Source organism: Pseudomonas sp. AU11447 (assembly GCF_001672555.2).
In the GTDB taxonomy this organism is placed as follows: Bacteria; Pseudomonadota; Gammaproteobacteria; order Pseudomonadales; family Pseudomonadaceae; genus Pseudomonas; species Pseudomonas nitroreducens.
The window spans coordinates 1-56,515 of sequence record NZ_LZDG02000065.1 but is presented as its reverse complement, the minus strand read 5'-3'; the positions used below and the strand labels follow the sequence as shown (position 1 = coordinate 56,515).

Annotated in this window: 51 protein-coding genes and 1 riboswitch (1 of these 52 cut by a window edge); of the genes, 26 read left to right on the top strand and 25 right to left on the bottom strand. The window is 64.9% G+C overall.

Annotated elements, in window-relative coordinates; all coding sequences use genetic code 11:
• Positions 1-503, bottom strand: partial view of a YafY family protein gene (locus A6723_RS23455; RefSeq protein WP_054906839.1) — the 5' portion only. It extends 187 nt beyond the left edge of the window; only the first 503 of its 690 coding nucleotides appear in the window; it begins with the start codon at positions 501-503; its stop codon lies off the left edge, out of view.
• Positions 504-638: 135 nt separating this feature from the next.
• Here A6723_RS23455 and A6723_RS23450 point away from each other — a divergent pair, with 135 nt between their 5' ends.
• The 9 genes from A6723_RS23450 (at position 639) to A6723_RS23410 (ending at position 10,565) form a co-directional block, all read left to right on the top strand.
• Complete coding sequence (locus A6723_RS23450; protein WP_054906838.1) at positions 639-1,418, top strand: AraC family transcriptional regulator; 780 nt, start codon at positions 639-641, stop codon at positions 1,416-1,418.
• 488 nt (positions 1,419-1,906) lie between these two features.
• The gene (locus A6723_RS23445) at positions 1,907-2,713 is read left to right on the top strand and encodes a transporter substrate-binding domain-containing protein (RefSeq protein ID WP_054906837.1); all 807 of its coding nucleotides are present in this window, start codon (positions 1,907-1,909) and stop codon (positions 2,711-2,713) included.
• Between the two features lie 70 nt (positions 2,714-2,783).
• Positions 2,784-4,502, top strand: a complete 1,719-nt coding sequence (locus A6723_RS23440) for an aconitase X (protein ID WP_054906836.1) — start codon at positions 2,784-2,786, stop codon at positions 4,500-4,502.
• Complete coding sequence (locus A6723_RS23435) at positions 4,502-5,167, top strand: amino acid ABC transporter permease (RefSeq protein ID WP_054906835.1); 666 nt, start codon at positions 4,502-4,504, stop codon at positions 5,165-5,167. Before A6723_RS23440 ends, A6723_RS23435 begins: the two co-directional genes overlap by 1 nt.
• An 11-nt stretch (positions 5,168-5,178) precedes the next feature.
• A complete protein-coding gene (locus A6723_RS23430) occupies positions 5,179-5,829 on the top strand; it encodes an amino acid ABC transporter permease (RefSeq protein WP_024764660.1) in 651 nt (216 codons plus the stop codon).
• Complete coding sequence (locus A6723_RS23425) at positions 5,822-6,544, top strand: amino acid ABC transporter ATP-binding protein (RefSeq protein WP_054906834.1); 723 nt, start codon at positions 5,822-5,824, stop codon at positions 6,542-6,544. Before A6723_RS23430 ends, A6723_RS23425 begins: the two co-directional genes overlap by 8 nt.
• A gap of 157 nt (positions 6,545-6,701) precedes the next feature.
• Entirely contained in the window at positions 6,702-7,733 is a 1,032-nt protein-coding gene (locus tag A6723_RS23420) for a proline racemase family protein (RefSeq protein WP_054906833.1), read from the top strand.
• 106 nt (positions 7,734-7,839) lie between these two features.
• Positions 7,840-8,757, top strand: coding sequence for a dihydrodipicolinate synthase family protein (locus tag A6723_RS23415; RefSeq protein WP_015475498.1), 918 nt, complete (start codon positions 7,840-7,842; stop codon positions 8,755-8,757).
• A 230-nt stretch (positions 8,758-8,987) separates the two neighbouring features.
• Positions 8,988-10,565: an aldehyde dehydrogenase (NADP(+)) gene (locus tag A6723_RS23410; RefSeq protein ID WP_054906832.1), complete on the top strand. Its 1,578-nt coding sequence runs from the start codon at positions 8,988-8,990 to the stop codon at positions 10,563-10,565.
• Between the two features lie 208 nt (positions 10,566-10,773).
• Here A6723_RS23410 and A6723_RS23405 read toward each other — a convergent pair whose 3' ends face one another.
• The gene (locus tag A6723_RS23405) at positions 10,774-11,778 is read right to left on the bottom strand and encodes an Ldh family oxidoreductase (RefSeq protein WP_054906831.1); all 1,005 of its coding nucleotides are present in this window, start codon (positions 11,776-11,778) and stop codon (positions 10,774-10,776) included.
• 244 nt (positions 11,779-12,022) lie between these two features.
• Here A6723_RS23405 and dxs point away from each other — a divergent pair, with 244 nt between their 5' ends.
• Complete coding sequence (dxs, locus tag A6723_RS23400; RefSeq protein WP_054906830.1) at positions 12,023-13,933, top strand: 1-deoxy-D-xylulose-5-phosphate synthase; 1,911 nt, start codon at positions 12,023-12,025, stop codon at positions 13,931-13,933.
• A gap of 29 nt (positions 13,934-13,962) precedes the next feature.
• A riboswitch (cobalamin riboswitch) is annotated at positions 13,963-14,157 on the top strand.
• A gap of 88 nt (positions 14,158-14,245) precedes the next feature.
• Entirely contained in the window at positions 14,246-16,102 is a 1,857-nt protein-coding gene (locus A6723_RS23395; RefSeq protein WP_054906829.1) for a TonB-dependent receptor domain-containing protein, read from the top strand.
• 371 nt (positions 16,103-16,473) lie between these two features.
• On the opposite strand, the gene A6723_RS23390 is transcribed toward A6723_RS23395, so the two are convergent.
• The 4 genes from A6723_RS23390 to A6723_RS23375 are packed head-to-tail and all read right to left on the bottom strand — an operon-like array spanning position 16,474 to position 20,108.
• Positions 16,474-17,073, bottom strand: coding sequence for an HAD family hydrolase (locus A6723_RS23390; RefSeq protein ID WP_054906828.1), 600 nt, complete (start codon positions 17,071-17,073; stop codon positions 16,474-16,476).
• Positions 17,070-17,939 (bottom strand): acyl-CoA thioesterase II, encoded by an 870-nt coding sequence (gene tesB, locus A6723_RS23385; RefSeq protein ID WP_054906827.1) that lies wholly within the window; start codon positions 17,937-17,939, stop codon positions 17,070-17,072. The genes A6723_RS23390 and tesB overlap by 4 nt, the downstream gene beginning before the upstream one ends.
• A 13-nt stretch (positions 17,940-17,952) precedes the next feature.
• Positions 17,953-19,569 (bottom strand): nitroreductase family protein, encoded by a 1,617-nt coding sequence (locus tag A6723_RS23380; protein WP_054906826.1) that lies wholly within the window; start codon positions 19,567-19,569, stop codon positions 17,953-17,955.
• The gene (locus tag A6723_RS23375) at positions 19,566-20,108 is read right to left on the bottom strand and encodes a GNAT family N-acetyltransferase (RefSeq protein ID WP_054906825.1); all 543 of its coding nucleotides are present in this window, start codon (positions 20,106-20,108) and stop codon (positions 19,566-19,568) included. The genes A6723_RS23380 and A6723_RS23375 overlap by 4 nt, the downstream gene beginning before the upstream one ends.
• 208 nt (positions 20,109-20,316) lie before the next feature.
• On the opposite strand from A6723_RS23375, the gene A6723_RS23370 reads away from it, so the two are divergent.
• Both A6723_RS23370 and A6723_RS23365 read left to right on the top strand, forming a co-directional pair.
• Positions 20,317-21,522 carry an MFS transporter gene (locus A6723_RS23370; protein WP_054906824.1) on the top strand — a complete coding sequence of 402 codons (1,206 nt, stop codon included), beginning with the start codon at positions 20,317-20,319 and terminating at the stop codon, positions 21,520-21,522.
• A gap of 65 nt (positions 21,523-21,587) precedes the next feature.
• A complete protein-coding gene (locus A6723_RS23365; RefSeq protein WP_054906823.1) occupies positions 21,588-22,511 on the top strand; it encodes a histone deacetylase in 924 nt (307 codons plus the stop codon).
• Here A6723_RS23365 and A6723_RS23360 read toward each other — a convergent pair.
• Entirely contained in the window at positions 22,496-22,996 is a 501-nt protein-coding gene (locus A6723_RS23360; RefSeq protein WP_054906822.1) for a hypothetical protein, read from the bottom strand. The two genes, A6723_RS23365 and A6723_RS23360, sit on opposite strands and share 16 nt — an antisense overlap.
• A gap of 335 nt (positions 22,997-23,331) precedes the next feature.
• Between A6723_RS23360 and A6723_RS23355 the strand changes: the two genes are divergently transcribed.
• The 3 genes from A6723_RS23355 to A6723_RS23345 all read left to right on the top strand — a co-directional run bounded on the left by A6723_RS23355 (position 23,332) and on the right by A6723_RS23345 (position 25,703).
• Positions 23,332-24,573, top strand: a complete 1,242-nt coding sequence (locus A6723_RS23355) for a TIGR03862 family flavoprotein (RefSeq protein ID WP_054906821.1) — start codon at positions 23,332-23,334, stop codon at positions 24,571-24,573.
• 60 nt (positions 24,574-24,633) lie between these two features.
• Positions 24,634-25,239: a GNAT family N-acetyltransferase gene (locus A6723_RS23350; protein WP_054906820.1), complete on the top strand. Its 606-nt coding sequence runs from the start codon at positions 24,634-24,636 to the stop codon at positions 25,237-25,239.
• 95 nt (positions 25,240-25,334) lie between these two features.
• Positions 25,335-25,703 carry a VOC family protein gene (locus tag A6723_RS23345; RefSeq protein WP_054906819.1) on the top strand — a complete coding sequence of 123 codons (369 nt, stop codon included), beginning with the start codon at positions 25,335-25,337 and terminating at the stop codon, positions 25,701-25,703.
• A gap of 128 nt (positions 25,704-25,831) precedes the next feature.
• On the opposite strand, the gene A6723_RS23340 is transcribed toward A6723_RS23345, so the two are convergent.
• The 9 genes from A6723_RS23340 to A6723_RS23300 all read right to left on the bottom strand — a co-directional run bounded on the left by A6723_RS23340 (position 25,832) and on the right by A6723_RS23300 (position 35,699).
• Entirely contained in the window at positions 25,832-27,304 is a 1,473-nt protein-coding gene (locus tag A6723_RS23340) for an aldehyde dehydrogenase family protein (RefSeq protein ID WP_054906818.1), read from the bottom strand.
• Positions 27,305-27,329: 25 nt separating this feature from the next.
• Entirely contained in the window at positions 27,330-28,148 is an 819-nt protein-coding gene (locus tag A6723_RS23335) for an ABC transporter permease (RefSeq protein WP_024764643.1), read from the bottom strand.
• A gap of 1 nt (position 28,149) precedes the next feature.
• Positions 28,150-29,061, bottom strand: coding sequence for an ABC transporter permease (locus A6723_RS23330; protein ID WP_054906817.1), 912 nt, complete (start codon positions 29,059-29,061; stop codon positions 28,150-28,152).
• 141 nt (positions 29,062-29,202) lie between these two features.
• Positions 29,203-30,345 (bottom strand): PotD/PotF family extracellular solute-binding protein, encoded by a 1,143-nt coding sequence (locus tag A6723_RS23325; protein WP_054906816.1) that lies wholly within the window; start codon positions 30,343-30,345, stop codon positions 29,203-29,205.
• A gap of 60 nt (positions 30,346-30,405) precedes the next feature.
• Positions 30,406-31,521: an ABC transporter ATP-binding protein gene (locus A6723_RS23320; protein ID WP_054906815.1), complete on the bottom strand. Its 1,116-nt coding sequence runs from the start codon at positions 31,519-31,521 to the stop codon at positions 30,406-30,408.
• Between the two features lie 453 nt (positions 31,522-31,974).
• Complete coding sequence (locus tag A6723_RS23315) at positions 31,975-32,793, bottom strand: LuxR C-terminal-related transcriptional regulator (RefSeq protein ID WP_054906814.1); 819 nt, start codon at positions 32,791-32,793, stop codon at positions 31,975-31,977.
• A gap of 169 nt (positions 32,794-32,962) precedes the next feature.
• Positions 32,963-34,345, bottom strand: a complete 1,383-nt coding sequence (locus A6723_RS23310) for a DEAD/DEAH box helicase (protein WP_054906813.1) — start codon at positions 34,343-34,345, stop codon at positions 32,963-32,965.
• A 50-nt stretch (positions 34,346-34,395) separates the two neighbouring features.
• Entirely contained in the window at positions 34,396-34,872 is a 477-nt protein-coding gene (locus A6723_RS23305) for an NYN domain-containing protein (protein WP_024764639.1), read from the bottom strand.
• Between the two features lie 80 nt (positions 34,873-34,952).
• The gene (locus tag A6723_RS23300) at positions 34,953-35,699 is read right to left on the bottom strand and encodes a DUF2076 domain-containing protein (RefSeq protein ID WP_054906812.1); all 747 of its coding nucleotides are present in this window, start codon (positions 35,697-35,699) and stop codon (positions 34,953-34,955) included.
• Positions 35,700-35,858: 159 nt separating this feature from the next.
• On the opposite strand from A6723_RS23300, the gene A6723_RS23295 reads away from it, so the two are divergent.
• Together A6723_RS23295 and A6723_RS23290 are read left to right on the top strand one after the other, a co-directional pair.
• Positions 35,859-36,509, top strand: a complete 651-nt coding sequence (locus A6723_RS23295) for a YciC family protein (protein WP_054906811.1) — start codon at positions 35,859-35,861, stop codon at positions 36,507-36,509.
• A gap of 88 nt (positions 36,510-36,597) precedes the next feature.
• Positions 36,598-37,029: a VOC family protein gene (locus A6723_RS23290; protein ID WP_054906810.1), complete on the top strand. Its 432-nt coding sequence runs from the start codon at positions 36,598-36,600 to the stop codon at positions 37,027-37,029.
• A gap of 186 nt (positions 37,030-37,215) precedes the next feature.
• Here the strand turns inward: A6723_RS23290 and A6723_RS23285 are convergent, their stop codons facing one another.
• A complete protein-coding gene (locus A6723_RS23285) occupies positions 37,216-38,052 on the bottom strand; it encodes an SDR family oxidoreductase (RefSeq protein WP_054906809.1) in 837 nt (278 codons plus the stop codon).
• A gap of 152 nt (positions 38,053-38,204) precedes the next feature.
• Between A6723_RS23285 and A6723_RS23280 the strand changes: the two genes are divergently transcribed.
• Both A6723_RS23280 and A6723_RS23275 read left to right on the top strand, forming a co-directional pair.
• Positions 38,205-39,287, top strand: a complete 1,083-nt coding sequence (locus A6723_RS23280; RefSeq protein WP_054906808.1) for an endonuclease/exonuclease/phosphatase family protein — start codon at positions 38,205-38,207, stop codon at positions 39,285-39,287.
• A gap of 104 nt (positions 39,288-39,391) precedes the next feature.
• Entirely contained in the window at positions 39,392-40,156 is a 765-nt protein-coding gene (locus tag A6723_RS23275; protein WP_054906807.1) for an ABC transporter substrate-binding protein, read from the top strand.
• A 556-nt stretch (positions 40,157-40,712) separates the two neighbouring features.
• On the opposite strand, the gene A6723_RS31470 is transcribed toward A6723_RS23275, so the two are convergent.
• From A6723_RS31470 to hrpB, 5 genes are read right to left on the bottom strand one after another with little or no spacing between them, the layout of a single operon-like run.
• A complete protein-coding gene (locus A6723_RS31470; RefSeq protein ID WP_082450447.1) occupies positions 40,713-41,132 on the bottom strand; it encodes a hypothetical protein in 420 nt (139 codons plus the stop codon).
• Entirely contained in the window at positions 41,129-43,165 is a 2,037-nt protein-coding gene (locus tag A6723_RS23270) for a hypothetical protein (RefSeq protein WP_054906806.1), read from the bottom strand. Before A6723_RS23270 ends, A6723_RS31470 begins: the two co-directional genes overlap by 4 nt.
• Complete coding sequence (locus A6723_RS32195) at positions 43,162-45,069, bottom strand: hypothetical protein (RefSeq protein ID WP_064979866.1); 1,908 nt, start codon at positions 45,067-45,069, stop codon at positions 43,162-43,164. Before A6723_RS32195 ends, A6723_RS23270 begins: the two co-directional genes overlap by 4 nt.
• On the bottom strand, positions 45,062-46,543 hold the full coding sequence (locus A6723_RS23260) for a site-specific integrase (RefSeq protein WP_054906852.1): 1,482 nt from the start codon (positions 46,541-46,543) through the stop codon (positions 45,062-45,064). The genes A6723_RS32195 and A6723_RS23260 overlap by 8 nt, the downstream gene beginning before the upstream one ends.
• A 52-nt stretch (positions 46,544-46,595) precedes the next feature.
• On the bottom strand, positions 46,596-49,136 hold the full coding sequence (gene hrpB, locus A6723_RS23255) for an ATP-dependent helicase HrpB (RefSeq protein WP_054906805.1): 2,541 nt from the start codon (positions 49,134-49,136) through the stop codon (positions 46,596-46,598).
• A gap of 186 nt (positions 49,137-49,322) precedes the next feature.
• On the opposite strand from hrpB, the gene A6723_RS23250 reads away from it, so the two are divergent.
• Genes A6723_RS23250 through A6723_RS23240 form a run of 3 tightly spaced genes read left to right on the top strand, consistent with a single transcriptional unit; the run spans position 49,323 to position 51,149 of the window.
• Entirely contained in the window at positions 49,323-49,739 is a 417-nt protein-coding gene (locus tag A6723_RS23250; protein ID WP_054906804.1) for a hypothetical protein, read from the top strand.
• A gap of 1 nt (position 49,740) precedes the next feature.
• Positions 49,741-50,253 carry a DinB family protein gene (locus tag A6723_RS23245; protein ID WP_054906803.1) on the top strand — a complete coding sequence of 171 codons (513 nt, stop codon included), beginning with the start codon at positions 49,741-49,743 and terminating at the stop codon, positions 50,251-50,253.
• Positions 50,253-51,149 (top strand): cation diffusion facilitator family transporter, encoded by an 897-nt coding sequence (locus tag A6723_RS23240; RefSeq protein WP_054906802.1) that lies wholly within the window; start codon positions 50,253-50,255, stop codon positions 51,147-51,149. The genes A6723_RS23245 and A6723_RS23240 overlap by 1 nt, the downstream gene beginning before the upstream one ends.
• A 103-nt stretch (positions 51,150-51,252) precedes the next feature.
• Here A6723_RS23240 and A6723_RS32715 read toward each other — a convergent pair whose 3' ends face one another.
• On the bottom strand, positions 51,253-52,398 hold the full coding sequence (locus A6723_RS32715; protein ID WP_064979865.1) for a DUF6515 family protein: 1,146 nt from the start codon (positions 52,396-52,398) through the stop codon (positions 51,253-51,255).
• A gap of 441 nt (positions 52,399-52,839) precedes the next feature.
• On the opposite strand from A6723_RS32715, the gene A6723_RS23230 reads away from it, so the two are divergent.
• Positions 52,840-53,319 carry an Lrp/AsnC family transcriptional regulator gene (locus tag A6723_RS23230; protein ID WP_024763946.1) on the top strand — a complete coding sequence of 160 codons (480 nt, stop codon included), beginning with the start codon at positions 52,840-52,842 and terminating at the stop codon, positions 53,317-53,319.
• A gap of 350 nt (positions 53,320-53,669) precedes the next feature.
• A complete protein-coding gene (locus tag A6723_RS23225; RefSeq protein WP_015475469.1) occupies positions 53,670-53,873 on the top strand; it encodes a DUF2788 domain-containing protein in 204 nt (67 codons plus the stop codon).
• 21 nt (positions 53,874-53,894) lie between these two features.
• On the opposite strand, the gene A6723_RS23220 is transcribed toward A6723_RS23225, so the two are convergent.
• Positions 53,895-54,461, bottom strand: a complete 567-nt coding sequence (locus tag A6723_RS23220) for a pseudouridine synthase (RefSeq protein WP_054906800.1) — start codon at positions 54,459-54,461, stop codon at positions 53,895-53,897.
• A 151-nt stretch (positions 54,462-54,612) separates the two neighbouring features.
• Here A6723_RS23220 and A6723_RS23215 point away from each other — a divergent pair, with 151 nt between their 5' ends.
• Positions 54,613-55,665 (top strand): MBL fold metallo-hydrolase, encoded by a 1,053-nt coding sequence (locus A6723_RS23215; protein ID WP_054906799.1) that lies wholly within the window; start codon positions 54,613-54,615, stop codon positions 55,663-55,665.
• A gap of 218 nt (positions 55,666-55,883) precedes the next feature.
• Here A6723_RS23215 and A6723_RS23210 read toward each other — a convergent pair whose 3' ends face one another.
• Complete coding sequence (locus A6723_RS23210; protein ID WP_054906798.1) at positions 55,884-56,447, bottom strand: hypothetical protein; 564 nt, start codon at positions 56,445-56,447, stop codon at positions 55,884-55,886.
• Positions 56,448-56,515: the final 68 nt, after the last annotated feature.

The window sequence follows — 56,515 nt, the reverse complement described above, 5'->3', positions numbered from 1 at the left end:
CAGACCACCCGCTCGGTGAACTGTCCGCCGGCATCCCGGTAGGCGAACTGCAGCTTGCCCTGCCGGCGAATGCTGTCTCGCACCTGGCCCAGCAACCCGTCCGCCACTCGCTCGGGTGGCCGGCTGCCCACCAGCAGCGCATTGCTCTCCAACTCCAGGCGCAGGTTGGCCGGCAGTACCGAGCCGACCTTCGCCAGCACATCCCGCGCCGCCGATACCAGGCCCTGGTCGCCATGCCGGCTCACCCAGCGCATGCCCAGCACCAGCGCCTCGATCTCCTCCAGCGAGAACATCAGTGGCGGCAGCTCGAAACCGGGGCGCAGCACGTAGCCAACGCCAGCCGCACCCTCGATATGGGCGCCCTGCTGCTGCAGGGTGGCGATGTCGCGGTACAGCGTGCGCAGGCTGATGCCCAGCTCATCGGCCAGTTGCCGGCCCGACACCGGAAGACGATGGCGCCGCAGTACCTGCAGAAGGTCGAGCAGCCGCTGGGCTCGGGACATGATGATCACTCGAAGGCTAATGTCGGCCGACTAGTCCAGCACGCCGAGGCCCGGCCAACAACCGCAACGTCGCCCGCTCTCGCCTCGGCCACAGCGACGCCCTTTCCCACAACCTGATTGCCCCGTATCCTCGCGATGTTCCGACAGCCGACTCGCCTCCCGATGCACGACCTGATTCCCCAGGGCGCCCGCGACCTGGACAGCCTGCTGCAGACCCTTGCGCAGATTTCCCCGCTGCTCGATGCCATGCCCGGCGTGGTGTTCTTCATCAAGGACACCGCGGCGCGCTACGTGCTGGTCAACCAGACGCTGGCGCGGCGCTGCGGTGTGAAGGATGCCCGCGAGTTGCTCGGGCGCACCGCCGAGGAGGTCTTCCCGTCGCGCTTCGGCCCGATCTACACCGAGCAGGATCGCCGCGTGCTGGAAACCGGCGGCCAGCTCAGCGATCAGCTGGAGCTGCACCTCTACCCCGGCCGGCTGCCGGGCTGGTGCCTGACCCACAAGCTGGCGTTGCACGATGCGCAAGGCGTTGTGATCGGCATGGCGGGGATTTCCAGCGACCTGCAGGCGGCGCAATCCACGCATCCGGCGTACCAGCGCCTGGCGGCGGTGGACGCCTACATCCGCGAGCACTTCGACAGGCCGATCAACCTTGCCGAGCTGACCGAACTGGCCGGCCTCTCCGTCGCCCAACTGGAGCGCCACTGCAAGCGCATCTTCCAGCTCACGCCACGGCAGATGATCCACAAGGCGCGCCTGGGTGCGGCCACGCGCCTGCTCGGCGAAGACCTGCCGATCACCGAGATCGCCCTGCGCTGCGGTTACACCGATCACAGCGCGTTCAGCCGGCAATTCCGTGCGCTGACCGGCCTGTCGCCGACGCAGTATCGCGAGTCGCAAACCTCGCCCAACTGAACACTTCCCTCCGCGTAGGGTGCATAACGCCTACGGCGTTATCCGCCGCCAGCCAAGGCACGAATGCGCATACGGCGGATAAAGCGTGCCGCTTTATTCGCCCTACGGGATAAACGTCCTGAAAGTTTGTGTGTGGGCGGTTCGCGAGCAAGCTCGCTCCTACGAAGAGCAAGCGCTGCCCTGCCTGTAGGAGCGAGGGGGCGCCCGGTTCTTGCTCGCGAACACTCTTCAGCCCCGATCAGCGTGCGATACGTGAGTGCTCCCATACGGGGCAGCGAAACACGCTCCTGCTTCATTTGGTAACAGCGTTCGGAACCCACCTACAGTTAATCCGGAAGGCTCCCAGCAACGAATCCCCCGCACACCGGGCTTTGCGACCCATGAGTCACGCCCGAGTGGTTTCTGGCACATGCCTTGCTCTAAGAAATATCGTATACGAAATCCATAATACAAAAATCGCTGCACAACACTGACTCAGAGAGGCCCCCATGAAATTCACCCGAATTGCTCTAGCCCTCACCGCTGTGTTTCTCGCCGGCCAGGCCCAGGCCGACAAGCTCGACGACATCATCGAATCCGGCAAGCTGCGCTGCGCCGTGACCCTGGACTTCCCGCCGATGGGTTCGCGCGATGCGCAGAACAACCCGGTCGGCTTCGACGTGGACTACTGCAACGACCTGGCGAAAGTGCTGGGTGTTACCGCCGAAGTCGTCGAGACGCCCTTCCCGGATCGCATCCCGGCGCTGGTCTCCGGCCGCGCCGACGTGATCGTCGCTTCCACCTCCGACACCCTGGAGCGCGCCAAGACGGTCGCCATGACCATCCCCTATTTCGCCTTCCAGATGGTGGTGCTGACCCGCGAGGACACCGGCATCACCAAGTACGAGGACATCAAGGACCGCCCGGTAGGCAACACCAGCGGCACCTATGAAGCCATTGCACTGGAGAAGGACGTGAAGAAATGGGGCGGCAAAGGCTCCTTCCGCGCCTACCAGAGCCAGAACGACACCATCCTCGCCGTTGCCCAGGGCCACATCGACGCCACCGTGGTGACCAACACCGTCGCCGCCTCCACCCTGAAATCCGGCAAGTACAAGGGCCTGAAGGTCGTCGGCAACGCGCCCTACGTGATCGACTACGTGTCGCTGGCCGCCGCGCGCAACGAGTACGGCCTGATCCACTACCTCAACCTCTTCGTCAACCAGCAGGTCCGCACCGGCCGTTATGCCGAGCTGTACGAGAAGTGGGTCGGCGGCACCCCGGTCGACCTCACCGTTCCCCACGTGTACTACTGACGGCGGGCGCAACATGTCTTCGATGCAGGCTTCAAGGGTGCGGGACTCACGCCTAACAGGGCGGGTCCTGATGGGGGGTAGCGCCGAAGGGGCGCTACTCCATGCCGACACCGGGCTGAGCTTCTGGGGAGGCGTCGAGCCTTTCACGGGCGAGGTCATCGACCGCCACCATCCGCTCTCCGGCAGCTTCCTGCCCGGGCGGGTGCTGGCGATTCCCAGCGGACGCGGCTCCTGTACCGGCAGCAGCGTGATGCTGGAAATACTGCTCAACGGCCATGCGCCGGCAGCCCTGCTGCTGGCCGAGCCGGACGAGATCCTCACCCTCGGCGTGCTGGTGGCGCAGGCGTTGTTCGGCCGCTCCATCCCGGTACTGTGCCTGGGCCACGAGGGTTTCGAGCAGTTGTCCACGGGCGGCTGGGCCCGTATCGAAGACGGACAGGTAACACTCACCGCCGAGCGCCCTGCCGATGGCTGGCAGGGCGTGATGGCCAGCGATGCCGGCCCGCTGCCGGAAGGCCTGGTGCTCACCGCCGGCGACCATGAGCTGCTCGACGGCCAGCACGGCAAGGCCGCCCAGGCCGCCATGCAGATCGTCCTGCGCATGGCCGCGCTGCAAGGCGCGAAGGACCTGCTGGACATCGCCCAGGCGCACATCGACGGCTGCATCTATACCGGCCCCGCCAGCCTCCGCTTCGCCCGCCAACTGGCGGACTGGGGCGGCAAGGTGAAGGTGCCGACCACCCTGAATTCCATCTCCGTGGATCACCGCCGCTGGCGCGAACTGGGCGTCGACAAGGCCTTCGGCGAGCCCGCCGCCGCGCTGGGCGATGCCTACATGGAGATGGGCGCGCAGATGAGCTACACCTGCGCGCCCTACCTGCTGGACAGCAAGCCGAGCCTCGGCGAACAGGTCGTGTGGGCCGAGTCCAACGCCGTGGTCTACGCCAACAGCGTGCTCGGCGCGCGCACCCTGAAATACCCGGATTACCTCGACATCTGCATCGCCCTCACCGGCCGCGCGCCGAACGTCGGCAGCCACCGCGACGAAGGCCGGCTGGCCGTGCTGCGGATCGATGTCGAGCTGCCGGCCGAACATGACGAATCGATCTTCCCGCTGCTCGGCTATCACATCGGCGAGCTGTGCGGCACGCGCATCCCGGTGGTCGACGGCCTGCAGCCGCTGGCGCCGGACAGCGATGCGCTGAAAGCCTTCGGCGCAGCCTTCGCCACTACCTCCGCTGCGCCGATGTTCCACATTGCCGGCGTTACCCCGGAAGCGCCGGACGTCGCCACCGCACTGGGCGGCAAAGCCCCGCTGCAACACCTGCGCGTCACCCCGGCGGACCTGATCGCCTCCTGGCGCGAGCTGGACCACGCGGCAGAGCCCAGCGTGCAACTGGTGTCCCTGGGCAACCCGCACTTCTCCGCCAGCGAGTGTGCCGAGCTGGCCAGGCTGGTCGCCGGGCGCCGCAAGCATCCGGGCGTCGCGCTGGTCGTCGCCCTCGGCCGCGCCGTGCAGGAAAAGGCCCGCGCCGCCGGCGACGTGAAGGTGCTGGAAGACTTCGGCGCGCAACTGCTCAACGACACCTGCTGGTGCATGATCGGCGAGCCGGTGATCCCGCCGTCCTGCACCACGCTGATCACCAATTCGGCGAAGTACGCCCACTACGGCCCGGGTCTGGCCGGGCGCCAGGTGCACTTTGGCAGCCTTGCCGCGTGCGTCGAGGCGGCCTGCAGCGGGCGCGGTGACGGTGGCGTCCCGAGCTGGCTGAGCGAGGGGGTGCGCTGATGTTCAACTACAGCTTCCACTGGCGCTCCGCCTTCAAGGCCCTGCCGGACATGCTCGGCGGCGCCTGGGTAACCCTCGAAACCGCCGCGCTGTCGATGATCCTCGGCGTGCTCATCGCGCTGCTGCTGACCGTCATGCGGCAGATGAAGAACCCAATGCTCAAGGGCTTCGCCGACACCTGGGTATCGATCGCGCGCAACACGCCGTCGCTGTTCCAGATCTACATCCTGTACTTCGGCCTGGGCTCCTTCGGCCTGCACGTCAGCTCCTGGGTGGCGCTGCTGGCGGGAATCACCTTCAACAACGCCGGCTACCTCGCGGAGAACTTCCGCGGCGGCCTCAAGGCCGTGCCGGACACCCAGATGCGCGCCGCGCGCTCGCTGGGCATGAGCGCCTTCCAGGCGTACCGGATGATCATCGTTCCGCAGCTGCTGCGCATCGTCTATTACCCGCTGACGAACCAGATGGTCTGGGCGGTGCTGATGACGTCGCTGGGCGTGGTGGTGGGCCTGAACAACGACCTCACCGGCGTGACCCAGGACTTCAACGTGCGCACCTTCCGCACCTTCGAGTACTTCGCCCTGGCCGCGGTGCTCTATTACATCATCGCCAAGGTCATCGTGGCGGTCGCCCGCCTGTTGAGCTGGCGGCTGTTCCGCTACTAGGAGAAGCGCGCATGTTTTCCACGAGCTTCACCGTCAACGACCTGATGTTCCTGCTGCAAGGGGCCTGGGTCACCGTCAAGCTGACCGTCGGCGCCATGCTCATCGGCACCCTCGCTGGCGTCGTGCTGGGCTGGCTGCGCGCCACCCTGCCGCGCGCCACGATGCCGGTCGGCTGGTTCCTCGACATCTTCCGCAGCGTGCCGCTGCTGATCCAGTTCGTGCTGTTCAACTCGCTGAAAAGCATCGTCGGCCTGAACTGGAGCGCCTTCACCGTCGGCTGCCTGGTACTGGGCGTGTACGCGGCGGCGTTCTGCACCGAGATCATCCGCAGCGGCATCCTCGCCGTCGGCCCGAACATCCGCCGCGCCAGCCGCTCGCTGGGCCTCAGCTACTGGCAGGACCTGCGCTACATCGTGCTGCCGCTGGCCGCGCGGGTGGCCTTCCCCGGCTGGCTGAACCTGGTGCTGGGGGTGATGAAGGACACCGCGCTGGTCATGTGGATCGGCATCGTCGAACTGCTCCGCGCCTCGCAGACCATCGTGACGCGCATCCAGGAACCCCTGCTGGTGCTGTGCATCGCCGGGGTCATCTATTACCTCATGAGTTGGGTCGTGGCGCGCCTCGGTGCCCGGCTGGAACAAAGGTGGCAGGAAAATGATTGAAATCGACAACGTGCACAAAGCCTACGGCGATCTGGAAGTGGTCAAGGGCGTCAGCCTGACCGTGAAGAAGGGCGAGGTAGTCTCGATCATCGGCGGCTCGGGTTCGGGCAAGTCCACCCTGCTGATGTGCATCAACGGCCTGGAACCGATCCAGCGCGGCAAGATCCGCGTCGACGGCATCGAGGTCCACGCCAAGACCACCGACCTGAACAAGCTGCGGCAGAAGATCGGCATTGTCTTCCAGCAGTGGAACGCCTTCCCGCACCTGACCGTGCTGGAGAACGTCATGCTCGCCCCGCGCAAGGTGCTCGGCCTGCCCAAGGAAGAAGCCGAGGCGATGGCGGTGAAGCAGCTCAAGCACGTCGGCCTGGGCGACAAGCTCAAGGTGTTCCCGCAGAAGCTCTCGGGCGGGCAGCAGCAGCGCATGGCGATCGCCCGCGCGCTGGCCATGTCGCCGGACTACATGCTGTTCGACGAAGCCACCTCGGCACTCGACCCGCAACTGGTGGGCGAGGTACTCGACACCATGCGCCTGCTCGCCGAAGAGGGCATGACCATGGTCCTGGTGACCCACGAAATCCGCTTCGCCCGCGATGTGTCCGACCGCGTGGCGTTCTTCCGCGAAGGCCTGGTGCACGAGATCGGCACGCCGGACCAGGTGATCGTCAATCCGCAGCGGGCGGAGACGGCGGAGTTTCTGAGGTCGGTGAACTGACAAGAGCCCCTCTCCCTAACCCTCTCCCTGAAGGACGAGGGGACTGGATCGGAGCAGGCTGATGCCTTGGTGTAAGCCGGCACGGTCGCTCCCTCTCCCTTCAGGGAGAGGGCTGGGGAGAGGGAAAAACGGGCCGCGAAAGAACCAGGAGACAGACATGCGTTCGAGCAAGATCATCCACGTCGTCAGTTGCCACGCCGAAGGCGAAGTCGGCGACGTCATCGTCGGCGGCGTCGCCCCGCCGCCGGGCGACACCGTGTGGGCACAGTCGCGCTTCATCGCCAGCGACAACACCCTGCGCAACTTCGTCCTCAACGAACCACGCGGCGGCGTGTTCCGTCACGTGAACCTGCTGGTCCCGCCGAAGGACCCGCGGGCGCAGATGGCCTGGATCATCATGGAGCCGGCGGACGTGCCGCCCATGTCCGGCTCCAACTCGCTGTGCGTCAGCACCGTGCTGCTCGACAGCGGCATCCTGCCGATGCAGGAACCGCAGACACGCCTGACCCTGGAAGCGCCGGGCGGGCTGATCGAGGCCGTGGCCGACTGCAAGGACGGCAAGGTGCAGCGCGTGGAAGTGCGCAACCTGCCCTCCTTCGCCGACAAGCTCGATGCCTGGATCGAAGTGGAAGGCCTCGGTTCGCTGCAGGTGGATACCGCCTACGGCGGCGACAGCTTCGTGCTGGCCGACGCGCACGCGCTGGGCTTCACCCTGCACGCCTCGGAGGCCGCCGACCTGGTTGCCACCGGCCTGAAGATCACCCAGGCGGCAAACCAGCAACTGGGCTTCAAGCACCCGGAAAACCACGACTGGGCGCACATCTCCTTCTGCCAGCTGACCGCGCCGGTAGAACGCATCGACGGCGTGCTGCACGGGCGCAACGCCGTGGTCATCCGCCCCGGCAAGATCGACCGTTCGCCCTGCGGCACCGGCTGCTCGGCACGCATGGCGGTGCTGCATGCCAAGGGCCAGCTGAAGGACGGCGAACGCTTTGTCGGCCACTCGATCATCGATTCCCAGTTCCACTGCCGCATCGACGGCCTCACCAGCGTCGGCGGCAAACCGGCGATCCACCCGTGCATTTCCGGCCGCGCCTGGATCACCGGCACCCACCAGCACCTGCTCGACCCGAGCGATCCCTGGCCCGAAGGCTATCGGCTCTCGGATACCTGGCCCAACGGTTACTGATTTCCCCTTTCAACCCTGATTCGCCGCGTAGCGGCACCCGACGACGAAATGCTGCGGGATTTCCTTCAGACGTTTCGTATACGAAATACGACAATTGGAGAAAAACATGAGCAAGAAGGTCAATTGGAGTGGCGTGTTCCCCGCGGTGACCACTCAGTTCAACGATGATTTCTCGGTCAACCTGGAAGCCACCCACAAGGTGATCTCCAACCTGGTGCGCGACGGCGTCTCGGGCCTGGTGGTGTGCGGCAGCGTGGGCGAGAACACCTCGCTGTCCATCGAGGAAAAGATGGCCGTCACCGAAGTCGCCAAGGACGCCTCCGGCGGCCGCGTGCCGGTGATCTGCGGCATCGCCGAGTTCACCAGCCACGGCGCCTCGCAGGTGGCCAAGGCGGTGCAGAAGGTCGGCGTCGACGGCATCATGGTGATGCCCGCGCTGGTCTACTCCTCCAAGCCGCATGAAACCGCCGCGCACTTCCGCAGCGTGGCCACCAGCACCGACCTGCCGGTGATGGTTTACAACAACCCGCCGATCTACAAGAACGACGTCACCCCGGACATCCTCATCTCCCTGGCCGACTGCGAGAACATCGTCTGCTTCAAGGACAGCTCCGGTGACACCCGCCGCTTCATCGACGTGCGCAACGAAGTGGGCAACCGCTTCATCCTCTTCGCCGGCCTCGACGACGTGGTGCTGGAGAGCATCGCCGTGGGCGCCGAAGGCTGGATCTCGGGGATGTCCAACGTCTTCCCGCAAGAGGGCGAGACCATCTTCCGCCTGTGCAAGGCCGGCCGTTACGAAGAAGCCATGCCGATCTACGAATGGCTGATGCCGATCCTCCACCTCGACGCCCGCCCGGACCTGGTGCAATGCATCAAGCTCTGCGAAGAGATCGCCGGCCGCGGCACCGCCCTCACCCGCCCGCCGCGCCTGGCGCTGCAAGGCGCGGACCGCGAGCACGTGGAGACGATCATGGCCAAGGCGCTGGCGAATCGGCCGAAGCTGCCGGATGTGGGGCTCTGAGCCGAATCGTACCGAGTGCCCGGGGCAACCCTCTCCCCCGCCCTCTCCCTGAAGGGAGAGGGAGTGTCCGAGCAACATGACGCTCCACCGCTCTCCTGACTCAGTGGAATCAGGAGAAGCACTCCGTTGCGCATCACGCCGAACCAGTCCCCTCTCCCTTCAGGGAGAGGGTTAGGGAGAGGGGCCTTTGCTCCCGCACAAATCCCACCGGAGACTATGGAACCCATCCCATGACCGCCCAGAACTTCATCGCCGGCCAACGCATCGGCACCGGCACCATCCGCTTGCAGAGCCTCGACGCCAGCACCGGCGAAGCCCTGCCCCGCGAATTCCTCCAGGCCACCGAAGCCGAAGTCGACGCCGCCGCCCGCGCCGCCGAAGCCGCCTTCCCAACCTACAACGCGCTGCCGGCGGAGCGCCGCGCGCAGTTCCTCGACGCCATCGCCAGCGAACTGGAAGCCCTCGGCGACGACTTCATCGCCATCGTCTGCCGCGAGACGGCCCTGCCCGCCGCGCGCATCCAGGGCGAGCGTGGCCGCACCGCCAACCAGATGCGTCTGTTCGCCAAGGTGCTGCGCCGTGGCGACTTCCTCGGCGCGCGTATCGATCGCGCACTGCCCGAGCGCCAGCCGCTGCCCCGCCCGGACCTGCGCCAGTACCGCACCGGCGTCGGCCCGGTAGCCGTGTTCGGCGCCAGCAACTTTCCGCTGGCCTTCTCCACCGCCGGTGGCGACACCGCTGCCGCGCTGGCCGCTGGCTGCCCGGTCGTGGTGAAAGCCCACAGCGGCCACATGGCGACCGCCGAACTCGTCGGCGAAGCCATCGTCCGCGCAGCCGAATCCACCGGCATGCCCGCTGGCGTGTTCAACATGATCTACGGCGCTGGCGTCGGCGAGCCGCTGGTGAAGCACCCGGCGATCCAGGCGGTCGGTTTCACCGGCTCGCTCAAGGGCGGTCGCGCGCTGTGCGACCTGTCCGCCGCGCGCCCGCAGCCGATCCCGGTATTCGCCGAGATGAGCAGCATCAACCCGGTGCTGGTCCTGCCCGCCGCACTGGAAGCACGCGGCGAGAAAGTCGCCCGCGAGCTGGTCGATTCCGTGGTGATGGGTTGCGGCCAGTTCTGCACCAACCCCGGCCTGGTGATCGGTATCGCTTCGCCGGCCTTCAGCCTGTTCACCGCCAACCTGATCGCCGAGATCAGCCAGCGCCCGGCGCAGACCATGCTCAACGCCGGCACCCTGAAAAGCTACGAGAAGGGCATCGCCAAGCTGCTCACCCACCCCGGCCTGCGCCACCTCGCCGGGCACCCGCAGGAGGGCCGGCAGGCGTTCCCGCAACTGTTCCAGGCCAAGGCCAGCCTGCTGCTGGAAGGTGAAGAACTGCTGCAGGAAGAAGTCTTCGGCCCGACCACCATCGTCGTCGAAGTGGCTGACGAGGCCGAACTGCGCCGCGCGCTGGACGGCCTGCACGGCCAGCTCACCGCCACGCTGATCGCCGAACCGGGCGACCTCACACGCTTCGCCGCCCTGGTGCCGGTGCTGGAGCGCAAGGCCGGGCGCCTGCTGATCAATGGCTACCCGACCGGTGTGGAAGTCTGCGACGCGATGGTCCACGGCGGGCCATATCCAGCGACCTCCGACGCGCGCGGCACATCAGTCGGCAGCCTGGCCATCGACCGCTTCCTGCGCCCGGTGTGCTACCAGAACTACCCGGACGCGCTGCTGCCCGACGCATTGAAAGACGCCAACCCGCTGGGCATCGCCCGGTTGGTGGATGGCGAGACGACACGCAACGCCGTGACTCGCTGAGGGTTCGTCGGCGCGGGGGTGAACTGTCGGCCAGTCCCGCACCAATGCTCAGCCCCGGCCTTGCGCCGGGGCTTTTTTATGCGCCGGCATCAGGAAAGGCTCTTTGTAGGAGCGAGCTTGCTCGCGAACCTGAACCCCGCCGCGGAGGTCGGCTCGCGAGCAAGCTCGCTCCTACAGTTCGTAAGGCGTGGGGCAAGCCGACCTCGAACTATTCCAGCAGCGCGCGCAAATCGGCATGCAGCGAATCGCTGATCGCCACGCCCTCTTTCAGGCTGCGCTCGCGTGCCGTGAAGCGCCGCTGGGACGGCAGGCGCGCGCCCATGTCGACGATGGACTCGAACAGCGTTTCAGCCCGCGCCAGGTGCTGTGGCGCTTCGGCGCCGAGGAAGCGCGCCGGGTCGATGGCGATCAGCAATTCGCCGTGGTACGGCGAGGACTTCGTGCCTTCGTCGAACACCGTGGACTCGGCACTGGTCAGGTCGCCGATCAGCGGGCCGGCGATCAGCTCGACCATGGTCGCCAGCGCCGAGCCCTTGTGCCCGCCAAAGGTGAGCATGGCGCCGTCTAGCACGGCGCTTGCGTCAGTGCTGGGGTTGCCCTGCGCATCGATCCCCCAGCCCAGCGGAATCGACTTGCCCTCGCGCTCGTGCAGCTGGATTTCACCACGCGCCACGACCGTGGTGGCGAAGTCGAAGACATAGGGGTTCTGCCCGGCGCGCGGCCAGCCGAAGGCGATGGGATTGGTACCGAACAATGGCCGCGTCCCACCGGCCGGCGCCACATAGGCCTGGGCCGGGGTGACGGCCAGGGCCACGAGGCCATGGGTGACGATGCGCTCGATCTCCACCCACAGTGCCGAAAAGTGCACGCAATGGTTGACCGCCATCGCCGCAATGCCCTGGCTACGCGCCTTTTCGACCAGCTTCGGCAGGCCGAGATCGAAGGCGCACTGCGAGAAGCCGCCCTTGGCGTCCACCCGCACCAGTGCCGGCGCCGGTTCCGACAGCTGCGGCACAGCGTCCAGCGAGACCTTGCCGACGCGCGCCGTATGGATGCAACCGAGCAGGCGCCAAACACCGTGGGACGCGCAGCCATCGCGCTCGCCGGCCATCACAGTGTCGGTCACACCCTGCACGTGGGGCTCGCTGAAACCGTGGCGACGCAGGATCGCCTCGGACAATTCGCGCAGTTCTTCCAGGCTCAGTCGGGTCACGCCATCCTCCTCGATTGCTACAAAAGGCTGCGGCAAACCGCCGCCGGTCGGTCATCGTGCCTACAGTGGCGCCTGGCGCCGGGGCTGGCTTGCCTGCAATCGGCAAGGGCGACGACGATTTCAGCACAGCCGGCGGCCGAATCCCGACCATCCGGTCGTCCAAAGGATTGGCCCCACGTTGCTTGGGCCAATCCGGAGCTTCGGGTAAACTTCCGCATCTTTGCCTCTCATAACGATCAGCCTGATGCCCACGACGTTCCACGAGATTCCCCGCGAGCGCCCCGCCACGCCTCTGCTCGACCGCGCCAGCACGCCGGTCGAGCTGCGCCGGCTGGGGGAAGCGGAGCTGCTGACCCTCGCTGACGAACTGCGCCAGTACCTGCTGTACAGCGTCGGCCAGACCGGCGGCCACTTCGGCGCAGGCCTGGGCGTCATCGAGCTGACGGTCGCCCTGCACTACGTCTTCGACACCCCGGACGACCGCCTGGTGTGGGACGTCGGCCACCAGGCCTACCCGCACAAGATCCTCACCGGTCGCCGCGAGCGCATGGGCAGCCTGCGCCAGAAGGACGGCCTGGCCGCCTTCCCGCGCCGCTCGGAGAGCGAGTACGACACCTTCGGCGTCGGCCACTCCAGCACCTCCATCAGCGCCGCCCTGGGCATGGCCATCGCCGCGCGCATGCAGGGCTCCAACCGCAAGTCGGTGGCAGTGATCGGTGACGGCGCGCTGACCGCCGGCATGGCCTTCGAGGCGCTCAACCACGCGTCGGAAGTGAAGGCCGACATGCTGGTGATCCTCAACGACAACGACATGTCGATCTCCAACAATGTCGGCGGCCTGTCCAACTACCTGGCCAAGATCCTCTCCAGCCGCACCTACAGCAGCATGCGCGAAGGCAGCAAGAAAGTGCTCTCGCGCCTGCCCGGCGCCTGGGAGATCGCCCGCCGCACCGAGGAATACGCCAAGGGCATGCTGGTCCCCGGCACGCTCTTCGAAGAGCTGGGCTGGAACTACATCGGCCCCATCGACGGCCACGACCTGCCGACCCTGATCGCCACCCTGCGCAACATGCGTGACCTCAAGGGCCCGCAGTTCCTGCACGTGGTGACGAAGAAGGGCAAGGGCTTCGGCCCGGCCGAGATCGACCCGATCGGCTACCACGCCATCACCAAGCTCGAACCCGAGGGCGCCCCCGCCCATGCCGTGCCGAAGAAGGCGGGCGGGCCGAAATACTCCAGCGTATTCGGCCAGTGGCTGTGCGACATGGCTGCCGAGGACCCGCGCCTGGTCGGCATCACCCCGGCGATGAAGGAAGGCTCCGACCTGGTGGCCTTCGCCGACAAGTTCCCGGATCGCTACTTCGACGTCGCCATCGCCGAACAGCACGCCGTAACCCTGGCGGCCGGCATGGCCTGCGACGGCGCCAAGCCGGTGGTGGCGATCTACTCCACCTTCCTGCAGCGCGGCTACGACCAGTTGATCCACGACGTCGCGGTGCAGAACCTCGACGTACTGTTCGCCATCGACCGCGCCGGCCTGGTGGGCGAGGACGGCCCGACCCACGCCGGCAGCTTCGACCTCTCCTACCTGCGCTGCATCCCCGGCATGCTGGTGATGACCCCCAGCGACGAGAACGAACTGCGCAAGCTGCTCACCACCGGCCATCACTTCGAAGGCCCGGCGGCGGTACGCTACCCGCGCGGCACCGGCCCGAACGCCGCCATCGAAGCCGAGCTGGCACCGGTGGAAATCGGCAAGGGCGTGGTGCGCCGCGAAGGCAAGGCCGGCAAGGTCGCCTTCCTGGTGTTCGGCGTGCAGCTGGCCGAGGCACTGAAAGTCGCCGAACAATTCGACGCCACCGTCGCCGACATGCGCTTCGTCAAGCCGCTGGACGAGGAACTGGTGCGCCAACTGGCCGCCAGCCACGAGTTGCTGGTGACCATCGAGGAGAACTCGGTGATGGGTGGCGCCGGCGCCGCCGTCAGCGAATTCCTCGCCCGCGAGAATATCCAGCAGCCGATCCTGCACCTGGGCCTGCCGGACTACTACGTCGAGCATGCCAAGCCTGCGCAGATGCTGGCGGAGTGCGGTCTGGACGCTGCCGGCATCGAAGCCGCGGTACGTGCGCGCCTGCACGTCCTCGGCGACCGCTGAGCACATCCCTCGTCCTGAGTATTGCCAGCCACGGGCGCACCTACTAAGGTGCGCCCGTTTTCGTTCGAGGTAACGGGAAGCAGGTGAAAGACCTGCGCTGCCCCCGCAACGGTAACCGACGCACTCCCCCAGGGAGCGCAGCATCGCCATGGCCACTGCTCTTGTGGGAAGGCGGCGATGTGACGTCGGCAGCCCGGAGACCGCCCTCGACACGCCCCGACAGGTGTTGCGGAGGGCCGCACCGTCAAGTGCGGCCTGCCGCCCTTGCCACGCCCTCCTCGAAAGTCATCCGCCCGCTTTTGAGGACGCTCCATGAAACTGACCCGACTCGCCCTGGCCACCAGCCTGCTGCCCGGCCTGGCGTTCGCCGCCGACGACAACTACCGGCTCTCCGACCAGGTGATCACCTCCGCGCGCCAGGCCCAGCCGCGCGCCGAAGCCACCTCGGCCAACAGCGTGTTCACCCGCGCCGACATCGAGCGCCTGCAGGTACGCAGCGTCCCTGACCTGCTTGCCCGTGTACCCGGCGTGCAGATGGGTAGCTCCGGCGGCGTGGTCTCGTACTCCGTGCGCGGCACCAGCACCGCGCAGACCCTGGTGCTGGTGGACGGCCAGCGCATCGCCTCGGCCAGCAGCGGCATTGGCCGCCTGGACTACCTGAGCATCGACAGCATCGAGCGCGTCGAAGTGACCCGTGGCCCGCGCTCGGCGCTGTACGGCGCCGACGCCATTGGCGGCGTCATCCAGATCTTCACCCGCCGCGGCGAAGCCGGCCTGCACCCGGAAGTCCGCCTGGCCGCCGGCAGCCACGGCACCTTCGAGCGCAGCCTGAGCCTCTCCGGCGGCAACGAGCAGACCCGCTACAACCTCGGCGGCAGCCTGGACGAGAGCCAGGGCTGGGACCGCACCAGCGACAACGTCGGCGCCGACAACGACCACGACGCCCAGCGCAACAAGGCCGTGCACCTGAACCTGGACCATCGCTTCAGCGACGACTGGAAGGCCGGCCTGAACCTCAACGATCAGCGCGGCAAGAACGAGTACGACGACGCCTACAACTTCGAGCCGGGCTCGCCCCGCGACGAATTCCGCGTCAGCAGCTACAGCGCCTATCTCGACGGCCAGATCACCAACATGTGGAACAGCCGCCTGGAGCTGGGCCGCAGTTTCGACCGCAACAAGGCCGTGGGCGCGGCCGACAGCTGGAACAACGGCACGTTGGAAACCACCCGCCACTCGGCGAGCTGGATCAACCGCCTGCAACTGGACGAGGCCAATCAACTGGCCCTGGGCGCCGACTGGTACGAGGACAAGGTCGACGGCAGCACCGACTTCGCCGAGGACCAGCGCAGCAACCGCGCCTTCTTCGCCCAGCACAGTTTCAAGGGCGACAACTTCGGCACCGAGCTGGGCATCCGCCACGACAACAACCAGGCCTACGGCAGCCAGAACAGCTGGAACGCCGCCTTCAGCCTGCCGGTCGGCGACAACCAGACCTGGATCGCCAGCTACGGCGAAGGCTTCCGCGCACCGACCTTCAGCGACCTCTACTACCCCGGCGCGAGCAATCCGGACCTGAAGGCCGAGACCTCGAAGACCTACGAGCTGCAATGGCGCGGCGACATCGAAGGCACGCACCTGGAAGCCTCGCTGTACCGCACCGAGGTCGACGACCTGATCGCCTGGGACAGCACCAGCAACCAGCCGGAGAACATCAACAAGGCGCGCATCAATGGCTTCGAGGCCAGCGTTGCCCGCGAAGTACTGGGCTGGCAGGCCGCGCTCGGCCTGAGCCTGATCGACCCGCGCGACCGCGACACCGGCCACACCCTGCCTTACCGTGCGCGCCGCACCCTGAGCCTGGACCTGGATCGCCAGGTCGGCGCGTTCGGCGTCGGCGGCACCTGGCGCGCGGTCAGCCAGCGCTACGACGACGCGGCCAACACCCGCGAACTCTCCGGCTACGGCGTGCTCGACCTGCGCACCAGCTGGCTGGCCAGTGACGAAGTCCGCTTCGACCTGAAGCTGGATAACGCCCTGGACCGCGACTACACCCTCGGCGACTACCTGCGCCCGACCAGCCCGAGCGACTACATGGGCGAGGCCCGCCCCTACCGCGAACCAGGCCGTACCGCACTGCTGGCGGTGACCTGGACGCCGGAGCTGTAAGAAAAGCGGCCTGGCGGCCCCTCACCCTAACCCTCTCCCGGAGGGAGAGGGAACTGACCTGGCGTCCGGCGAACGCCGTGCCCCCCGGCAACGCCGAACGGCCCCCTCTCCCTTTGGGAGAGGGCTGGGGTGAGGGGAGGAGCCCCAGCACCGATGCCAATCAGGCCACCATAGGAGCGGATTCATCCGCGATGCCCAATCGCGCACGGGCAGACATCCACGGCGGCCCGGTACAGGAGCCCGCTCGCAAGCAGCGGATTAAACCAGTTTCGTAGGGCGCATAACCTGGAACAGGTTATCCGCCACCCGTGCCATCGGCGGATAACGCTGGCGCGTTATTCGCCCTACGAAGCTGCAGTGGAATGCTCGGCTTAGACCAGTACCCCCGCCATCCGCCCCAGCTCCGCGCAGTCCTGCGCATGCCAGTCGGTCAGCTCGGGCCAGGGATTCTCAGCAAGATTCACCAGCGCACTGTGCGCCCCAGCCGCACGCGCGCAGTCGAGGTCGAAGCGGTAGTCGCCGACCATCAGCATCTTCTGCGGCGCCACGTCCCAGCGCGCGGCCAGGCGCAGCAGGCCATCCGGGCTTGGCTTGGGGTCGGCCTCGCCACGACCGAGAACATCCTCGGTCAGGAAGCAGTCACCAATACCGATGGCCGCCAGCGTGATCAGCGCCAGCTCGTGGGCATTGCGCGTCAGGATGCCCAGGCGGTAGCCCGCAGCATGCAGCGCACGCACCAGTTCCACCGCACCCGGCGCCGCTTTGGACGCCACCGCCAGCTCGCGCTCGTGCTCCAGCAGCCAGGCGTGCTTGGCCGCTGCCTCATCCTCCGGCAGCGCGGCCAGGTGGGTGAGGATGTCGTGCTCCTGGGGAATCCCCAGCGCGCGCTTGATCGCCGGAAAATCGTGCACCGCCAGGGTCAGGGTGCCGTCCATGTCGAACACCCAATGACGGATATCCCCAAGCCTCATGCCCAGTCCTCGCGGCGGCGGATCAGGCCCTCCTGGGTCGAGGAAGCGACCAGCTGGCCATCACGGTTGAAGATGCTGCCGCGCACGAAGCCACGGCCATTGCCGGCCCAGGGGCTGTCGATCGCATAGAGCAGCCACTCGTCCGCGCGCAGGTCGCGGTGGAACCACACGGAATGGTCGATGGTGGCGACCTGCATGTCCTTCTGCCACACCGAGCGGCCGTGGGGCAGCAGCGAGGTGGTGAGGAAGCCGAAGTCCGAGGCATAGGCGAGGATGTACTTGTGCAGCGCCGGCACGTCCGGCAGCTTGCCGTCGGCGCGCAGCCAGAGGTACTTGATCGGCTCGCCGACCTCGGGGTCGTAAGGGTCGTTCTCGGTCACCGGGCGGATTTCGATGGGCTTGGGATAGAGCAGCTTGTCGCGAATGCGCTCGGGGAACTGCGCGGCGCTGCGCTTCTTGAGCTCCTGATCGGTCGGCAGGTTCTCCGGGCCGACCACCTCGGGCATGGTGATCTGGTGCTCGAAGCCTTCCTCGTCGGTCTGGAACGAGGTGCTCAGGGCGAAGATCGGCTGGCCCTTCTGGATCGCGGTGACGCGGCGGGTGCTGAAGGTGCCGCCGTCGCGCACGCGGTCGACCTGGTAGACGACCGGCTTGCTGGCGTCGCCCGGACGCAGGAAGTAGCCGTGCATCGAGTGCACATGGCGCTCCGGGTCGACGGTCTGGCTGGCCGCCGACAGCGCCTGGCCGAGTACCTGCCCGCCGTAGAGCTGGCGGAACCCGAGGTCCTGGCTCGTGCCGCGGAACAGGTTCTCTTCGATCTGTTCCAGGCTCAGCAGAGCCACCAGGTTGTCCAGGATCTGGGTCATGCGCGTTGTTTCCTCAATTGCGGTCTTGCTGAAGTGGGAGTCGGCGTGGCGACGGATAAGCGGGAAGGCTGGTGAGCCGTTCATCCCAGACCGCGCGGCCAATGGTGAAATGATAGAGGCTGACCGGGCAGTCCGGACCCCCTTCCAGCAGTTGGTGTACTGCCGGATCGAAATAGCAGCCGATGCCGGTGCCCGACAGGCCCGCCGCTTCGGCTTCCAGGTAGAGCAGTTGGCCGACCTGCCCGGCTTCCCAGTACAGGCGCGGATAAGTCCAGGCGCCCACGGTCAGCACGGTGCCGAGGTCGGCGAGCATGGCGAAGGCGACGCAACCGTCGCTGGCGATGTCCTGCCCACAGGACAGGAACGCCGACAGCCCGCGTGCATCACCGGACAACAGGCGGTACAGCGGCACACCGCTCTCCGCCACCGGCTGCCACAGGTAGTCCTCGCGCAACCCCCCCGCCTCGCGACCACTGCGGCCCAGCCAGTACAGGCCCGGCTCCAGGCCCTGGACGCGGTGGACGAACAGCAGCAGGTCGACACGCGCCGGCTCGCCGGTGCAAGCGAACGGCACGGGCGAGCGCTCCGGCATCAAGCGCTGCAGCCAGGCATACAGCAGTTCGGCGCGAATGCCGCTGCGGCCATCCATGGACTGCGCGCTGCGCCGACGATGCAGGATCGGGCGCAACGGCAGGCCGGGGTTATCCACAGCGGGATCGGCATTCGCGGCGCTCCATTGGCCGGCGGGCAACGCGGGCGCGCGGCACAAATGGTGCACGCGCTCCAGCTCCGGCCAGTGGCGATAGTCGCGGGACAGACGATTGGGCGTGCCGTCCAGCGGCAACTCGGCAAGGCCCTTGAGCAGTGAGTCGGGCAATGGGAATTCGGCCGGCTGCGCCGGGCCGATCCATAGCAGTGCGTCGGCGAACTCATGCTCGCTGAAGCCTTCACGGTCGAGACCGATCAGCGCATCCAGCCGTGATTCGGCAATGCCGCGCAACAGGCGCACCTCCCAACCCTGGATCGCCGCGGCGATGCCCAGGCAGGCCAGCGCGTGGCCCAGGTCATGATTGCAGTAGCGGTAGGCGCGCTCGCCGTACTTCCAGGCCTCGCGCCAGGGAATGCTCGCCAGCGCCAGCAGGAAACCACCCGCCGGCAGCGCATCGTTCAAGGCTTTGGCCAGCGGCGCGGGCAGCTCGGCGCGCACCTCCAGCACGTGTTCGTCGGCGCTGTAGTGCACCAGCAGCGCAGCGTTATCCACAGCGCCGGAGGGCAGCAGCAGATAGGCCTCGGTCGGGTGCAGATTGCCGCTGGACGGGTTGACCCGCAGCGCCCAGCGGTTGCCGCCGGCCTCCTTCCACGCCGAGATCGCCAGGCTGTCGTAGAGCAGCTGCGAAACGCTGACAAGGCTCAGTGGCGCCGGTTGGCCGATGGGGCCGGCGAAGGCGTCGTCATACCCCGGCGACTCTTCCTGCGGCCGGTGCAGCAGTTCGATGCAGCGCGCACCCGCATAGCGGCGGAAGGCGGCCGGCTGGGTCGCCCAGTCGAGCTGGCCGGGGCCGGGGGCGAAGCGCTCCGGGCGATGGCTGCTCAGTTCGTGGTAGGCGCGCACGCCGTCTTCCGGCTTCATGGGCGGCGAATCCGATACAACACATGGGGGCGCAAGGCGTGGCCTTCCGGCAGGCGCGGGTGCTCGAAGTCGCCGGCTTCATCGCGAATCATCCCCAGGCGCTGCATCAAGCCCTGGGACGGCAGGTTGGCTGGCACGGTGAAGGCCACCACTTCCTCCAGCTGCAACTGTTCGAAAGCGAAATCCAGCGCGGCGCGGGCCGCTTCCAAGGCATAGCCCTGGCGCCAGTAGGCGACGTTGAAGCGCCAGCCGATCTCCACTGCGGGCGTGAAGGCCGCCTCGAAGGACACCCGCGCCAGCCCGAGCACGCCGATGAACGCCCCATCCTCGCGGCGCTCGACTATCCACTGGCCGAAGCCATGCTCGTCGAAATGCTGGAGGATGCACGCGGCCAGCAGGTCGCTCTCCTCGCGGCTCATGCAGGCGGGGAAGTGGCGCATCACCTGTGCGTCGGCGTTCAACGCGGCGAAGGGCGCAAGGTCCTCGGTGCGCCAGGGGCGCAGCAGCAGGCGCTCGGTAGTCAGGCTCGGGATATCCATGGTCGGCATCACGCGTCGGCAAAGGTGACCATGATACCCGCCCACGGACCTGTAGGCGGCAATCCGTCAGACCAGGCGCAATCGATTCAGCAACGAGCGCCATCATCTGGTATTTTTCTCCTACCTTCGCTGTCGGTCACTGCCTTGACCGTGCTCTCGCAGACAGCCGCGCCGCCACGGCGCACCTCAAAAAGACCAAGGAAACCCAATGACGACCTCCACCACCGGACTGCAACGCAGTACGGCCCTGGTGCTTTTCGCCCTTGCTGTCGGCGGCTTCGCCATCGGCACCACCGAATTCGCCACCATGAGCCTGCTGCCCTACTTCGCCCCGGCGCTGGGCATCGACGCCCCCACCGCCGGCCACGTGATCAGCGCCTACGCCCTGGGTGTGGTGGTCGGTGCGCCGCTGCTGGCGGTGCTCGGCGCGCGCCTGCCACGTCGTACCCTGCTGGTACTGCTGATGGCGCTGTTCGCCGTCGGCAACGGCCTCAGCGCACTGGCGCCGACCTACCACTGGATGCTGCTGTTCCGCTTCATCAGCGGCCTGCCCCACGGCGCCTACTTCGGCATCGCCGCGCTGGTCGCCGCCTCCATCGTGCCGCCGCACCGGCGCACCGTGGCAGTCGGGCGGATGTTCCTCGGCCTCACCGTCGCCACCATCATCGGCGTGCCGCTGGCCAACTGGCTGAGCCAGGCCGTGGGCTGGCGCTGGAGCTTCGCCCTGGTCGCGGCACTGGGCGTGCTGACCATGATCTGCGTGCGCCTGCTCGCGCCCTACTCGCCCGCCGAGCCGGACTCCAGCCCGCTGCGCGAGCTGGGTGCGCTCAAGCGCGGGCAGGTCTGGCTGACCCTGGGCATCGGCGCCATCGGCTTCGGCGGCCTGTTCGCGGTGTACACCTACCTGGCCGACATCCTCGGCGCCGTCACCCACGTCTCGCCGAGCATCGTGCCGCTGGTGATGGCGGTGTTCGGCATCGGCATGACCCTGGGCAACCTGTTCATCCCGGTACTCGCCGACCGCGCCGTGATGCCCACCGCCGGTGGCCTGCTGGTGTGGAGTGCGGTGGTGCTGGCGATCTTCCCGTTCACCGCCGGGAACATCTGGACCATCTCCATCTGCGTGTTCTTCGTCGGCTTCGGCGGCGCCCTGGGCACCGTGCTGCAGACCCGCCTGATGGACGTCGCCGAAGACGCCCAGGGCCTGGCCGCGGCGCTGAACCATTCGGCGTTCAACTTCGCCAACGCCCTGGGCCCATACCTCGGCGGCCTGGCCCTGGCGGCCGGCTTCGGCTGGACCTCGCCGGGCTGGGTCGGCAGCCTGCTGGCCATCGGCGGCTTCGTGCTGTGGTCGGTCTCGGTGGTCACCAGCCGAAGCGCGCAACGCAACACCGCCCTCTCCAACGAAGGCTGATCCAGAAGGGCCGGCGCCCTGCCGGCCCTTTCGTCCGTGCACGAGCTCGGCGTACCCTTGTCGCCATGCCGCTGCCCCTGGTCTACCACGACGACTACAGTCCGCCCTTCCCGGACAATCACCGCTTCCCCATGGAGAAGTTCCGCCTGCTGCGCGACCACCTGGTGGACAGCGCCCTGGTGAGCGACGCCGAGCTGCTGCGTCCGGAACTCTGCCCTGTGGATATCCTCGCCCTGGCCCACGACCGCGATTACATCGAGCGCTATTGCAGCGGCGAGATGAGCCGCGAAGAACTGCGCCGCCTCGGCCTGCCCTGGAGCGAAGCGCTGGCCCGGCGCACCGTGCGTGCGGTCGGCGGCTCGCTGCTGGCGGCCGAACTGGCGCTCGAACATGGCCTGGCCTGCCATCTGGCCGGCGGCACGCACCACGCGCATCATGACCACGCCTCGGGCTTCTGCATCTTCAACGATCTTGCCGTGATCAGCCTCTACCTGCTGGAAAGCGGCAAGGCCAATCGCGTGCTGATCTTCGACTGCGACGTGCACCAGGGCGATGGCACTGCACGCATCCTGGAGAACGTGCCGGACGCGGTGACCGTGTCACTGCACTGCGAGAAGAACTTCCCTGCGCGCAAGGCGCAGAGCGACTGGGACATTCCCCTGCCGCTGCACCTGGGCGATGCGGACTACCTGAAGGTAGTGGAGGAGGCGCTGGACTACCTGCTGCCGCTGTACCAGCCGGACATCGTGCTCTACGACGCCGGCGTGGACGTGCACAAGGACGATGCCCTGGGCTATCTGCAGCTGACCGATGCGGGATTGGCAGCACGGGACGAGCACGTCATCCGCCGCTGCCTGGCCAGCGATATTCCGGTGGTCGGCGTGATCGGCGGGGGCTACGACAAGGACCGCCACGCGCTGGCCCGACGCCATGGCATCCTGCACCACAGCGCGGCGCGGGTAGCGCGCGAGCTTCAGTTGGCCCGGTAGCGCGAGTTGTTGGTGTCCATGCGCGAGGGCAGGCGCTGCTGTTCCCAACGCGCCAGCTCGTGGGCCGAAAAGCCCAGCAACGCACCGGCACGCAAACGGCAATCCTCACCGTAGTGCTTCTCGCAGAAGCGCATCACCTGTTCGGGTACATGGTGCTGCAGCAGCTCCTGGGCGCGCAGCGGCCCCGCGAACTGCAGGTAGCGCGGCAACAGGCGGCTCCAGTTGGTGAACACATAGAGGTTGTGCAGCGCGACCTGTATCGACAGCAACTCGAGCACACGCTGCTCGAACTTCACTTTCGAACCCTGCAGGTTCTTGTTCAGGCGCACCACCATGTGGGCCACCGCCTCATTGAGCAGAGTGCGAATTTCCTCGCTGGGCAGGCTGCGGATGACAATGTCGAGGCCATTCACGCGCACGCGGGTGTCACTGCCCTCCACCCAAAGGTGGGCCTCATGAGAGCGAAGGTAATCACGAACTTTCATCGACCATCGGACCAAGGTTGCAAGAGGTCCGCATGCTGACGGATTCACAAAAGCGCCAACATCGGCGGAATCTCGATCCGCTGTCAGAATTATCGTAACGCCTACCATCTGGGGATCAGGGCGCGCTGTACGATACTGGCTACCTCCTCGGAATATGCCGCGGCCAACGTTTTCCACCATGGCTGTGGAACGGCCTGTGGATAACCTGCGGGAAAGCGCTCGACGCCCCCGCCTGCGCAGGCTCCGGGAAAACTGGGCAAAAAATGAGCAACCGGCGCGCAGTGCTGCTGCGCTAGAATTGCGCCTTTTCCCGCACTCTTCGCCTGGCCTTCTGCATGACCGATTCCCGCCCGCTCGCCTCCCGTACCGCCATCGTCATCGGCGGCGGCCCCACTGGCCTGATGGCGGCCGAAGTCCTGTCCAGCGCCGGGGTGACGGTGGAACTGTTCGATGCCATGCCCTCGGTCGGGCGCAAGTTCCTGCTGGCCGGCGTGGGCGGTATGAACATCACCCATTCCGAGCCCCGCGAGCCGTTCCTGTTGCGCTACGGAAAGCGCGCGCAAACCCTGGCGCCGCTGATCGACGCCTTCGACAACCAGGCGCTGTGCGCGTGGATCCATGGCCTGGGCATCGAGACCTTCGTCGGCACCTCCGGCCGCGTGTTCCCCACCGACATGAAGGCCGCACCACTGCTGCGGGCCTGGCTCAAGCGCCTGCGCGAAGCCGGCGTGGTCATCCACACCCGCCACCGCTGGCTGGGCTGGGACGCCGACGGCGCGCTGCTGATCGAAGGGCCGCAAGGCCAACGCAGCGTGACGGCGGACGCCACAGTACTCGCCCTCGGCGGCGGCAGCTGGCAGCGCCTGGGCTCGGACGGTGCCTGGGTACCGCTGCTGGCCGGGCGCGCGGTGGATATCTCGCCGCTGCGCCCGGCCAACTGTGGCTTTGAGGTGGAAGGCTGGAGCGAGTTCTTCCGCGACAAGTTCGCTGGCGCACCGGTCAAGCCGGTGGCCCTCTCGCTGCCCGGCGGCACGCCGCGCCAGGGCGAGTTCGTGGTCACCGCCGGCGGCATCGAGGGCAGCCTGGTCTATGCCCTGTCTTCCGGTATCCGCGAAGGCATCGAGCAGTCCGGCAGCGCCACGGTGCACCTGGACCTGCTGCCCAGCCGCAGCCTGGAGCAGGTCGCCAAGGCCGTGGCGCAGCCGCGCGGCTCCAAGTCCATGGCCAACCATCTGCGCGGCCGCCTGGGGCTGGACGGCGTGCGTGCCGGGCTGTTGCGCGAGTTGTCCACAGCCGCCGACTATGCCGACCCGCAACGCCTCGCCGCCCTGATCAAGGCGCTGCCGCTGACCGTGGTGCGCACCCGCCCACTGGACGAAGCCATCAGCAGCGCCGGTGGCGTGACCTTCGAGGCGCTGGACGACTGCCTGATGCTCAAGGCGCTGCCGGGCGTGTTCTGTGCCGGCGAAATGCTCGACTGGGAAGCGCCCACCGGCGGCTACCTGCTTACCGCCTGCTTCGCCAGCGGCCACGCGGCCGGGCTTGGCGCACTGCAATGGCTCCAAGCACAAGGCTGAGCGCTGCAATTTATGGAACCATAGTGCTAGATTCTCGACTCCCACCCTGGAGTCGCCTGCATGCCGCTGACCTTCCGCCGCGCCCGCCCCGATGATGTCGACGCCGCCATCCCGCTGATCTACAGCTCAGGCCCCGACGCCTTCGACTATGCCTTCGCCCGCCCCGGCCGCAATAGCGCGCAGGACTTCCTGCGCTACGCCTTCGTCCAGGGCGGCGGGCAGTTCGGCTGGCGCCAGCACTGGGTCGGCGAACAGGACGGTAACGTCGCGGCCGCCGGCACGGTGTTCGGCGGCGAGGTGACGCTGGGCTACATGCTCGCGGCCACGCGGCAGATTCTCGGCTATTTCGGCCTGGCCGCGCCCGGCGTCATCCGCCGCGGCCTGCAACTGGAAAGGATCATCTGCCCGCCGCCGCGCAGGACGCTGTACCTCGCGCATCTGGGCGTCACGCCGGACCTTCGTGGCGAGGGGCTGGGCAGCCAGCTGATCGAGCACTTCCTGCAGATCGGCCGCAGCAATGGCCTGCCCATGGCGGCGCTGGACGTCTCGGTAGCCAATCCCAAGGCCCAGGCGCTCTATGAACGTTTCGGCTTCGAGGTGCAGGTGGAGCGCGTCTCGACGCTGCCGGGCGTCTCCAGCCATCGCTACATGCAGCGCAAGCTCTGAGTTAGACTCGCGGCCAGCCGCCCGCCAGAGGCGGCCCGGCCCCATAGAAAACACCGTCGAGAAGCCTGCTCACGCATGAACCAGGAAGGTTGCCCATGAGCACTGCCAGCGTTGAACTGAAAGTCTTCGTCCCCGCCCGCGATTTCGCACTCTCCCAGCAGTTCTACAAGGACCTGGGCTTCAACTCGCCGTGGAGCTCCGGGGAGCTCGCCTACTTCCACCACGGCGACCACTGCGCCTTCCTGCTGCAGAACTACTACGTCAAGGAATTCGCCGAGAACCTGATGCTGCACCTGCTGGTGGAGGACGCCGACGCCTGGTTCGCCAAGGTGCGCGACGCCGGCCTCGCCGAACGCTACGGCGTGCGCCTTGGCGCGCCGGAAGACCAGCCGTGGAGGATGCGCGACTTCACCCTGCACGACCCTAGCGGCGTGCTCTGGCGGATCGGGCACAACCTCGATTGATACGCTGGTAACAGCCGGAGCCTTGCTTCGCCTGTAGGAGCGAGCTTGCTCGCGAATGGAGCCTCAGGCCACACCGCATTCCCGGCCAACCTTTGTTCGCGAGCAAGCTCGCTCCTACAGTGATGCCCCTACTTCAGGTACCAGCCCCAGGGCTGGTCGGAGATGTACTCGGTCACCTGCTTCACCTCCAGGTAGTTCTCCAGCCCCCACACACCCAGTTCGCGGCCGATGCCGCTGTGCTTCATGCCGCCCCAGGGCGCCTGGGTGAAGGTGGGTTGCGAGCAGTTGACCCAGATGATCCCCGCACGTAGCCCGTCCGCCACCCGCGCGGCGCGCTGCGGGTCGCCGGACATCACCGCGCCGGCCAGGCCGAAGCGGCTGTCGTTGGCCAGGCGCAGGGCCTCGGCCTCGGTCTTGAAGCGCTTCACGCAGAGCACCGGGCCGAAGATTTCTTCGCGCCAGATCAGCGCATCCTCCGCTGGTTCGTCGAAGATCGCAGGCTCGATAAACCAGCCCTGCTCCAGCCCCGCGGGACGCTTGCCGCCGGTGAGCAGGCGGGCGCCGCCGGCGCGGCCCTTGTCGACGAAACCGAGCACCTTCTCGTGCTGCCCCTGGCTGACCAGCGGGCCGAGCAGCACGCCCGGCTCCAGCCCGTTGCCGATGGTGATCGCACGGGTCGCTTCCACCAGCCGCTCGATCAGGCGCGGGGCGATGCCCTCCTGCACCAGCAGGCGCGAGGTGGCACTGCACACCTGGCCCTGGTTCCAGAAGATGCCGAAGAGAATCCACTCCACCGCCGCCTCGACATCGCTGTCATCGAAGACGATGAACGCCGACTTGCCACCCAGCTCCAGGCTGACGTTCTTGATGTCCTGGGCCGCCGCCGACATGATCCGCGAACCGGTCGGCACGCTGCCGGTGAAGGCCAGCTTGTCCACGCCCGGATGCTGGCTCAGCGGCCCGCCGGCCTCCGCGCCCAGCCCCGGCAGCACGTTCAGCACCCCGGCCGGCAGTCCGATGGCATCAGCGGCGGCGGCCAGTTCCAGGGCGCTCAGCGGCGTCAGCTCGGACGGCTTGAGCACGCAGGTGGCGCCCGCCGCCAAAGCCGGCGCGACCTTCCATGCCGCCATCAGCAGCGGGTAGTTCCAGGGGATGATCTGCCCGGCCACGCCCACCGGCTCCTGGCGGATGCGGCAGCGGAAGCGTTCGTCGGGCAGTGGCAGAGCCTGGTCCTGGCGCTCGTCCAGCTCCCGCGCCAGCTCAGCGTAATAGCGGAAGCAGCCGATGGCGTCGGCCACATCCCACTGCGCCTCGGGCAACGGCTTGCCGTTATCGCGCACTTCCAGTTCGGCCAACGAGTCCTGGTTGCGTTCCAGCTCGCCGGCCAGCGCTTCCAGCCATTCGGCGCGCTCGCTGCCGCGGCTCTGCCCCCAACCACGATTGAACGCTGTACGCGCCGCGCGCACGGCGTGGTCGACGTCTTCCTCGGTGGCCGCCGGCACTTCACGCAGCGGCTGGCCGGTGGCGGGGTCGTAGCTGGTGAAGCGGCCGCCCAGGTCCGGCCTGACCCACTGCCCGTTGATGTAGAGCTGGTCGCGCATCCTCGAGTCTCCTTGAAGTCGGCCCTCAGGCGGCCTGAACGCCGGTGCGGCGGTTCTGCAGGTAGCGGGAGGTGAACAGCAGCGCCAGCGAGGCGCAGATGATCACCGTGGAGATGGCGTTGATCTCCGGCGTGATGCCGCGGCGAATCGACGAGAAGATGTAGATCGGCAGCGTGGTTTCCGAGCCGGCGACGAAGAAGGCGATGATGAAGTCGTCGAAGCTGAAGGTGAACGCCAGCAGGAAGCCGGCGAGGATGGCCGGGGCGATCTGCGGCAGGGTCACGCGCCAGAAGGTGTCCAGCGGCGGCGCGTAGAGGTCGGCGGAGGCTTCCAGCAGCGACTTGTCCATCGCCTCGACGCGGGTGCGGACGATCACCATCACCAGCGCCATGGTGAACAGCGAGTGCGCTGCCACCACGGTGCCGAAGCCCATGTTGAGTTTCGGCAGGCCGATATCCAGCAGCGCCAGCAGCGGGTTCACCACGTCGAACAGGGTGATGAAGGCGATCAGCGTGGCGATGCCGATGACGATGCCCGGCACGATGATCGCGCAGTAGGTCAGCGCGTCGAACAGCAGGCGCACGCGCTTGCCGACCCGCTGCAGGCCGAACACCGCGAGGGTGCCGAACAGCGTGGCGATCAGCGCCGAGCAGAAGGCGATCAGCGCGCTGTTGCCCAGTGCTTCCATGATGAACGGGTTGCCAAAGGCGCGGCCGAACCACTGCACCGAGCAGCACTGGAAGCTCAGCCCGCTGCGCCCGGCGTTGAAGGCGAAGAGCATGATCAGCGCGATGGGCGCATAGAGGAACAGGTAGACCGAGGTGGAGTAACTGCGCAGCCACATGTCAGAGCACCCCGTCGTTGCGCGAGCCGCCATAGCGGGCCACGAGTTTCAGGTAGACGCCGATGATCAACAGCATCATCGCCACCAGGGTCATCGCCACCGCGCTGCCGAACGGCCAGTTGCGCGATTGCAGGAACAGGTCGACCAGCGCGTTGCCGACAAAGAACACCTTGCCGCCGCCGAGGATCGCCGGGATCAGGAACTCGCCCATGAGCAGGATGAACACCAGCATCACTCCGGTGATCACCCCGGGCGCGGACAGCGGCAGGGTCACCCGGCGGAAGGTCTCGAAGGCGCTGGCGCCGAGGTCGCCGGAGGCTTCCAGCAGGCGTTTGTCGAGCTTCTCCAGGGTCACGTAGATGGGGAACACCATCAGCGGCAGGTAGCCGTAGACGATGCCGATCAGCACCGCGTAGGGCGTGTTGATCAGCCGCACGTCGGCGATGCCGAAGCTCTCCAGCAGCGCGGGAATGCCGCGACCGCTGAGGATGAAGATCCAGGCATAGGTGCGGATCAGGAAGCTGGTCCAGAACGGCACGATGACCAGCGTGAGCAGCAGCGACTTGTTGCGCCGCACCTTCACCGCCAGGAAGTAAGCCAGCGGGTAGGCCGCCAGCAGGCAGGCCAGGGTGCCCAGCGGCGCCAGGGTCAGGGTGTTCCAGAAGGCCTGGGCGCGGGAACCGAGGTTCAGGTAGTTCTCCAGCGTCAGCCCGCCGCCATAACCACCCACGGCGCTGCGTTCGCCGAAGCTGAAGACCAGGATGATCACCAGCGGCATCAGCAGCAGTAGCAGGAACCACAGAGTGGACGGCAGGAGCAGCAGGAGCGTGACGCGCCGGCTGAGGCTTTTCGCGCGCGAGACTGCGGGCGTCGCCTGGGTCTGCGGCAACGGGGCGCTGACAGCGATGTTCATGTTCGATTCCCTACGCATGGAGTTACGCAGTTCCCCTGCAGGAGCGAGGGGGGCGCCTAGCCCTTGCTCGCGAAAGAATTCACCGGCAGCTCGGGAGCTGGGCGGTTCGCGAGCAAGCTCGCTCCTACAGGGAGACCTTCCTCAGGCGGCCTTGAACCGCGCCATCAGTTCGGCGCGCACCGGGCTGGTAAGGGTCGCCGCGGCGCCGAACTCCAGCGGCGAAAGACGCTCGGCCGCCGGGTACATGATCGGGTCGTCGAGCATCGACTGGGAGAGCAGCGCATCGACGCGCTTGTCGCCGCTCGGGTAGCCGTGGGAGAGCACCTCCAGCTTGTTGTGCTGCGGGTCGAGCAGGTAGTTGATGAACGCGTAGGCGGCGTCCTTGTGCTCGGCGCTCTTGGGAATGGCAAAGAAGTCGCTCCAGATCTCGCCGCCTTCCTTGCCCAGCACGAAGGTCATGTCCGGGTTGTCGCGGTGCAGCTGCGAGGCGTCGCCGGTCCAGGCCATGGCCATCCAGGCATCGCCGTTGCGCAGCGAGGGCTGGATGTCGGAGTTGATCGCGAACAGGTGCGGCTTGGCCTGGATCAGCAGCTTCTCGGCCTCGGCCAGCTCCTTCGGGTCCAGCGAGTTGAAGCTGTAGCCGTAGTACTTGAGCGCATTGCCGATGGCGGTGAGCTGGTAGTCGTGGACGATGGTGCGGCCCGAGGCGCTGGTCAGGGTGAGGTCCCAGAACTGCTTCCAGGAATCCGGGCTGCCCTTCACGCGGCTGGCGTCATAGACGATGCCGGTGGTGCCCCAGTTCTTCGGCACCGCGTAGACCTTGCCGTCCACCGTGCCCTGGGCCATGAAGCGTTCCTCGAAGGCCTTGGGGTCGAAGTTGGGGATGCGCGACAGGTCCAGCGGCTCGATCAGCCCGAGCTGCACGTAGGTGCTGATGGTGTAGTTGGTCGGCACGAAGACGTCCCAGCCGCTGCCGCCGGCCTGCAGCTTGGCGAGCATCTCCTCGTTGGAGCCGAACACGTTCATCTGCACCCGCGCGCCGGTGGCCTTGGCGAAGGCGTCGAAGTTCTCCTGGCTGTGGTAGTTCGGCCAGGTGGCCAAGGCCAGGCGGTCGCCGATGTTGCTGCCCTCGGCCGCGTAGGCCTTGCCGGTCAGCAGACCGGGAGTGTTGGCGGCGACCACCGCCATCGCCAGGCCGAGCCCGGTCTTGCCAAGAAAATCGCGTCGCGTGATGGAACCGTTTTCCCAGCTGCGCATCGTCTTGATGAAGCTCTTCTTGTCCATCTTCACTCCCCGCCTGTCTGCTGATTGTCGTTATGGTTGGATCGTCGGGCTGAGCCCGGTTCAGAGAGCCATGGCCAGGCCGCTGGCCTGGTTCCAGCCGATCTGTACCGGCGCGCCGTGCTCGAAGGCTTCGGCCTCGCCACCGGCCTTGCGCGGCACGCGCACGCAGACGATGCCGAAGGCGTCGGTGCGCACGCGGTATTCGGTGAGGTTGCCCAGGTAGATGCGGTCCTCGACGCGACCCTTCAGGCGCACTTCGCGCTGCAGCTCCGAATCCGCAGCGGCAATGCCGACCAGCTCGGGGCGCACGGCGATGCAGCCTTCGGCCTGGGGCGCCAGCGCGGGGCCGGTGGGTGTCGGCGGGCTGCTCAGTTCCAGCCCGGCCGGCGTGCCCAGCACCACACGGCCGGAATCGAGGCGGCGGACGGTGCCGGCGAACAGGTTTGACTCACCGATGAAGTCCGCCACGTAGCGGCTCGCCGGGGTCTCGTAGAGCGCCTCGGGGGTGGCGGTCTGGATGATCAGGCCGTCCTTCATGATGCTGATGCTGTCGCTCATCGACAGCGCCTCTTCCTGGTCGTGGGTGACCAGCACGAAGGTGATGCCGACCTCGCGCTGCAGGCGCAGCAGTTCCGACTGCATCTCCTTGCGCAGCTTGCGGTCCAGCGCCGCCAGCGGTTCGTCGAGCAGCAGTACGGTGGGCTTGTTCACCAGCGCGCGGGCCAGTGCCACGCGCTGCTGCTGGCCGCCGGAAAGCTCGTGCGGCTTGCGCGTGCCGAAGCCGGACAGGCGCACCATCTCCAGCGCCTCGTCGGCCATGCGGCGCTGCTGCGCGCGGTCCGGGCGCGGCGTGCGGTAGCGCAGGCCGTAGGCGATGTTCTCGGCCACGGTCAGGTGCGGGAACAGCGCGTAGTGCTGGAACACCATGTTCACCGCGCGCTGGTGCGCCGGCACCCCTGCCACCGCCTGGCCAGCCAGCAGGACCTCGCCTTCGCTGGGCTGCTCGAAGCCGGCGATCATCCGCAGGGTGGTGGTCTTGCCACAGCCGGAGCTGCCGAGGAAGGAATGGAAAGCGCCGCGCTTGACCTTGAAGCTCAGCCCGTTGACCGCCGGCACGCTGCCATAGCGCTTGACCACGTTACGGAACTCGATATCGACATCCTGACCGCTTTCCATCACCGCGCTCCCACTTTGTTCTTGTTGGTGGTCACGCTAGCAATGGGGCTTTCGGGGTGTATATATCCCTCGGGGGATAGATGGCGGGATTGGATCGGGCGGAACGCATACGCGGGCGATACATTTCCCCTTTGGGCTAAGGCAGAGATGAGGGAGTCGACGGCAGGAGCGCGCCATGCGCGCGATCTCGGGCATGACCCGCTCCGACAATGGGCGCCCGGAGCTGACGATGACTGTAGGAGCGAGCTTGCTCGCGAACGGAGCCCCAGGCAGCTCCAGTGTTGGGCGGTTCGCGAGCAATAACGATGGCGTCCCCCTCGCTCCTACAAAAGACCTACCCGGCTCAGCAACGTAGGGCGCATAACGCCCCAAGCGTTATCCGCCGCATGCACCGTAACCAGGGAGAATGGCGGATAACCGTGAACGGTTATTCGCCCTACGGGTTGCCGACATTCACCCCACTGCGCGCATCCCACCCGCCGCATCGCGCCCGGCCAACTCGCGGATGAACAACCCGAGCAGCTCCGACTGGCTGCCGATGCCGAGCTTGGCGTAGAGGTTCTTGCGGTGGATCTTCACCGTGCCGGGGCTGATATCCAGCTGCTCGGCCACCGAGGCGCTGGAGTGGCCGCGCAGCAGCAGTTGGACGATCTCCTGCTCGCGGGGCGTGAGCAGTTGCGCGCCGAACTGGTCGAAGGCCTCGCGGATCTGGTAGTCCAGGTCCTGCGCCGGACGCGGCTGCGCACGGCGCAGTTCCCAGGCTTCGCGCACCACCTGCTCGACCACCGGCCGCGCACATTCGAGCAGCTGCATCTCGTCGCGGCTGTAGGCAGGGCTGGAAGTTTTGCGCATTAGCGAGAGCACCGCGGTGGCGCCGTCGGCCAGGTCGACGAAGAAGGCGATCTCCTCGGTCAGGCCGGTCTGCTGGTAGTAAGTCTGGTAGTACTCGCCCACGTAGAAGTGGTCCGGCGCGAACTGCCGCAGGCGCCACAGCCCCGGCGCCTGGTGGCGGGTGCAGGCGAGGTAGAAGGGATCGAGCAGGTAGGGGCCGACCTGGTAGTCCTCGACGTAGACGTGGCGGATGTCGGCCGGGAAGGTATCGAACAGGTCCAGTGGGCGGTGGTTGCCTTCGTAGACGAAGAGCACGAAGTTATCCACCGCACAGACCTGCTGCAGCCATTGGCTGAGGCCGAGCAGGCGCGGACGACCGGCGGCCAGCGGGAGCAGATGGGCGACTCCGCCGGTCCAGGCTTTGAGTTCCTTGTGGCGCATGGGCTGTCGTTCTTGTTGTGTGCGCGATGGGCACACTATAGGCGTTCGGGATTCCACACGGAAATGCAGCTTTTGCGCCACACCGCGCAAGACCCCGCCACGCCTGGAGACAGCCCCGACTCAGCCCTCGGCGGCGCACCGCGATGAAGCAGGCGCGCGCCTTTACGGCTCAGGGGCGGCGACCGCCCTTGCCGGCCGGCTTTCCAGAAGAGGGCTTTCCAGAAGACGGCTTGCCGCCTGCCGGTTTGCCGCCAAGACCGAACCCCGGCGCCTTGCGCACCGCCTTGACCTGCGGTTTGTCGTCCAGCAGCGAGCCCAGGTGGACCTTGCCCGGTTTGCCTTCGGGCACCTTGGGTTGCTTGGGCTTCTTCGGCTTTTTCGTTATCTGGCCGCCAGGGGCGGTGACGGGCACCCGGTGTTCCGCCTCGAAGCCATCTTCTTCCTGGCGCTGCAGGGTCTGGCCGATCAGCGTCTCGATGGCCGCCAGCTGCTGCACTTCGTCGGCGCAGACCAGCGAGATCGCCTGCCCGCTGGCGCCCGCGCGACCGGTACGGCCGATGCGGTGCACGTAGTCTTCGGGGACGATGGGCAGGTCGAAGTTGACCACCAGCGGCATTTCCTCGATATCCAACCCGCGGGCGGCGACGTCGGTAGCGACGAGGAAGTCCACCTCACCGGCCTTGAACCGCGCCAGCGCACGCAGGCGCGACGGCTGCGGCTTGTCACCGTGGATCGAGTCGGCGCGGATGCCTTCTTTCTGCAACAGGCCAACCAGCTCATCGACGCCCTTGCGGGTCTTGGCGAACACCAAGGCCTGGCGCCAACCCTGCTCGCGCTTCAGGTGCAGGAACAGCTCGGCCTTGCGCTTCTTGTCGACGGTGACCAGGTGCTGCTTCACCGTCTTCGCCGCCGTGTTGCGCGGTGCCACGTCGATGGTCAACGGGTCGCGCAGCAGCTCGCGGGCCATCTGGCGGATGGCGTCGGAGAAGGTCGCGGAGAACAGCAGGGTCTGCCGGCGCCTGGGCAGCGCGGCGAAGACTTCGTCCAGCTCGCGGGAAAAGCCCAGGTCGAGCATGCGGTCGGCTTCGTCCAGCACCAGCGCCTGCAGCTGGGTGAATTTCAGGGCGTTCTGCCGATAGAGGTCGAGCAGGCGGCCGGGCGTGGCCACCAGCACGTCGACGCCCTTGCGCAGCTTCATCATCTGCGGATTGATGCTGACCCCGCCATAGGCCACGGCGGTGCGCAGCGGCACGTGCTGGCCGTAGGCGCGGAAGCTCTCGTGGACCTGCTCGGCCAGTTCACGGGTCGGCACCAGCACCAGCGCGCGGATGGAGTTGGCCGCCACCTGCGGGCCTTCCTGCAACAGCTTCTGCAACAGCGGCAAGGCGAAACCGGCGGTCTTGCCGGTACCGGTCTGCGCGGCGGCGAGCAGGTCGCGGCCCTTGAGCACGGCCGGAATGGCCTGGGCCTGCACCGCCGTCGGGTTCTGGTAGCCGAGCCCGTCGAGGGCGCGCAGGAGGGGATCGATCAGGCCGAGGTTGGCGAAGGTCATGGAGCGCTCGCAATACGAATTCGGAATGGGCGGCATTGTAGCCGCAAGGCTCAGGAACGCAGCAGCAGCGCGCCTTCGATGGGCACGTAGCGGCTCGCTGCACGGATCAGCGCCTGGGCGGTGAGGCCCGGCACGCCGTAGGCGGTGGCATCGGTGCCGCCGGCGCGGACGCGGTCGAGCAGCAGGTCGAAGTCACCGTCGCCGGAAGCCAGCACGACTTCGTCCACATTCGGCGCGGCGTCGAGGATGTCGATGGTGATGCCCACGTCCCAGTCGCCCTTGGCCGAGCCGTCGGCGCGCTGGATGTAGGGCTTGAGCTTCACGGTGAAGCCGAGCTTGCGCAGGATCTGCTGGAACTGCTGCTGCTTCGCATCGCCCCGGTCGATGGCATAGGCGTAGGCCTGGACGATGTTGCCCTGGGCACTCAGCTCGGCCCACAGGGCGGCGTAGTTGAAGTGGCAGCCGTAGGCCTGACGCACGGTGTAGTAGAGGTTCTGCACGTCGGCGAACAGGGCGATGGTCTTCAACGGTGACTCCGGGACTCGAACAGCGGGGGCGCATTATCGGCACAGCGGCGCGCCCCCGCCAGTCCCGGCGGGCGGGCGGCTCAGCTGAACATGTCGCCGTCGTCGCCGCCGAAGAAGCCGGAGTCGTCGCCGAAGCTGCCACCGTCGTCGTAGTTGGCGTCACTGAAGTTGCTGTCTGCGTAGCGGTCACCGTCGCCAAAGGAGTCATCCGTCCGCGAGTCGTCGAAGCTCGAAGGTTCCGGTTGCGCCGGCTGTTCCTGGATCACTTCGACGATTTCCTGCGGCTGGTTGTGGTGGAACATGCTGGTCAGCAGGTCCGCCACCATCACCCCGCCGGCCACGCCCGCGGCGGTCTGCAGCGCACCGCGCATGAAGCCACCGCCCTGGGGTGCGGCTTGCGCCGGCTGTGCGGGGCGGAAGTCGTTGGGATTACCGGCCGCAGGATTATTGGCGTACGCCGCATTGCCGCCAGGCTGCGAGAAACGCGTCTGGCCCCAGCCGTCCGGGCGCTGCTGCGGTTGCGCCGCGCGCTGCTCCTGGCTCTGGCCGCCACCGAACAGCCCGGCAAGGAAGCCGCCGCTGCTCGGGCGCTGCTCCTGAGCCCTGGCCTGCTGCGCTTCGAGTTCCTTGACGCGCTGGTCCAGGCGCTTGATCGCCGCTTCCTGGATCAGCATTGCCTGGGCCATGTAGTACGGCGCGGCCGGCTGCTGCACCAGGTGCCTGTTGATCTGTGCCTCGGCGTCGGCGTCGCGGGGCGCGGTCTGCGACTCGGCGTCACGCAGGCGGGTGAACAGACCATCGATCAGGGATTGCTCTTCGGAATTCATGGCAGGCCTCGAGTGAGCGGGTGAATCAAAACGGATCGCTGTAGCGAAACATTGGATCGGGTCGGAAAAAAACAAGTTCCGGTCACAGAATTCTTGCGCCTTCTATCTGAGGGTTTGCTTAAGTTAGAGTCGAAGCCCTCGGACAGTATCGGGTTACTGATGAATCCCCTTTCCATCCTCCGCGACACCTGGTTCTTCTTCTCCCGTCATCTGGGCACCCTGGTGCCGCTGTGCCTGCCGTGGATCGTCATCGAGACGCTGGTGCAGCAGCAGATCAACGTCGCCGCCGGCTCGCAGAACTTCGCGCCCTGGGGCATGGCCGCGGGCCTGGTGTTCTACCCGATCTATACCGCCAGCCTGATCCTCTACATGATCGACGCGGGCGAAGGTGTACAGCGCAGCGTGCGCGAACTGTGGAGCGCAGCGTTGCGGCTGTGGCCGGCCTTCGCCCTGCTCTCGGCGATCACCTCGCTGCTGATCGTGATCGGCCTGTACCTGATGGTGCTGCCGGGCATCTTCGTGATGATCAAGCTGGCCTTCGCCGAATTCCTCCTGGTGCAGCGCGGCCGCGCGCCCATCGACGCGATGCGCGAGAGCTTCAGCCTGACCACCGGGCATTTCTTCCTGCTGCTGATCACCTCGCTGGCCATCCTCGCGCCGGTGTGGATCGCCGAAGGCTGGATCACCGAGGCCGGCCAGGACGCGCCGGTACTCAGCGTCGCGCTGCATTCGCTGAGCGGGTTCTTCCAGCTGCTGCTGACGGTGGCCGCCTACCGCATCTTCATCCTGCTTGGCCGCGAAGCCGCCTGAGCGGCAGCAAGTCGCAACAAATACCCCGGCACATCGCGGGCCGGGGTTCTACGCTGGAGTCTCCTTTCCCCGAGTATGGAGACTCGCCGTGAGCGACTTCCCGCCCAGCTGCCTTTCGCACATTTCCATCGGCACCAACGACTACCCGCGCGCCAAGGCGTTTTACGACGCCGTGCTGCCGACCCTGGGCTGCCAACAGATCATGGAGCACCCCGGCGCCGTGGCCTACGGCCGCGCCTTCCCGGAATTCTGGCTGCAGACGCCGATCGACGGGCGCCCCGCCAGCGTCGGCAACGGTACGCACTTCGGCTTCATGGCCAACTCCCGCGAGGAAGTGGACGCGTTCCATCGCGCTGCGATAGCTGCCGGCGCCACCGACGAAGGCGCCCCCGGCCCGCGCCCGCTGTATGGCGATCCGTACTACGGCTGCTTCATCCGCGACCTGGACGGGCACAAGATCGAGGCGTCGTTCTGGGACATGGCGCTGGCGGGCGGTGGTTTCGACACGCACTCGCATTGAGTGCAGGAGCGGACTCCGTCCCCGATTGGCCTCGGCGCGAAGTGAGATCAGTCCGCTCCCACCCATCGCTCAGGCACCGCGCTCCGGGCCGGCAAAGAACCTGTAGGAGCGAGCTTGCTCGCGAACCCGCCCCGCTCCGGCGTCGCCGGTGAATCCGTTCGCGAGCAAGCTCGCGCCTACGAAAAGCTAGTGCCCCGGCCTGAGCCCCGACATCTTCGGCACCAGCAATTTCTCGAACAGCCGCGGGAAGAAGCGCGCCAGCAGCCTCGCCCGCCAGTTGACGTTGGACAGCACCAGCAACCGCCGGCGGCGCAAGGCGCCCTGGTAGATCGCCTCGGCCACGTCGCGCGGCGAGGCGACCTCCGCGCCCAGCACCAGCGCCGGCTGGCGGATCACCGAGCCGTCGCCCACCAGCGCGTTCTTGCGCAGGTCGGTGGCAGTGAAGCCGGGGCATGCCAGGGTGATTGCCACACCGGTACCGTCCAGCTCCATGCGCAACGTGTCGAACAGGCCGTGCAGCGCATGCTTGCTGGCGTTGTAGGCGCTGCGGTAGAGCAGCGGTGCGAAGCCGGTCAACGAACTGAGCACGACGATCTGACCATGCCGCGCCAGCAGGCTGGGCAAGGCCGCCTGGGTGCAGTGCAACGCACCGTAGAAATTCACCGCCATCACCCGGCGGAAGACTGCCAGTTCGGTCTCGATGAACAGGCTGCGATGGGTGATGCCGGCGTTGTTCACCAGCACGTCGATGCCGCCGAAGCGCTCGACCGCCAGTGCCACCGAACGCTGCACCGCCTCGGCGTCGGCGATGTCGCAGCGCAGGCCGAGGGCCTCGACATTCAGGTGTTCGCGCAGGTGCTGCACCAGGCTGTCCAGCGCCGCCTGGTCGAGGTCGAGGATCACCAGATGGGCCCCGGCCCGGGCGAAGCGCAGCACCAGGGCGCGGCCGATGCCGGAACAGCCGCCGCTGACCAGCACCACCTTGCGTCGGTAGACGGGATGGGAGAAGAGCTTGCTCGACATGGCAGCCTCCCGGAGCGCGCAGGGTGCGAAACAGCATCTTGCGAACTACGTCTCACAAGGTTTCAGGATAATTCCCACACTAAACACAGAGATGAAATACGAAGTCACAGCCACTATCCTCTGGTCCCAACAAGCATAGCCCCTGGTCACCCATGAGCCTCTCGCTTCGCCGTCGCGCCCTGTTCCTGCTGTTCATCGTCCTGCTGCTCGCCCTCACCGCTGCCGCCTGGCTGCTGGCCTGGCACCCCGCCGAGCGCGAAAGCGTCACTGCACAGTGCCGCACGCCCGCGCCGCAACTGCAGCCGGGCCAGGCGCTGAAGGTAATGACCTGGAACGTCCAGTACCTGGCCGGCAAGCGCTACATCTTCTGGGACGACCTGCCCGACACCACCGGCCCGGACGACAGCCCCAGCCCCGAAGACATCGCCTACAGCCTCGACGAGGTGATCCGGGTGATCCGCGACGAGGCTCCGGACATCGTCCTGCTGCAGGAAGTGGATGACGGCGCCGCCGCCACCGGCAAGCAGGACCAGCAGGCGCTGATCGGCGACCGCCTGGCCGACCTCTACCCCTGCTCCAGCGCCGCCTTCGACTGGAAGGCCCGCTTCGATCCCAATCCCCATGTGTTCGGTAGCGCCGGACGCAAGCTGGTGACCTTCAGCCGCTTCCAGATCGCCAGCAGCGAGCGCATCGCCCTGCCACAGCGTTCAGCCATCCCGCTGCTGCACCTGTTCGCCCCGCAACCGGCGATGTTGCAGAGCGACCTGCCGATCCGCGGCGGCGGCCAGCTCAGCGTGATCAACACACGCCTGGAACGCCCCAACGGCGACGACACCCCGCAGCGCCAGGTGCAAGCCATCGAGGCCCAGCTGGACTCCCTGCAGGCTGCGGGCCGCCCCTGGCTGCTGGGTGGCGACCTCGGCCTGCTGCCGCTGGGCCAGTATCCCTACCTGCCGGAAGTACTGCGCGCGCCCTACCGCGCCAACAGTGAACTGAACCTGCTGGCAGCGCGCTTCCCGGTGATCCCGGCGGTGGAGGAGTCCAGTGGCGCCGACCAGGAGAACTGGTACACGCATTTCCCCAACGATCCGCGCGTGCACAAACCCGACCGCACCCTCGACTACCTGTTCCACAGCCCCAGTCTGAACCGCCTGGAGGCCGGCGTACGCGCCCACGACACCCTGCGCATCTCCAATCACCTGCCGCTTTCCGCACGTTTCCTGCTGCCCCACTGAGCGCTTCGGCACAACGCCGCCGGTGGACGCTGGACAAGTGCGAGGCGGCGGTCGCATGCTCGGCCCGCTTCGAACAAAAACGATAACGAGCACCCAGGCCATCCATGCATTTGCGCCGTCTCGCCGGGCTGATCCTCGCCCTCCTCTGCCTCAACGCCCTGGCCGTCGACCGGCCCACGCTGGCCGACCGCCTGCCGCGCCCACTGCCGGCGCTGACGGTGGGCTACTACGAGTTCCCGCCCTACACCTATACCGCCCCGGATGGCAGCACCCGCGGCAGCGGTGCCGAAATGGTCCGGCGCATCCTGCTCAAGGCCGGCTACCGCGCCGACTTCCGCCCACTGCCCAGCGCCCGCCTGTACCTGGGCCTGCAGGACGGCAGCGTGCAGCTCTGGGCCGGCGCACCCGGCAAGCAGGAACTGGCGGACAGCACGCTGGAGTGCGAGCGCGTGCTGGGCCACGTCGAGCTGAACCTCTACCGCATGCCCTCGCGGCCCTCGCCCGAAGTGCCCGGCGGCCTGACCGGCAGCCGGGTCATCCTCATCAGCGGCTACAGCTACTGGCGACCGATCACCGACCTGCTCGCCGACCCGGCGCTGAAGCTGGAGCTGCACCGCACCAGCACCCACACCGCAGCGCTGCAGATGCTCGAACGCGGTCGCGGCGACTACCTGATCGACTACCAGACGCCGGTAGAGCAGGCGCGCCGGGAGCTCAACATGGCGCCATTGGCCTTCGACAACCTGTACAGCGTGCCGACCAAGCTGATCGTCTCGCGCCACGCGCCCGACGCCGAAGGGCTGCGCGCACAGCTGGACCACGCCTACGACGAATTGCAGGCGGCAGGTTACGAGATGAAATTGCCCTGAATCTTGAAAACGGAATGCTCGTAGGAGTGACTGTCTTTCTCTGAAAATCCGTACCTGAGAATCCCTCTCCCTAACCCTCTCCCTGAAGGGAGAGGGGACTGGTTCGGTACCGGCTGAATCCCACCTGCCAGCCGGCACGGATAGCTCCCTCTCCCTTCAGGGAGAGGGCGGGGGAGAGGGCTGGCTCGCGCAGAGTTTTCGGGGTAGGAGCGGACTCCGTCCGCGATTGACTCACCGCCACGCGAAAACTTCGCGGATAAATCCGCTCCTACGAGAGCACGAATCTCAGCTTTTGCGCGGCTTGGCCCGCGCCGTCGGTTCGGCGATCAGCGGGTCATCCGGCCAGTAGTAAACTTTATCACCTTGCTGTCTGAACATTGACAACAAAAAATCCCAATGAGCACTAGGCCTAGAGAGCAAAAACTGTCAATCCAAATCTAGTCAATCCATGTTGCAGTGATTGACAATAAATATGTTAATTAAGGCAAGGATTGACAGCTGCATCGGACGCCTATTCTGCGATAGGCTGTCAATCATTGACACTCTATAAGATAAATCAATTCCTAATTGGCACCACTTTTGTGCTTTTCAACTGCTGCTCAAGGATTCTCACCCTTTCCACCAGCTGTATGTTCTGGGTTAGCACTCGGAAGAGATGAAATTTTACTGCTTCCAATTCGCTAGAGGTCTGCTCAATTTTTTGCTTAGCTCTACGAATCTGGGTTTGACTTGTGATGGATGTGCTCGTCATCCCTTTTCTATATGACTCAATAAGCGCGATCAGTGGCGCATGGCTTGGCCTTGCCTTTTTGAGATAACCTCTATCAAATCCAGCCTCAACACTCACTATACCGGCTGTTATTTTGGATCTATCAATATCAACATGTGCAGCGACAACGGGCTTACCCGTCTTAAGACGCTCAAATGCCTCTTCGCACCGGGCCACGCCGTCCATCAAATGATCAGGCCTACTCATATAACCTCCTTAGCTTGGATGTGCCGCTCTCGGTAAGATACGAGATCGTCAAGATCTTTCTTAACGACCTGATACTCACCTGAGTTAAGGTCGTAAACCTCTAGGTCTGCTTTTGCCTCACCAATTGCTTGGTCAAGCCTGTCCGGCTTGATCAGACTGCCTGGACAGCTTAGGCAGGTTATGTAGTTCCCCAGCATGAAAGCCTCACAGGGGCCAGTTTTCATGCAGGCACCTAAGAATGTTTTCCGATAAGAAATATGCCCCTGCTCAACCCGCTTGAGCGTCTCCTCTCGAACGTCCTCAATGAGCACTTCGCCATCGTCTAATCGTTGCCTCTGCTTTTCGACGTATGACCCAACCCCGCCAAAAAGCCTCGTATCAGACCCAAGCACTTCGGTCAGCAAGTCGTATGCAACACTGATCGGCACACCTGTCTGAAAATCGTATGCCATATGGTTATTGGGGAGTACATACTCACCTGTTTTTGGATCGTAGTATCCAAAAACAGTTTTCAACTGGTCAAAGTTATTCGCGTAGTAACGTGACATCTGGATGGTCAAGTGCTTGAATTGTTTCTTGAGGCTTGGCAGTGAAATAAAACCACTACTGCTACCATAGAAGGCTAGAGAACGTCGGAATTGGTGACTGGTAAATGGCCACGGCGCTCCGACTTTGAAACTGGCCTCGGTATCAAAAGACCTTTCAGGAGCCGAAGCCTCCAGTTCGACTAGATCGCTTGGAGAAATTTTGGTGGCTTTTGCCAGCGACTCCAATCTCATATTACCGAGGCCCTGACTCGCCAGTTCCTTGTGATCCCTCCTGATAAGGACTGTGGGACTAATGAGTAAGGGCGCAACATCCAGAGATACGTCATAGAAACGAGAGAGAGACCGACATACTGCTCTTGCTACATCAATAGCCTTTACGACTTCAGAAGCTGCCAGCCAGGATGCTTCGGCCTTATAGCCCGTGAATTTTGTTGTGGTCGATATCAAGTCAACTAGAACTGCCTTATTTCGGACAATCCCATCCGTATCCACCAGCGCAGGAGTTATCTCTGCTTGAGAAATACAATTGTAAGGCAAACGTAAAACTTCCTGATCACGCATACCTGTATAGCAGTGGATAACGGTTTTGACCAAATACTGGATATTTGACAAAATCCTACCCAAACCTCGCCTTTCCTCACAGGCAAAATCACCTACAAAAAAGTCTTGTAGACCATACTCTTCAACAGTAGCTGCGAAGTTCGTTAGCCCATGCTCCTCAAGCCTCTGCCTTGTCGCCTTCAAGCGAGAGTACCCGCCGTATTCCTTATCGATAAACCGGACAATAAATGGCTCCAGGCGATCCATATACTTATGTACATGATCCACCTGATCAGCCAGGTAATTAATGGTGTTAAGATAAATTGAGGTAGGAATAACAGGATGCTGCTTGAATTCGAATCTCCCATATTCTAGTTCCAACCCCTGAACTCGATAACCGAGACGGTCCTCCCCCACACCCACAAGCTGGACCAGAAGAGCGCGTAAAATTTTCTTCCTTGCGACCCCTAACTGGTTGTCCCTCATAAACGCAGCTAAATAGACAGGCGTGGTTAGCATCTGCCTCAAGCTAAGCAAACCTATAAGCGGTTTGCTTTCTTGAGCAGCGCAATATTTAGCCAACGACATGAGGATGTAGTGACTATTGCGAAGTGTGGCAACGCTTAGTGCTCCCATGCGCCCAGCTGACGAAAAGTAAACGAGGCAGAACACCAGAAATTTCGCCTCATTTTTAAGGTTATCGAACCTACCATCAGGGCTTTCCAAACCCCGACTAAAATCCATAACCGGCACTGTCTTGGCGCTGAGCCGCAGGGGATTGAAATCCCAGCGATCTTGACCATAAATCGCTGTAGCGACACCGCTCGATGATCTGCACAATACAAAATCTGGAGCAGGCGCTAGACCACCATAGTTGCTTGGTAGCGGCTCGAAAACTGGCGTTGCCTCACCCGAATATAGAGCACTGTAGAATTCCGCACTCAAAACACAACCCCCACCTGCTCGTAGCGTTGCAATCGCTTTTCCCAAAAGTGCGTAAGCTCACCCAGCTCATGTACCCTGTACTTTACTGACTCAACCAATCGATTGGCGTTTTCTGAGCGCTTAGCTATCGCATCTAGGATGAACTCAATACGCACCGAAAGCTCCTGAAACATCTGCTCTGCGTGCCCTATATCTGGCGAGCCAAGCCTAACAGCGTTAACCACAAACTGTAGACTTAGAAGTTTGTGGATGTCTTCTTCATCGGCATGACAGAGATAGTTGGCACAGAAGAGGCATCCGTACTGGGAACGACAATCGGGCGTTATTGGCACAGACTCAAGGATTTTCACAGGCCTCTCAAAATCATCACAGTGGCCTGATGCAATTTTTTTTGAGTCTCCATCAGCACGAGATTTGACCATCTCGGCTGCTTTCCGGACAGAGTTCCAGAAGTCCCCATACTCCGTTTTCATCCTATCCAGTCTCGTCTCTGAATAGCTTGCAGCATTCGTTTTCTGACTGTGATTCATCACCTCAGCAACGATAGATGGGGACACGCGCAGCTCATGTAAAATCAAGCTCTTGAGCTTTCTAGCTAGCGAACCTGGAATATTCTTACAGTCAGCCGGGAGGAAAACTCCTTGAAGCCGTTTGAAAAATGTACTGGAAAAAGCCTCATTTAGCTTTGAGAACTGTCCAGTATAAAATCCTGTGCGTTTCATTTTGAAAAATAGGTACTGACATTCGGCGCCGTTTAAAATCCACTCCCGAAGCTTAAGGTACTCTCGTAGTAGCGGCAAACCTGTCCTACGACCAACTGCATAGCGTGTAATGCGCCCACCAGCTCTGAATTTGACCGAGGTAAGCTCTTTTTTAACTACTGATTTCTCTACCTCAACAGCTTCAAGATAGTCAAATTCAATAAACTCACTCGGATTAGCAGCAGTGATCAGCACGAACAGACACGCATAAGCACTGGCAGCCATCGACGCCAATCTAATCCGTTGCTGATGGCGCTTATCGCTATTCGCGGCGTCGATATTCTGCTGCGCTTCTTCTAGGGCGCGAATTGAGACGCTTCGATTGTACCCTGTAAGCTCCTGGTACTCCTCAACGGAGGAAATCCTTAATTCGCCTGCGTTGTACACAGGCGAAGAGCCCTCCTCCAAAGTTAAAGGTGTCAGCCATCCCACCATGCTGGGGAACACGGCAACCTCATTATTGGCAACGGTAATGCGAAATGGGAAATTTTCTTCTTTCAAAACAAAATCAGTTAGCTTCCTAGCAATATCGATGCAGGTTGAAACGTATTGCTGAACCAAGTCCTCACTTGGAGGAGTAGCTGGGTTACGCGCAATTCTGAAAGCAGGCGCGAGGCTGGTGACGTGAGCGGCATCACCTGGGAATTTAAGTTCTATAAGTGTCTGCAACGTCTGCTGACGGTGACCACAGGTCGTAGGCGATAGTTTTCTATCTACAAGGATTAGATGCTTAAGGTGATCAGACAGCGCAACATAAGCGCTCCCTGCTTGCTCTAGGCTTTCATGCCACTGGCTATGACCATTCTGATCGCACCAATCCATTACAACTTTAATCTTTTTCAAAAATGCAAGGATGCTTTTGTGGCGCAACCCGCCTGAGTAGATACCATCAATGATATCTCTGATCAGTTCTCTACGCCCAGGCACCAGACTGGAAAGATCTACAGCTATCGGATACGCAGCCAAAACATGATCCGATTCAAAATTTCGACGCGAGTAAGCAATACTCCCAATATCAAACGGAGCTTTACGTGCATCCTCATGGAGTTGAATCCGTACCCGCTCAGGGTATAGAAATTCTCTGCCAAGATCCTTGACATCAAAAACATCAGTATCACGAAGAGTGAGTACGTGGCTAAGCACTCAATTCCTCCAAGCTCAAGTCACTGTAACTACCAAAGCTAATAAGCCAGTCTTCGTAGCGCTCTTGGGCGACCATTTTTTCTGAATACATCAAGAAAAGCTTCAAATAGTTCTCGGTAGTTTCTCGATTCTTGTGGTGCAACCGATGTTGAATAATCGAAATTTCTTCACCATATTGCAGCCGCCCCTTTTTCAATAAGGGTAGTAGCTTTTGATACAACTGAAAAGCGAATGTCGCTCGCAGCCAGTGATAACTAAAGCTAGTTGGAAAATTGCTTCCGACAGTTCGCAGCAATTTTTGTTTCAGGTTCTCAGTTACCTGCCCCGTAGGCCGAGATTTGACGAACTCATACCGAGGATCATCTTCAGCCATATAGTAGCAATTACCTTGATCAGACAAGAAAACGTAGACATCTTGCTCATCAAAGGTTATGCCGGGCTCAAGATCTCGCATTTTCTCAAGAAATGCCTTCCTACGCCTTAACGCTAATGGAGAACTGGCCCAGACCTTAAGGTCATCGGCCAACTGACGCGGAAAATAGACTCTCTGCTCCTTGTCGAACTTCGTGTCGATTCCTGTCCCCGGCCCAGCCTTGATTAGGTAAGTCCCGTCGGGCCTCAGATTTTCATCTGAGAAGCTATCCAGGTGGCGTAGCCTGAGGGTGAGCACGGTTTGCTTCCTGGCACCTGTCATAAGGGCTGTAAGGACGATCAGCCGCTCTTGGGCAGACCAACTCGGGAGGTATATAGATTCCAGCAGTTGGCTCAATTGAGTATTTGTAAGAGGCCGAAGATCCTCACCATCATCCCGCACGTAACCGATGGGGACTGGACTTGCAGGAGCCGTGGGACGTGTTTGGCTTCTTTTCTCAACATCGAGACTGATGTTCCCCCGCGCCCCTTGAACCATGAGCTTTAGCTTCTTTACGGTATCCACCCTATTGATATCAATTGGGTGCCAAAAGCGAGCTACGAACTTATAGAAATCATACACAATCCCAGTGTATTGATTGACTACCTGGCCTCCTTTGCCTCCTTTTTCGAGAAGATGCCTGTAATACCTGTAAGTAGGCCGCAGGGACGGTCGCTTGCCTGAGAAGTCGGTCCAGTCGATATTCTCTGACTCACAGAACAATAGGTAGTCTAAGAGCTTACTGGCTTTACGCCTCACATCGTCAGTAGGCCTTGTTCTTGCCACTTTGTTAGCCACTAGGCTGAGCAGATAAGAATTCGCCTCCTGCCAGGGCAGTCCATCAGCATGGAAAAGCATGGGGAAGTTGTATATATCACCTCTCCCGTCCTCTGAGCCGGGCTCATTCAGCTGGTAGACAGTCATCTTTGGGTCAGAAAGCGCAATACTGCTCTCAACCCCACCCTCTGGGCATTCAGAGACGTATAACTCGGCAAATGCATCAGCAAGTCGGGGAATGACCACAAGCCTACTCCCCTGAACCAACTCTTCGGATTGCGCCATCATTTTGCCCTCAGATGAAATGGCGTCAATCCTACACGTTAGAAGATAGAAATCAACGCTTGTCGTCCTTACCTGTCAATATTTTAGCGTTAAGAGATTCAACCCAAGGATCAAGCTTATTGAATAGTTTGGGGTAGCGCCCCTTGAGGTCCTTCTTCACTTCGGCATAGGTACTGCGCCAGAAGTTGGCCAGGTCCTGGGTCACCTGTACTGGCCGCTGCGCCGGAGAGAGCAGGTGCAACTTGACCGCCACCCGGCCCTGGGCGATGCGCGGCGTATCGGCGAGGCCGAACAGCTCCTGCAGGCGCACGGCAAGCACCGGCGGGAATTCGCTGTAGTCCAGGCGGATGTTCGAGCCAGACGGCACCTGCAACGTGCGCGGCGCCAGTTCGTCCAGGCGTTGCGGCAATGGCCAGGGCAGCTGCGCATGGAGAATCCCGCTCAACTCCAGGTTGCCGAAATGCGAGAGCCGCGACACCTTGCCCAGGTACGGCAGCAGCCAGTTCTCCAGCGAGCCCAGCAAGGCGGCGTCGCTGACATCCGGCCACTCGCTCTCGCCCTTGCCCTCCAGGTCCAGCCGCCGCAACAGCGCGATGCGTGCCTGCCACTGGCGCAGCTCCGGCGTCCACGGCAGCAGCTCCAGGCCCTTGCGGCGCACCAGCCCAAGCAGTGCGCGGCTGCGAGCTTCGGCGTCCAGATTAGGCAGCGCCTCGGTGGACAAGACCAACTCGCCGACCTTGCGCTGTCGCTCGGCGCGCAATACGCCTTCGCGTTCGTCCCACTCCAGCTCATCGTGGACGCTGACCTGCTCGGCGAGAATCGACTCGAACAGCGCCGGCTCCAGCGCCGCCGCCAGGTAGATGCGCTCCTCGCGCTGGCCCTGGCGACTACCGAGGTCGGCGATCACCAGCCAGGCTTCCTTCATCAGCGCATCCGGCTCGCCAAACAGCGCGGCGCGACCGTTGGCCAGGCGGTATTCGCCGCCACCGGCGCGGCGCTGGCGGGCGATACGGTCCGGGTAAGCAAAGGCCAGCAGGCCGCCGAGCCAACGCGGATGTTCGGGGTCGGCAACCGGTTCACGGGCAGGACCCCGCAGGTAGCCCTTGAACTGCCGCGCCAGCTGGCGAACGCGCTGCACCGCGCCGCGGCTGGCGCGCTGGCCATTCTGCTCGCCGGCCAGCAGGGCGATGCGGTGATGCAGGTCGGCGTCGTTGCCGCGCAGGATGTCGCGCTCGCCCAGCAGGGCGGCCAGATCACAGGCCAATTGTCCCAGCCCCAACGCGTGGCCGCGCAGCAGCAGGTGGGCGATTCGCGGGTGCGCCGGCACCTCGGCCATGGCCTGGCCGTGGGGCGTGAGGCTGCCGCCGCCGGCGCGGGAGGCCAGCGCGCCGAGACGCTCCAGCAGGTCCTGGGCCTGTGCATAAGCGGCGGCGGGCGGCAGGTCGAGCCAGGCCAGGTCCTGCGGGGCCACGCCCCAGCGCGCCAGTTGCAGCGCGAGGCCGGCGAGGTCGGCCTGGAGAATTTCCGCCGCGCCATAGGCCGGCAGTTGATCGTGCTGCGCCTCGGACCACAGGCGATAACAGGCGCCCGGCTCCAGCCGTCCGGCACGGCCGGCGCGCTGGGTGGCGGAGGCGCGGGAAATGCGCTGGGTGTCCAGGCGGGTCATGCCGCTGCCCGGATCGAAGCGCGGCACCCGCGCCAGCCCGGCATCCACGACGACGCGCACGCCGTCGATGGTCAGGCTGGTCTCGGCGATATTCGTGGCCAGCACCACCTTGCGCTTGCCCGCCGGTGCGGGCTCGATGGCGGCGCGCTGGGCGTCCAGATCAAGTTCGCCATGCAACGGGCAGATGAGTACTTCGGGGCGACCGGCCAGTGCATCGCCCAATTGTTCGGCGACGCGGCGAATCTCCGCCTGGCCGGGCAGGAACACCAGCAGGCTGCCGGGTTCATCCGCCAGCGCCTGCTGCACGGTCTGCACCACGCGCGGCTCGATGAATTCGCCGGCCTGCCAGGGGCGGCCCCAACGGATGTCTACCGGGAACATGCGGCCCTCGCTGCGCACCACCGGGGCGTCGTCCAGCAACGCGGACAAGCGCTCGCCCTCCAGGGTCGCGGACATCACCAGCACCTTCAGCGGCGGCTCGTCGCGCAGCAGCGCACGGCCGTTGAGGGTCAGCGCCAGGGCCAGGTCCGTATCAAGGCTGCGTTCATGGAATTCATCGAAGATCACCAGGCCCACGCCTTCCAGCGCCGGGTCATCCTGGAGGCGCCGCGCCAGGATGCCTTCGGTAACCACCTCGATGCGCGTCTTCGGGCCAACCCTGCTGTCCAGGCGGATGCGGTAACCGACGGTCTCGCCGACTTTCTCGCCCAGCTCACTGGCCAGCCGCTCGGCAGCAGCGCGGGCAGCCAGGCGGCGTGGTTCCAGCATCAGGATCGACTGCCCGGCCAGCCACGCCTCGTCCAGCAGCGCCAGCGGCACACGCGTGGTCTTGCCGGCGCCGGGCGGCGCTTCCAGCACCACCTCGTGGCGCGCAGCCAGGGCCTGGCGCAAGTCGGGAAGGACGCTGTCGATGGGTAGGGCGATCATGCCGGCTCCTGGAGTTTCATGGGGCAGTAACCCGGTTTTCGCGGGCGGCGGCGATTATAGCGGGCGAACCGCGATGCCAACTCGGCAGTCATAGAAGCAACGAGAACGCCGCATAGTGCGAATCTGCCAGCAGCGACAGCGAGCTCGTTGATATAGTTGTCTGCATCATCCTCCTGGAGGTCTTCCATGCGTCTTGCCACCCGTGTGTCCTGCGCCGTTCTGAGCGCCGCCCTGTTCAGCCAGCTGACCGCCTGCGGCACCCTGTTCTATCCCGACCGCCGCGGCCAGATCGACGGCCGTATCGACCCGGCCATCGTCGCCTTCGACGCCATCGGCTTGTTGTTCTACATCATCCCGGGACTGATCGCCTTCGGCGTAGACTTCGCCACCGGCGCGATCTACCTGCCCGATGCGAAGTACTCCGTCGCGCCGGAAAAGCTCAAGGATGCCGTGGGTGAAGACGGCACCGTGGACAAGGCTAAACTCAAGGCAATCCTCGAGCGTGAAACCGGCCGCAGCCTCCCCCTGGACGACCCGCGTCTGATCCAGCGCAGCGGTAGCCTCCAACAACTCGCCAGCCTGGGCCTGCGCCCGGAGGCCTGATATGCACGGCGCTCTCGCTTCACACCTTCAGCAACTCCTGGCGTACCACCAGTGGGCCTACGAACGCATCCTGGAGGCCGTCGCGCCCCTGGATGAAGAGGCCTACCGCGCGCCGCGCGGGCTGTTCTTCGACAGCCTGCACGGCACCCTCAACCACCTCGCGGTGGTCGATCGCATCTGGTTCGCCCGTGTGCAGCGCGAGCCCTGGCAATTCGAACGCTTGGACGCCGAGGCCGCGCCGGATCGCGCCGGCCTCGCCGACTTTCTCAATGACGGGGTCGGCGCCTGGCGCCTGTGGCTGAGCAAGCAGAGCGACGCCACCCTCGGTACCCAGCTGGATTACCGCAACATGGCCGGGCAGGAACACCGCCAGAGCCTGGCGAACATCGTCCAGCACCTGGTCAACCACGGCACCCACCACCGCGGGCAGATGAGCGCAGCGATCACCGCGCTGGGCCACAAGGCGCCGCTGCTGGACTACATCTACTTCCTGCCCAACCGCCTGGACACCTGATGCTCAAGCACGCCAGCCACGCCCACCTCATGCGGCTGGCGACCTTTGCGTCGCTCGGCGTCGCCACTACCCTGATCGTCGCCAAGGCCATTGCCTGGTGGCTCAGCGGCTCCGTCAGCCTGCTGGCCGGCCTGACCGACTCGCTGCTCGACGGCGCCGCCTCCTTCCTCAACCTGCTGGCGGTGCACTACGCCATCCGCCCCGCGGACGACGACCACCGCTACGGCCACGGCAAGGCGGAATCGCTGTCCGGGCTGGCGCAGGCGCTGTTCATCGCGGTCAGCGCCGTGCTGGTCGGCGCACAGGCCATCGATCGGCTGCAACACCCCGAACCAGTGGAAGCCGCCGGCTGGGGCATCGCGGTGATGATCCTGTCGCTGGCACTCACTGCCGGCCTGCTGATGGTGCAGGGCTATGTGGTGAGGATCACTGGCTCCAACGCCATCCGCGCCGACTCCCTGCACTACCGCTCGGACCTGTTGCTCAACAGCAGCATCCTGGTCGCCCTGGTGCTGGCGAACTTCGGCTGGCAGCAGATGGACGCCATCTTCGGCCTGGGCATCGCCTTCTACATCCTCTGGAGTTCATTCCAGATCGCCCGCGAATCCGTCGCCGTGCTGATGGATGAGGAACTGCCCCCAGACGTCAGCACGCGCATGCTCGAACTGGTACGCGAGGTGCCCGGCGTGCTCGGCGCCCACGACCTGCGCACGCGGATTTCCGGCACGCACTGGTTCGTCCAGTTGCACCTGGAGTTGCCGGGCGAGCTGTCGCTGTCCAAGGCGCATCACCTGTGCGACGAGGCAGTGCTGGCGATCCACAAGGAATTCCCGCGGGCCGAGGTGCTGGTGCACGCCGACCCGCAGGAAGTGGTGGGCAAAGAGACGATCAGTTGACGCTGTAGCCGCGCCCGCTCAGGCAGGCGCCGAGTGCACGGCGGTAGTTGTCGGCGACGTATGCCGGTGGCGCGTAGCTCGCCAGCGCCGGATCGAAACCGCTCTAGTCGGCCGCCCAGCGATGACACTCATAGCGGTCGCGGGCCTGCTGGTCCGGCCCCTGGTTGTACAGGGGGTAAGCAACCAGGTCGTAGCCCGACTGCGCCACGGCCACGGGTTGCGCCTCCTGCGGCGGCGCTACGACTTCATATTCCTGCGAGTTCGCCTGCCAGAGGTAATAGGTACCGGCGGCCAGGAAATAGCCGATGCTGCCGATCCACACCTGCTCGGCATAGGACGGCAGGTAGCGCACGCGCACGCCGTAGGGCGGCGTCACCACCACGTAGCGCGAGCCATAGGGGCGATACCAGTAGCCGTCGTTGAAGTAGTAACTGCCACCGCGATAAGGCACGCGGTAGTACCCCGGCGGCATGGCGTTGACCACGTAGCCAGGGCGCCAGTTCGACGGATGCGGCCCCCAGTTGCCGTGGGAAGGCGGTGGTCGACCCTGCCAGCCACCTGCCGGCGGACGCATGTCATGCCCATTCCCCGAGGGTGGACGGCCCTGACCCTGCCATTGGCTGCTGCCGTATCCCGGCGGCCGACCTTGCCACTGGCCGCCATTGTTGCCGGCGTTGCCCGAAGGGTGTCCTTGCCACTGGCCATTGTTGTTGCCACCCGGTGGACGACCCTGCCACTGGCCGCCGYTGTTGCCGGCGTTGCCCGAGGGRTGTCCTTGCCATTGGCCATTGTTGTTGCCGCCCGRTGGACGMCCCTGCCAYTGGCCGCCGTTGTTGCCGGCGTTGCCCGARGGGTGTCCTTGCCAYTGGCCATTGTTGTTGCCGCCCGGTGGRCGRCCCTGCCACTGGCCGCCGTTGTTGCCGGCGTTGCCCGAGGGGTGTCCTTGCCACTGGCCATTGTTGTTGCCGCCCGGTGGGCGGCCCTGCCATTGGCCACCGTTGCCACCGCCAGTGGGACGCCCCTGGAAGCCGCCGCCCGAATGCCCCTGGCCGTCGTGGGAGCCAGACTGTCCGCCACCGGAATGGCCGGTATTACCGGGACCGCCTGATGGCCGACCCTGGCCGCCACCCTGACCGGGCGGCTGCCCTTGCCCACCCTGCCCGTCCGGGCCGGCGGCATTGGCGGACTGAAGCGCCAGCAGCAACGAGAGCACAGTAAACGAGGCGCACTGCCAGATGCCCGACTTCATGAATTCCTCACTTCGGCCCAAGCCGAAAACAGTGATGCGACATTGCCATAGACCACGGCGCAAAGCCCGCATTGCAAGGCGTTGGGTAAAGTCAGGGTAAAGATGGCGGGCAAATCGCGGGCAAGAAAAAAGGGAGGCTCGTCAGCCTCCCTTTGTGGAATCTCGTCCTGCTCGTCGCTGTTGGCGCCGGCTCACCTCGCTCCGCCTTCTGGGCAGTGCGTAGCCCGGTGGCCGGCGCGATCCTGTGGGGTCGGCGGGCCGCGAAGCGCCTGATTGGGCGGATCGCAGGGGGACGTGATGTCCGGGCTGTGAATCTGGAAGAAATAGTACGGCGACAGAGCGGATAAATGATTGCTAAGATTGCTCATACAGGCACCACCTGAGCAACAAACAGCTAAAAATTACGCCAAAAGCGCAATTCAATTAAAATCCGAGGCTTTCATGGACAAGCTGGACCGCTACGACCTGCGAATTCTTGCAGAACTGCAACGCGACGCGCGCATCTCCAATCAGGAGCTGGCCGAACGCATCGGCCTGTCACCTTCCCCCTGCTCGCGGCGGGTCAAGCAGCTCGAAGACGATGGCTACATCGTCCGCCAGGTCGCCCTGCTGGACAGCAAGAAGCTCGGCCTGAGCCTCACCGCCTTCGTGCTGATCGGCATGGACCGGCATACCCCGGAGCGCTTCGAGCACTTCCAGCAGATCATCGGCAAGTGCCCCGAAGTACTGGAATGCAGCCTGGTGACCGGGATGGACGCAGACTACCAGCTCAAGGTGATGGTGCCGGACATGGAGCACTACCAGCACTTCCTGCTCGGCACCGTCACGCGCATCGAAGGCGTGACCAGCGTGCGGTCGAGCTTCGTGCTGCGCAACGTACTGGCCAGCACCGAGCTGCCGCTGGATCACCTGCGCGTCTGACCCGCTTTCTGTAGGACCGAGGGGGGCGCCTAGCCCTTGCTCGCGAACGTGGCCTCCTGGCACGCCAGTGCCGTGCGGTTCGCGAGCAAGCTCGCTCCGACAACTTGCGCCCCTGCGACACAGCAGCGCACCCCGCCTCTCGCCGAACCAAATCGATACCGGAGATTTCCCCGCCAGCCGGGCCGCGGCGCGATCTTTCGCGGCATTGCGTCCGTCGCGCAGGAGGAACTGTTCAATTTATGAACGGCTCTGAACGACAAAGCGCCGCATGCGTATAATGCGCGCCTTCTCCACCACCACCCTCAGTCCCGGCGCCCCACAAGACACATCCGTACCGGGCAGGAGCAGCAATGAACGAAAGTTTCGAAGACTGGATGATGTATGGCCTGGTGACCGGCCTGATCCTGTTCATGGCCTTCATCGTCTGGGACCTCGCCAAGAAGTCCAAGGCCGGCCGCATGGGCACCATGGTGCTGTTCTTCGCACTGGGCCTGGGCGTACTCGGCTTCCTGATCAAGTCGGTGGTCGTCGCCGGACTCGAAGGCGGCTTCTGACGCCCGCCTCGCCCCGGACTGTCAGAGTTCGGGGCTGACTTCCCGCCACTCTCCCGGCTGCAGCCCATCCAGTTGCCACGGCCCGATGCGCACGCGCACCAGGCGCAGCGTGGGCAGGCCGACTGCCGCCGTCATCCGCCGAACCTGGCGGTTGCGACCCTCGCGGATCACCAGCTCCAACCAGGCCGTAGGCACCGACTTGCGGAAACGCACCGGCGGATTGCGCTCCCACAACTGCGGTTCCTCCAGCCGTCGAGCCTCGGCCGGCAATGTCGGGCCATCGTTAAGCTGCACGCCCTTGCGCAGTTGATCGAGCTGTTCGTCGCTCGGCTCACCTTCCACCTGCACCCAATACGTCTTCGGCAGCTTGTGCCTGGGATCGGCAATCCGCGCCTGCAGGCGGCCATCGTTGGTCAGCAGCAACAGGCCCTCACTGTCGCGGTCCAGCCGCCCGGCCGGATAGACGCCCGGCATATCGACAAAATCCTTCAGCGTTGCGCGGCCGTCGCTGTCGTTGAACTGCGTCAGCACGTCGAACGGCTTGTTCAGCAGGATCAGCCTGGGTTGCGTCGGCGGCGCCTTGGCCACGCGACGGGGTGCGGGACGGGCAGCAGGACGGCGATTGGCGGGGCGCGGAGGACGGGGCATGGCGAAAAGACTGGTAACCGAGGTTGGGGGTACGGCGAATGCCCGGCATGCTAGGTTGTGCCGAGTACTCATCGCAAGAGCACGCACGAGCATGCCCATGAGCCACCCCACCTGGCTGATCACCTTGCAGAACCTCAGCGGCCGCCTCGGCGCCCGCTATCGCGGCCCGCAGACGGCGCATTTCGACGGCACCCGCTTTCATAATCTCGACCGCCAACCGCACAACGGCCTGCACGCCTTCCTCAAATGGCAACGCGAACGCGGCCGCCAGCAGGAGTGGATCGCCCAGCCCGGCCCCAACGCCCGCCCGCAAACGCCGGCCCGCGTCGAAGGCGACGAACTGCGCGTCACCTACATCAACCACGCCACCCTGCTGATCCAGCACCGCGGCCTGAACATCCTCACCGACCCGCTCTGGTGCGAGCGCACCAGCCCGTTCAGCTTCGTCGGCCCCAAACGCGTGCACCCGCCGGGCCTGGCGCTGGACGAATTGCCGCCGATCAACCTGATCCTGGTCAGCCACAACCACTACGACCACCTGGATATCCACAGCCTGCGCGAGCTGGCCCGGCGCTTCCCGTCGGCGAAAGTGGTGACCGGCCTGGGCAACGGCGAGTTGATCCGCGCCTGCGGCTTCACTGACATCGTCGAGCTGGACTGGTGGCAGAGCCTGCCAATGCCCGAGGGCATGCTGCTCACCGGCGTGCCGGCGCAACACTGGTCGGCGCGCTCGCGGCGCGACACCAACCGCACGCTGTGGATGGGCTTCGTGCTGGAGTCGCCGGACGGCCCGCTACTGTTTCCCGGCGATACCGGGCTGGGCGAGGAATTTCGGCTGATGCATGAGCGCTTCGGCCCGATGCGCTTTGCCGCCCTGCCCATCGGCGCCTATGAGCCGCGCTGGTTCATGCGCCACCACCACATGAACCCGGACGACGCCGTACAGGCGCACCAGCATCTCGACTCGCAATGCAGCATGGCGATCCACTTCGGCACCTTCCGCCTGAGCGACGAAGGGCAGTTCACGCCGCTCAGCGACCTGGCCAAGTCCCTGGAGCAGCGCGGCGTGGCTGCGGAGCGTTTCCGGGCGCCAAAGCCGGGCGAGCAGTGGCTCGTGCCACCGATGCCGGATGCTTCCCTCTAGGAGCGTATGTGCTCGCGAACGTGCTTTCCGGTGGCGGCGGCGCTGGGCGGTTCGCGAGCAAGCTCGCTCCTACGGAAAGCCGGGCGTAAAGCCCCACGAAAGCACACGGCGGTTGTCTCTGGGTAGGAGCTGACTCCGTCCGCAATTGGCATCAGGCCAACACCGATCCACCGGCAACACCCGGTTCGCGAGCAGGCTCGCTCCGACGAAGAGCAGTCTCAGTTCTCGCGAACGCGCTTGCTGCAGCAGTTGCGATAGCGCTTGCCGCTGTTGCACGGGCACGGTTTGTCACCGCGGCCGCCCAGCTCCAGCCAGCTTTCCAGCCGTTGGCGCATGGACTCGCGAACCTCTCGGCGCTCGTCATCCATCTGCGGTTTGCTCAACTCGCGGCTGAGCCAGAGGTAGTCCTCCAGCAGCTCGTCACGCTCCAGCGCATGCAGTTGCTCGGCAAGGGGCACGCCCTCGTAGCGGCGCTTCGGGTCGGGCAGGAAGGCGATGGCTTCGCCGCCCGGCAGCACATTCCACAGGCGGCCCTGAGCGTCGCGCCAGCAGGCGCTGAAGCGGGCACGCAGAGCCAAGCCCGGCCACTCCTCCAGGCACCAGCCATCCACCCGCTCGCCGCCCAGGCCTTCCACCGCCTTGCCCACGGAGAACCAGGGTTCGCCGGCGATACTGTCGGGCAGAGGGAGCGGCGCGGCGACTTCGGGCGTGCCGTTTTCCACCAGGCGGCGGGCGAAGCGGCGCAAGGGATTGGTCAGGTGCGAGGGGGCGCGGAAGGGCATGCAATCACCAGCGGAAAAGGTCGGCAAAGGTCCGACCGGAGGGGCGCGCCACGGTTCCCCGTGGCGCG

Excerpts from the sequence above, each read along its gene's own strand:
- A6723_RS23375 (WP_054906825.1), bottom strand. The coding sequence starts at position 20,108 with ATGGATATCCCGAGCCTGACTACCGAGCGCCTGCTGCTGCGCCCCTGG.
- A6723_RS23370 (WP_054906824.1), top strand. The coding sequence starts at position 20,317 with ATGACGACCTCCACCACCGGACTGCAACGCAGTACGGCCCTGGTGCTT.
- A6723_RS23365 (WP_054906823.1), top strand. The coding sequence starts at position 21,588 with ATGCCGCTGCCCCTGGTCTACCACGACGACTACAGTCCGCCCTTCCCG.
- A6723_RS23225 (WP_015475469.1), top strand. The coding sequence starts at position 53,670 with ATGAACGAAAGTTTCGAAGACTGGATGATGTATGGCCTGGTGACCGGC.
- A6723_RS23245 (WP_054906803.1), top strand. The coding sequence starts at position 49,741 with ATGCACGGCGCTCTCGCTTCACACCTTCAGCAACTCCTGGCGTACCAC.
- A6723_RS23285 (WP_054906809.1), bottom strand. The coding sequence starts at position 38,052 with ATGTCGAGCAAGCTCTTCTCCCATCCCGTCTACCGACGCAAGGTGGTG.
- A6723_RS23320 (WP_054906815.1), bottom strand. The coding sequence starts at position 31,521 with ATGGAAAGCGGTCAGGATGTCGATATCGAGTTCCGTAACGTGGTCAAG.
- A6723_RS23335 (WP_024764643.1), bottom strand. The coding sequence starts at position 28,148 with ATGTGGCTGCGCAGTTACTCCACCTCGGTCTACCTGTTCCTCTATGCG.
- A6723_RS23380 (WP_054906826.1), bottom strand. The coding sequence starts at position 19,569 with ATGAAGCCGGAAGACGGCGTGCGCGCCTACCACGAACTGAGCAGCCAT.
- A6723_RS23345 (WP_054906819.1), top strand. The coding sequence starts at position 25,335 with ATGAGCACTGCCAGCGTTGAACTGAAAGTCTTCGTCCCCGCCCGCGAT.
- A6723_RS23295 (WP_054906811.1), top strand. The coding sequence starts at position 35,859 with ATGAATCCCCTTTCCATCCTCCGCGACACCTGGTTCTTCTTCTCCCGT.
- A6723_RS23445 (WP_054906837.1), top strand. The coding sequence starts at position 1,907 with ATGAAATTCACCCGAATTGCTCTAGCCCTCACCGCTGTGTTTCTCGCC.
- A6723_RS23410 (WP_054906832.1), top strand. The coding sequence starts at position 8,988 with ATGACCGCCCAGAACTTCATCGCCGGCCAACGCATCGGCACCGGCACC.
- A6723_RS23250 (WP_054906804.1), top strand. The coding sequence starts at position 49,323 with ATGCGTCTTGCCACCCGTGTGTCCTGCGCCGTTCTGAGCGCCGCCCTG.
- hrpB (WP_054906805.1), bottom strand. The coding sequence starts at position 49,136 with ATGATCGCCCTACCCATCGACAGCGTCCTTCCCGACTTGCGCCAGGCC.
- A6723_RS23340 (WP_054906818.1), bottom strand. The coding sequence starts at position 27,304 with ATGCGCGACCAGCTCTACATCAACGGGCAGTGGGTCAGGCCGGACCTG.
- A6723_RS23230 (WP_024763946.1), top strand. The coding sequence starts at position 52,840 with ATGGACAAGCTGGACCGCTACGACCTGCGAATTCTTGCAGAACTGCAA.
- A6723_RS23330 (WP_054906817.1), bottom strand. The coding sequence starts at position 29,061 with ATGAACATCGCTGTCAGCGCCCCGTTGCCGCAGACCCAGGCGACGCCC.
- A6723_RS23240 (WP_054906802.1), top strand. The coding sequence starts at position 50,253 with ATGCTCAAGCACGCCAGCCACGCCCACCTCATGCGGCTGGCGACCTTT.
- tesB (WP_054906827.1), bottom strand. The coding sequence starts at position 17,939 with ATGACCCAGATCCTGGACAACCTGGTGGCTCTGCTGAGCCTGGAACAG.
- A6723_RS23415 (WP_015475498.1), top strand. The coding sequence starts at position 7,840 with ATGAGCAAGAAGGTCAATTGGAGTGGCGTGTTCCCCGCGGTGACCACT.
- dxs (WP_054906830.1), top strand. The coding sequence starts at position 12,023 with ATGCCCACGACGTTCCACGAGATTCCCCGCGAGCGCCCCGCCACGCCT.
- A6723_RS23280 (WP_054906808.1), top strand. The coding sequence starts at position 38,205 with ATGAGCCTCTCGCTTCGCCGTCGCGCCCTGTTCCTGCTGTTCATCGTC.
- A6723_RS23260 (WP_054906852.1), bottom strand. The coding sequence starts at position 46,543 with ATGGCGCAATCCGAAGAGTTGGTTCAGGGGAGTAGGCTTGTGGTCATT.
- A6723_RS23275 (WP_054906807.1), top strand. The coding sequence starts at position 39,392 with ATGCATTTGCGCCGTCTCGCCGGGCTGATCCTCGCCCTCCTCTGCCTC.
- A6723_RS23210 (WP_054906798.1), bottom strand. The coding sequence starts at position 56,447 with ATGCCCTTCCGCGCCCCCTCGCACCTGACCAATCCCTTGCGCCGCTTC.
- A6723_RS23430 (WP_024764660.1), top strand. The coding sequence starts at position 5,179 with ATGTTTTCCACGAGCTTCACCGTCAACGACCTGATGTTCCTGCTGCAA.
- A6723_RS23425 (WP_054906834.1), top strand. The coding sequence starts at position 5,822 with ATGATTGAAATCGACAACGTGCACAAAGCCTACGGCGATCTGGAAGTG.
- A6723_RS31470 (WP_082450447.1), bottom strand. The coding sequence starts at position 41,132 with ATGAGTAGGCCTGATCATTTGATGGACGGCGTGGCCCGGTGCGAAGAG.
- A6723_RS23310 (WP_054906813.1), bottom strand. The coding sequence starts at position 34,345 with ATGACCTTCGCCAACCTCGGCCTGATCGATCCCCTCCTGCGCGCCCTC.
- A6723_RS23350 (WP_054906820.1), top strand. The coding sequence starts at position 24,634 with ATGCCGCTGACCTTCCGCCGCGCCCGCCCCGATGATGTCGACGCCGCC.
- A6723_RS23420 (WP_054906833.1), top strand. The coding sequence starts at position 6,702 with ATGCGTTCGAGCAAGATCATCCACGTCGTCAGTTGCCACGCCGAAGGC.
- A6723_RS23360 (WP_054906822.1), bottom strand. The coding sequence starts at position 22,996 with ATGAAAGTTCGTGATTACCTTCGCTCTCATGAGGCCCACCTTTGGGTG.
- A6723_RS23395 (WP_054906829.1), top strand. The coding sequence starts at position 14,246 with ATGAAACTGACCCGACTCGCCCTGGCCACCAGCCTGCTGCCCGGCCTG.
- A6723_RS23315 (WP_054906814.1), bottom strand. The coding sequence starts at position 32,793 with ATGCGCCACAAGGAACTCAAAGCCTGGACCGGCGGAGTCGCCCATCTG.
- A6723_RS23450 (WP_054906838.1), top strand. The coding sequence starts at position 639 with ATGTTCCGACAGCCGACTCGCCTCCCGATGCACGACCTGATTCCCCAG.
- A6723_RS23355 (WP_054906821.1), top strand. The coding sequence starts at position 23,332 with ATGACCGATTCCCGCCCGCTCGCCTCCCGTACCGCCATCGTCATCGGC.
- A6723_RS23325 (WP_054906816.1), bottom strand. The coding sequence starts at position 30,345 with ATGGACAAGAAGAGCTTCATCAAGACGATGCGCAGCTGGGAAAACGGT.
- A6723_RS23300 (WP_054906812.1), bottom strand. The coding sequence starts at position 35,699 with ATGAATTCCGAAGAGCAATCCCTGATCGATGGTCTGTTCACCCGCCTG.
- A6723_RS23390 (WP_054906828.1), bottom strand. The coding sequence starts at position 17,073 with ATGAGGCTTGGGGATATCCGTCATTGGGTGTTCGACATGGACGGCACC.
- A6723_RS23440 (WP_054906836.1), top strand. The coding sequence starts at position 2,784 with ATGGGGGGTAGCGCCGAAGGGGCGCTACTCCATGCCGACACCGGGCTG.
- A6723_RS23215 (WP_054906799.1), top strand. The coding sequence starts at position 54,613 with ATGCCCATGAGCCACCCCACCTGGCTGATCACCTTGCAGAACCTCAGC.
- A6723_RS23435 (WP_054906835.1), top strand. The coding sequence starts at position 4,502 with ATGTTCAACTACAGCTTCCACTGGCGCTCCGCCTTCAAGGCCCTGCCG.